Annotated in this window: 56 protein-coding genes, 1 other RNA gene and 2 pseudogenes (1 of these 59 running past the window's edge); 29 read left to right on the top strand and 30 right to left on the bottom strand. The window is 44.5% G+C overall.

Annotation, left to right across the window (positions count from 1 at the left end; all coding sequences use genetic code 11):
* Positions 1–239, bottom strand: partial view of a TetR/AcrR family transcriptional regulator gene (locus V5G28_RS17480; protein WP_332995289.1) — the 5' portion only. The gene continues 346 nt to the left of window position 1, outside the view; only the first 239 of its 585 coding nucleotides appear in the window; the start codon lies at positions 237–239; the stop codon falls past the left edge of the window.
* 230 nt (positions 240–469) lie between these two features.
* On the opposite strand from V5G28_RS17480, the gene V5G28_RS17475 reads away from it, so the two are divergent.
* Positions 470–1,012, top strand: a complete 543-nt coding sequence (locus tag V5G28_RS17475) for a hypothetical protein (RefSeq protein ID WP_332995287.1) — start codon at positions 470–472, stop codon at positions 1,010–1,012.
* Positions 1,013–1,272: 260 nt separating this feature from the next.
* Here the strand turns inward: V5G28_RS17475 and V5G28_RS17470 are convergent, their stop codons facing one another.
* The 6 genes from V5G28_RS17470 to V5G28_RS17445 all read right to left on the bottom strand — a co-directional run bounded on the left by V5G28_RS17470 (position 1,273) and on the right by V5G28_RS17445 (position 8,334).
* Positions 1,273–1,479: a phycobilisome linker polypeptide gene (locus V5G28_RS17470; protein WP_069347352.1), complete on the bottom strand. Its 207-nt coding sequence runs from the start codon at positions 1,477–1,479 to the stop codon at positions 1,273–1,275.
* Between the two features lie 229 nt (positions 1,480–1,708).
* Positions 1,709–2,197 carry an allophycocyanin subunit beta gene (gene apcB, locus V5G28_RS17465; protein WP_073631009.1) on the bottom strand — a complete coding sequence of 163 codons (489 nt, stop codon included), beginning with the start codon at positions 2,195–2,197 and terminating at the stop codon, positions 1,709–1,711.
* Between the two features lie 65 nt (positions 2,198–2,262).
* Positions 2,263–2,748: an allophycocyanin subunit alpha gene (gene apcA, locus V5G28_RS17460; RefSeq protein ID WP_073631011.1), complete on the bottom strand. Its 486-nt coding sequence runs from the start codon at positions 2,746–2,748 to the stop codon at positions 2,263–2,265.
* A gap of 380 nt (positions 2,749–3,128) precedes the next feature.
* The gene (locus tag V5G28_RS17455; RefSeq protein ID WP_332995282.1) at positions 3,129–6,524 is read right to left on the bottom strand and encodes a phycobilisome rod-core linker polypeptide; all 3,396 of its coding nucleotides are present in this window, start codon (positions 6,522–6,524) and stop codon (positions 3,129–3,131) included.
* An 866-nt stretch (positions 6,525–7,390) separates the two neighbouring features.
* A complete protein-coding gene (locus tag V5G28_RS17450; RefSeq protein ID WP_332995281.1) occupies positions 7,391–8,137 on the bottom strand; it encodes a 2-phosphosulfolactate phosphatase in 747 nt (248 codons plus the stop codon).
* A 41-nt stretch (positions 8,138–8,178) separates the two neighbouring features.
* Complete coding sequence (locus tag V5G28_RS17445) at positions 8,179–8,334, bottom strand: hypothetical protein (protein WP_332995279.1); 156 nt, start codon at positions 8,332–8,334, stop codon at positions 8,179–8,181.
* Positions 8,335–8,344: 10 nt separating this feature from the next.
* Between V5G28_RS17445 and V5G28_RS17440 the strand changes: the two are divergent.
* The 13 genes and pseudogenes from V5G28_RS17440 (at position 8,345) to V5G28_RS17380 (ending at position 18,907) form a co-directional block, all read left to right on the top strand.
* Positions 8,345–9,555, top strand: a pseudogene (locus tag V5G28_RS17440) (class I SAM-dependent methyltransferase).
* 452 nt (positions 9,556–10,007) lie between these two features.
* The gene (locus tag V5G28_RS17435) at positions 10,008–10,466 is read left to right on the top strand and encodes an ATP synthase subunit I (protein WP_332995277.1); all 459 of its coding nucleotides are present in this window, start codon (positions 10,008–10,010) and stop codon (positions 10,464–10,466) included.
* A gap of 143 nt (positions 10,467–10,609) precedes the next feature.
* A complete protein-coding gene (atpB, locus tag V5G28_RS17430) occupies positions 10,610–11,365 on the top strand; it encodes a F0F1 ATP synthase subunit A (RefSeq protein ID WP_332995275.1) in 756 nt (251 codons plus the stop codon).
* Between the two features lie 124 nt (positions 11,366–11,489).
* Positions 11,490–11,735, top strand: a complete 246-nt coding sequence (gene atpE / locus V5G28_RS17425; protein ID WP_006278178.1) for an ATP synthase F0 subunit C — start codon at positions 11,490–11,492, stop codon at positions 11,733–11,735.
* Positions 11,736–12,053: 318 nt separating this feature from the next.
* On the top strand, positions 12,054–12,542 hold the full coding sequence (locus tag V5G28_RS17420) for a F0F1 ATP synthase subunit B' (RefSeq protein ID WP_336231080.1): 489 nt from the start codon (positions 12,054–12,056) through the stop codon (positions 12,540–12,542).
* An 86-nt stretch (positions 12,543–12,628) separates the two neighbouring features.
* Positions 12,629–13,201 carry a F0F1 ATP synthase subunit B gene (locus V5G28_RS17415; RefSeq protein WP_332995265.1) on the top strand — a complete coding sequence of 191 codons (573 nt, stop codon included), beginning with the start codon at positions 12,629–12,631 and terminating at the stop codon, positions 13,199–13,201.
* On the top strand, positions 13,198–13,752 hold the full coding sequence (gene atpH / locus V5G28_RS17410; protein WP_332995264.1) for an ATP synthase F1 subunit delta: 555 nt from the start codon (positions 13,198–13,200) through the stop codon (positions 13,750–13,752). Before V5G28_RS17415 ends, atpH begins: the two co-directional genes overlap by 4 nt.
* 100 nt (positions 13,753–13,852) lie before the next feature.
* Positions 13,853–15,373 (top strand): F0F1 ATP synthase subunit alpha, encoded by a 1,521-nt coding sequence (gene atpA, locus V5G28_RS17405; RefSeq protein WP_332995263.1) that lies wholly within the window; start codon positions 13,853–13,855, stop codon positions 15,371–15,373.
* A gap of 180 nt (positions 15,374–15,553) precedes the next feature.
* Positions 15,554–16,501: a F0F1 ATP synthase subunit gamma gene (locus V5G28_RS17400; protein WP_073635618.1), complete on the top strand. Its 948-nt coding sequence runs from the start codon at positions 15,554–15,556 to the stop codon at positions 16,499–16,501.
* Between the two features lie 96 nt (positions 16,502–16,597).
* Positions 16,598–17,086 carry a class I SAM-dependent methyltransferase gene (locus tag V5G28_RS17395; protein ID WP_332995262.1) on the top strand — a complete coding sequence of 163 codons (489 nt, stop codon included), beginning with the start codon at positions 16,598–16,600 and terminating at the stop codon, positions 17,084–17,086.
* A gap of 25 nt (positions 17,087–17,111) precedes the next feature.
* Positions 17,112–17,366, top strand: a complete 255-nt coding sequence (locus V5G28_RS17390) for a hypothetical protein (protein WP_332995261.1) — start codon at positions 17,112–17,114, stop codon at positions 17,364–17,366.
* A gap of 89 nt (positions 17,367–17,455) precedes the next feature.
* Positions 17,456–17,845: a transfer-messenger RNA gene (ssrA, locus tag V5G28_RS17385) on the top strand.
* 57 nt (positions 17,846–17,902) lie between these two features.
* Positions 17,903–18,907 (top strand): hypothetical protein, encoded by a 1,005-nt coding sequence (locus V5G28_RS17380; protein ID WP_332995260.1) that lies wholly within the window; start codon positions 17,903–17,905, stop codon positions 18,905–18,907.
* Positions 18,908–18,984: 77 nt separating this feature from the next.
* Here V5G28_RS17380 and V5G28_RS17375 read toward each other — a convergent pair whose 3' ends face one another.
* The 3 genes from V5G28_RS17375 to V5G28_RS17365 all read right to left on the bottom strand — a co-directional run bounded on the left by V5G28_RS17375 (position 18,985) and on the right by V5G28_RS17365 (position 19,652).
* A complete protein-coding gene (locus tag V5G28_RS17375; protein WP_332995259.1) occupies positions 18,985–19,113 on the bottom strand; it encodes a HepT-like ribonuclease domain-containing protein in 129 nt (42 codons plus the stop codon).
* Positions 19,091–19,336 (bottom strand): HepT-like ribonuclease domain-containing protein, encoded by a 246-nt coding sequence (locus V5G28_RS17370; protein ID WP_332995258.1) that lies wholly within the window; start codon positions 19,334–19,336, stop codon positions 19,091–19,093. The genes V5G28_RS17375 and V5G28_RS17370 overlap by 23 nt, the downstream gene beginning before the upstream one ends.
* A 73-nt stretch (positions 19,337–19,409) precedes the next feature.
* Entirely contained in the window at positions 19,410–19,652 is a 243-nt protein-coding gene (locus V5G28_RS17365; protein WP_332995311.1) for a nucleotidyltransferase family protein, read from the bottom strand.
* Between the two features lie 371 nt (positions 19,653–20,023).
* On the opposite strand from V5G28_RS17365, the gene V5G28_RS17360 reads away from it, so the two are divergent.
* Complete coding sequence (locus tag V5G28_RS17360) at positions 20,024–20,230, top strand: type II toxin-antitoxin system HicB family antitoxin (RefSeq protein WP_332995257.1); 207 nt, start codon at positions 20,024–20,026, stop codon at positions 20,228–20,230.
* A gap of 44 nt (positions 20,231–20,274) precedes the next feature.
* Positions 20,275–20,442: pseudogene (locus V5G28_RS17355) on the top strand (type II toxin-antitoxin system HicA family toxin); the annotation flags it as partial.
* A 36-nt stretch (positions 20,443–20,478) separates the two neighbouring features.
* On the opposite strand, the gene V5G28_RS17350 reads toward V5G28_RS17355, so the two are convergent.
* The 5 genes from V5G28_RS17350 to V5G28_RS17330 form a co-directional block, all read right to left on the bottom strand.
* Positions 20,479–21,042 (bottom strand): Uma2 family endonuclease, encoded by a 564-nt coding sequence (locus V5G28_RS17350; RefSeq protein ID WP_332995256.1) that lies wholly within the window; start codon positions 21,040–21,042, stop codon positions 20,479–20,481.
* A gap of 315 nt (positions 21,043–21,357) precedes the next feature.
* Positions 21,358–21,687, bottom strand: a complete 330-nt coding sequence (locus tag V5G28_RS17345; protein WP_332995309.1) for a type II toxin-antitoxin system VapC family toxin — start codon at positions 21,685–21,687, stop codon at positions 21,358–21,360.
* 63 nt (positions 21,688–21,750) lie between these two features.
* On the bottom strand, positions 21,751–22,011 hold the full coding sequence (locus V5G28_RS17340) for a hypothetical protein (protein ID WP_332995255.1): 261 nt from the start codon (positions 22,009–22,011) through the stop codon (positions 21,751–21,753).
* Between the two features lie 222 nt (positions 22,012–22,233).
* The gene (locus V5G28_RS17335) at positions 22,234–24,813 is read right to left on the bottom strand and encodes an NACHT domain-containing protein (protein WP_332995254.1); all 2,580 of its coding nucleotides are present in this window, start codon (positions 24,811–24,813) and stop codon (positions 22,234–22,236) included.
* 213 nt (positions 24,814–25,026) lie between these two features.
* On the bottom strand, positions 25,027–25,470 hold the full coding sequence (locus V5G28_RS17330) for a hypothetical protein (RefSeq protein ID WP_332995252.1): 444 nt from the start codon (positions 25,468–25,470) through the stop codon (positions 25,027–25,029).
* 920 nt (positions 25,471–26,390) lie between these two features.
* Here V5G28_RS17330 and V5G28_RS17325 point away from each other — a divergent pair.
* On the top strand, positions 26,391–28,109 hold the full coding sequence (locus V5G28_RS17325; RefSeq protein WP_073635628.1) for a diflavin flavoprotein: 1,719 nt from the start codon (positions 26,391–26,393) through the stop codon (positions 28,107–28,109).
* Between the two features lie 110 nt (positions 28,110–28,219).
* A complete protein-coding gene (locus V5G28_RS17320) occupies positions 28,220–29,932 on the top strand; it encodes a diflavin flavoprotein (RefSeq protein WP_332995248.1) in 1,713 nt (570 codons plus the stop codon).
* 806 nt (positions 29,933–30,738) lie between these two features.
* Here V5G28_RS17320 and V5G28_RS17315 read toward each other — a convergent pair.
* On the bottom strand, positions 30,739–32,031 hold the full coding sequence (locus V5G28_RS17315; RefSeq protein ID WP_332995246.1) for a dicarboxylate/amino acid:cation symporter: 1,293 nt from the start codon (positions 32,029–32,031) through the stop codon (positions 30,739–30,741).
* A 139-nt stretch (positions 32,032–32,170) separates the two neighbouring features.
* Between V5G28_RS17315 and V5G28_RS17310 the strand changes: the two genes are divergently transcribed.
* Complete coding sequence (locus V5G28_RS17310) at positions 32,171–34,801, top strand: DNA polymerase III subunit alpha (RefSeq protein WP_332995243.1); 2,631 nt, start codon at positions 32,171–32,173, stop codon at positions 34,799–34,801.
* A 353-nt stretch (positions 34,802–35,154) separates the two neighbouring features.
* Here the strand turns inward: V5G28_RS17310 and V5G28_RS17305 are convergent, their stop codons facing one another.
* The 5 genes from V5G28_RS17305 to V5G28_RS17285 all read right to left on the bottom strand — a co-directional run bounded on the left by V5G28_RS17305 (position 35,155) and on the right by V5G28_RS17285 (position 38,474).
* Complete coding sequence (locus V5G28_RS17305; RefSeq protein WP_332995239.1) at positions 35,155–35,298, bottom strand: hypothetical protein; 144 nt, start codon at positions 35,296–35,298, stop codon at positions 35,155–35,157.
* Between the two features lie 28 nt (positions 35,299–35,326).
* Complete coding sequence (locus V5G28_RS17300; RefSeq protein WP_332995237.1) at positions 35,327–35,704, bottom strand: hypothetical protein; 378 nt, start codon at positions 35,702–35,704, stop codon at positions 35,327–35,329.
* A 17-nt stretch (positions 35,705–35,721) separates the two neighbouring features.
* A complete protein-coding gene (locus V5G28_RS17295; RefSeq protein ID WP_336231074.1) occupies positions 35,722–37,434 on the bottom strand; it encodes an NACHT domain-containing protein in 1,713 nt (570 codons plus the stop codon).
* A 127-nt stretch (positions 37,435–37,561) separates the two neighbouring features.
* The gene (locus V5G28_RS17290; protein ID WP_336231073.1) at positions 37,562–37,996 is read right to left on the bottom strand and encodes an FtsK/SpoIIIE domain-containing protein; all 435 of its coding nucleotides are present in this window, start codon (positions 37,994–37,996) and stop codon (positions 37,562–37,564) included.
* Positions 37,997–38,183: 187 nt separating this feature from the next.
* A complete protein-coding gene (locus V5G28_RS17285; RefSeq protein ID WP_332995233.1) occupies positions 38,184–38,474 on the bottom strand; it encodes a hypothetical protein in 291 nt (96 codons plus the stop codon).
* A gap of 461 nt (positions 38,475–38,935) precedes the next feature.
* On the opposite strand from V5G28_RS17285, the gene V5G28_RS17280 reads away from it, so the two are divergent.
* The 6 genes from V5G28_RS17280 to V5G28_RS17255 all read left to right on the top strand — a co-directional run bounded on the left by V5G28_RS17280 (position 38,936) and on the right by V5G28_RS17255 (position 44,178).
* Positions 38,936–39,784 carry a DsbA family protein gene (locus V5G28_RS17280; RefSeq protein WP_332995307.1) on the top strand — a complete coding sequence of 283 codons (849 nt, stop codon included), beginning with the start codon at positions 38,936–38,938 and terminating at the stop codon, positions 39,782–39,784.
* A 265-nt stretch (positions 39,785–40,049) separates the two neighbouring features.
* Complete coding sequence (locus V5G28_RS17275) at positions 40,050–40,796, top strand: CAP domain-containing protein (protein ID WP_332995306.1); 747 nt, start codon at positions 40,050–40,052, stop codon at positions 40,794–40,796.
* A gap of 465 nt (positions 40,797–41,261) precedes the next feature.
* Positions 41,262–41,684, top strand: a complete 423-nt coding sequence (locus V5G28_RS17270) for a hypothetical protein (protein WP_332995231.1) — start codon at positions 41,262–41,264, stop codon at positions 41,682–41,684.
* A 2-nt stretch (positions 41,685–41,686) separates the two neighbouring features.
* Positions 41,687–42,136, top strand: coding sequence for an SGNH/GDSL hydrolase family protein (locus V5G28_RS17265; protein ID WP_332995229.1), 450 nt, complete (start codon positions 41,687–41,689; stop codon positions 42,134–42,136).
* A gap of 393 nt (positions 42,137–42,529) precedes the next feature.
* On the top strand, positions 42,530–43,222 hold the full coding sequence (locus V5G28_RS17260) for a CAP domain-containing protein (protein ID WP_332995304.1): 693 nt from the start codon (positions 42,530–42,532) through the stop codon (positions 43,220–43,222).
* 104 nt (positions 43,223–43,326) lie between these two features.
* Positions 43,327–44,178 carry an alpha/beta fold hydrolase gene (locus V5G28_RS17255; protein WP_332995227.1) on the top strand — a complete coding sequence of 284 codons (852 nt, stop codon included), beginning with the start codon at positions 43,327–43,329 and terminating at the stop codon, positions 44,176–44,178.
* A 380-nt stretch (positions 44,179–44,558) separates the two neighbouring features.
* Here V5G28_RS17255 and V5G28_RS17250 read toward each other — a convergent pair whose 3' ends face one another.
* The 5 genes from V5G28_RS17250 to carA all read right to left on the bottom strand — a co-directional run bounded on the left by V5G28_RS17250 (position 44,559) and on the right by carA (position 48,712).
* Positions 44,559–44,861 carry a DUF1816 domain-containing protein gene (locus V5G28_RS17250; RefSeq protein ID WP_073636341.1) on the bottom strand — a complete coding sequence of 101 codons (303 nt, stop codon included), beginning with the start codon at positions 44,859–44,861 and terminating at the stop codon, positions 44,559–44,561.
* 85 nt (positions 44,862–44,946) lie between these two features.
* Positions 44,947–45,921 (bottom strand): 23S rRNA (guanosine(2251)-2'-O)-methyltransferase RlmB, encoded by a 975-nt coding sequence (rlmB, locus tag V5G28_RS17245; protein ID WP_332995224.1) that lies wholly within the window; start codon positions 45,919–45,921, stop codon positions 44,947–44,949.
* A 93-nt stretch (positions 45,922–46,014) separates the two neighbouring features.
* Positions 46,015–46,500, bottom strand: coding sequence for a Mini-ribonuclease 3 (locus V5G28_RS17240; protein WP_332995221.1), 486 nt, complete (start codon positions 46,498–46,500; stop codon positions 46,015–46,017).
* A gap of 477 nt (positions 46,501–46,977) precedes the next feature.
* The gene (locus V5G28_RS17235) at positions 46,978–47,346 is read right to left on the bottom strand and encodes an STAS domain-containing protein (protein WP_073636344.1); all 369 of its coding nucleotides are present in this window, start codon (positions 47,344–47,346) and stop codon (positions 46,978–46,980) included.
* A gap of 199 nt (positions 47,347–47,545) precedes the next feature.
* Positions 47,546–48,712, bottom strand: a complete 1,167-nt coding sequence (gene carA, locus V5G28_RS17230; RefSeq protein ID WP_332995219.1) for a glutamine-hydrolyzing carbamoyl-phosphate synthase small subunit — start codon at positions 48,710–48,712, stop codon at positions 47,546–47,548.
* A 358-nt stretch (positions 48,713–49,070) separates the two neighbouring features.
* On the opposite strand from carA, the gene V5G28_RS17225 reads away from it, so the two are divergent.
* Positions 49,071–50,204, top strand: a complete 1,134-nt coding sequence (locus tag V5G28_RS17225) for a retropepsin-like aspartic protease family protein (protein ID WP_332995218.1) — start codon at positions 49,071–49,073, stop codon at positions 50,202–50,204.
* Positions 50,205–50,528: 324 nt separating this feature from the next.
* Complete coding sequence (locus V5G28_RS17220; RefSeq protein WP_332995216.1) at positions 50,529–52,382, top strand: cyclase family protein; 1,854 nt, start codon at positions 50,529–50,531, stop codon at positions 52,380–52,382.
* Between the two features lie 158 nt (positions 52,383–52,540).
* Here V5G28_RS17220 and V5G28_RS17215 read toward each other — a convergent pair whose 3' ends face one another.
* Positions 52,541–52,948, bottom strand: a complete 408-nt coding sequence (locus V5G28_RS17215; protein ID WP_096563158.1) for a hypothetical protein — start codon at positions 52,946–52,948, stop codon at positions 52,541–52,543.
* 63 nt (positions 52,949–53,011) lie between these two features.
* Positions 53,012–54,097 (bottom strand): hypothetical protein, encoded by a 1,086-nt coding sequence (locus V5G28_RS17210; protein WP_332995212.1) that lies wholly within the window; start codon positions 54,095–54,097, stop codon positions 53,012–53,014.
* A 201-nt stretch (positions 54,098–54,298) separates the two neighbouring features.
* Here V5G28_RS17210 and V5G28_RS17205 point away from each other — a divergent pair, with 201 nt between their 5' ends.
* Complete coding sequence (locus V5G28_RS17205; protein WP_332995210.1) at positions 54,299–55,795, top strand: aldehyde dehydrogenase family protein; 1,497 nt, start codon at positions 54,299–54,301, stop codon at positions 55,793–55,795.
* A 10-nt stretch (positions 55,796–55,805) separates the two neighbouring features.
* Positions 55,806–56,204 (top strand): nuclear transport factor 2 family protein, encoded by a 399-nt coding sequence (locus V5G28_RS17200; RefSeq protein ID WP_096563155.1) that lies wholly within the window; start codon positions 55,806–55,808, stop codon positions 56,202–56,204.
* A 151-nt stretch (positions 56,205–56,355) separates the two neighbouring features.
* On the opposite strand, the gene V5G28_RS17195 is transcribed toward V5G28_RS17200, so the two are convergent.
* Positions 56,356–56,691 (bottom strand): hypothetical protein, encoded by a 336-nt coding sequence (locus tag V5G28_RS17195; protein WP_026082620.1) that lies wholly within the window; start codon positions 56,689–56,691, stop codon positions 56,356–56,358.
* Positions 56,692–56,998: 307 nt separating this feature from the next.
* A complete protein-coding gene (locus V5G28_RS17190) occupies positions 56,999–57,298 on the bottom strand; it encodes an RNA recognition motif domain-containing protein (RefSeq protein ID WP_017317232.1) in 300 nt (99 codons plus the stop codon).
* Between the last annotated feature and the right edge of the window lie 373 nt (positions 57,299–57,671).

The following is a 57,671-nucleotide window of genomic DNA, read 5'->3' as shown; positions in this document are numbered from 1 at the left end:
GTATCAGGAATCTCTATTTCTTCTCGAAGAGTCTCAATTGCATCTGCGACTAGTTCTTCTTTGGAACGATACCGTCGGTAGATTGTGGTTTTGCCGACACCAGCATGGGCGGCGATCGCATCAATTGTTATACGTTGATACCCTATTTTCGCCAATAAGTCAAGGGTTGCCTGAAGGATGGCTTGATGAGAAGCAGCACTGCGCGGTCTTCCAGGTTGTTTTTTAGCGGAATCATTCATGCAAATTTTTTTCTTCAATTGGTGAGGCTACGGAGTCGCCCGGGACTGGGTACTGGGGACTGGCGACTGGGCAAATGCTCCCAACTTGGGGAGGAGCTTTATTGCCCCGGACATAATTTTTCGTTTGATAACCCAATCCCTAATCCCCAATGCCCAGTCCCCTTTACCAGACTTGATACTGGCATTAAATTTACGATACGATATAGTATCGTAAGTATTTGGTGCAGATTATGATTCAACGCACTCGTCCTCAATATACCGATAAAAACAGCACTCAGACCTTACGGCAGGGGCTGGAGGAGTATTACGCCGCGAACCCGGATTTTACCCATCCAAATCAGATGCCGCCGGATTTCGCCAAAATCATGCTTGCTCATGATGCCAGCCATGTCGTATTTGGCTGCGATACCGATATGTACGATGAATTAAAACTACTGCCTCTGACTTTTCTTGTAAGTGACTACAAGTTTCGAGACTGGTTACGCGATCGCAAGAACCCGGCAGTAGACGTGATGTATGACGACTTGGTGAAGCGCCAAGGTCTACTATGGTTGTATGGTTCAATACTGGCAGTATTGCCGCGATTCTTACCAGAGTTAGTTATGATGTGGTTCAAGACTCGCGGATCACGGAAGTACTATCCGTTTTTTGACTTTGAACCGCTACTTGACCATTCTGTGTTAGACATTCGCCAAGAGTTTGGGCTTTTACCACTTCTTTCGTCAAGAAAAAACAAAGAAATCCAACTTCAGACAAATTTATACCAAGCGTGAAAAAACAATGCAACACATGGATAAGACCCCTCTCCAACCCTCCCCTTAGTAAGGGGAGGGTTGGAGAGGGCGGGTGGGGTTATCTGCCACAAACATTTAGAAGCCCAGTAGTCTTTCATCATGTCGATTCGTCAACAACAAGATTCCCGACTTCGCCGAAGTTGTCGGGAATCTGAGCAAATCAATTAATACAAGCAACAAAAAAGAGGTCAAATCGACCTCTTCACAACTCCCTACAATTCGTATTCCGTTTAAACGAATTACAGCAACCCAGTATTGGCTCCTTGCTTGCCAGTAGCCAATTCTACCTTAACGATTGTGCCGCCCGCTTTTTGAATGCGTTGCTGTTCGCGGAACCAGTTTTCGTAGGGAACGAGTTTGGTGAAGTAAGTATTTTGTAGTTCGCGTTGGGTACGAATGCGGGTTTGGCTAGGAACACAAGCAGTAATTTTAAAATACCGTGCCATGTGGTTGTTAATCTCCTATAAGTGAGCGTGGAAACTTTTTTATTTCAAAATTGTGAGTGCATATTTTTATCTAATCACTCAAAGGCTGGAAATCAGGCGTCAATACCAGACAGCTAACACTCATCACACATCATGTTGAGCAAGATAAGCGATTAAACGTCCTAGCACTCACGATTGATTTCCAGACCTTAAGAAAGCCGCACTTAAATTATTAAGCGCAACCTAGCTCTTAGCTTAAGCCAGAGGAAATATAGTCTAAGTAAACACCCATTTCCTTACCAGCATCAGGACCTACCAAGCTAGCAGTCACTTCTTTAATAGCTTGGATAGCTTGTACAGTAGCACCAATGGGTACACCCAAGGAGTTGTAGGTTTCTTTCAAACCATTCAACACGCGCTCATCCAAAATGGATGGATCGCCAGCCAACATAGCGTAGGTGGAATAGCGGAGGTAGTAATCCAAGTCGCGGATGCAAGCAGCATAGCGACGGGTGGTGTACATGTTACCGCCGGGACGGGTAATGTCAGAGTACAGAAGGGACTTAGCTACAGCTTCTTTGATAATTGCAGATGCGTTAGCTGCGATGGTTGTAGCAGCACGTACGCGCAGTTCGCCAGTTGAGAAGTAGCTCTTTAGCTTCTCTAGAGCACCAGTATCCAGGTACTTACCTTGAACGTCTGCAGAGTTAATGACAGAGGTGATTGCGTCTTGAGCCATGTTGTTAATTCCTTATTTCCAACCTTATTGCATTACTTCAGTTTCAGCAGGGAAATAACTTCACCTTACTGCATAGCACCGACTAGGTAGTCGAAGTAAGAGCCAGCTTCACTAGCGTCTTCGCCAGACAACAGGGAAGCAGCAACATTCTTTAGACCACGAACACCTTCAGCAACACCCTCGATAGGAGTGCCTAGGGACTTGTACATTTCACGAACACCCACAATACCAATTTCTTCGATGGGGGTGACATCACCAGCAACGATACCGTAGGTAACGAGGCGGAGGTAATAATCTAGGTCGCGTAGACAAGTAGCGGTCAGTTCTGTACCGTAAGCGTTGCCACCAGGAGAGACAACATCAGGACGCTTTTGGAACAGTTGGTCGCCGGCTTGCTTAACAATCCGCTCCCGGTTTTCTGTCAAAACTTGAGCGATGCGGAGGCGGCGCTCACCTGTGGTAACGAAGCTCTTAATCCGATCCAGTTCGCCAGGGCTAAGATAGCGTGCTTCTGCATCAGCATTCACGATGGCTTTCGTGACGATACTCATTAATGCATTCCTCCAGTACTAATGAAACCAGGATTTAGTTAAAGTGGTGCGACTTTATAGGTTCACTGAGCTTGTTTTCTCGTTTTTTTAGACACAACAGCCAAATAACTGCTGCGACTAGTACATTCCGAGTCCGCTTGGGTAATGGCTAGTACACAAGCTTCAAAACTCAACTACCTTCCGGAATTATTTTCGGGCATTATGTTGAGGAAATATGACTGCTCTTAACACTTTGTAATATTCCTTTTCATGTTTACTGTCGTGCCCGAAATCTGAAAGCAATGTTAAGAAAGGTTGCAAAGGCACACGAAAAGCTAGAGGAGATGAGGAAGTAACGCCCTCCTCATCCTCCTCATCTTGCTTATTCCCGTCTCTTGACTTTATCGCAGGCTAGACCGTCCGGTAATCACAGACGGAGATAGGCTAGACCAAGACTGCTTGACCAAGTCAGCAGCCGCCTGCACGCTACCGAGGTAGTTACCAGCAGGTAGGGATGGGAAGCGACCATAAGGCACTACGTCTTCACCAAAGTAGCGGGCGTACTCTAGGCTGTTGACGATCGCCTCTACAGCCGCTTTTAAACCGCTATCTGCCAGCAGTTTGTTGTACTGGCGAATCTCGGCTTGAGTGGCGGGTGCGCGTCCCAACAGGTGACGGAACAAGAATTCAATCACCTTGGTGTTGGGATAGGGGGTGTAGAAACGCTTACGATAGATATCCGAGCTAGCAAGCTCACGGACAAACTCGCGTACAGAAATTTCCCCATTGCGCAGTCTGCTTTCTAAATCCGTACGGCGGAAGTAGTCAGGAACTTGACCGCTAAACACATCCAGTACCTGAGTGTAAATAGCGTTGATTGCCTGCTGCGTTTCACCTTGGTTTGCACCTGTCGTGACGCGGTAAATGCGTGCAGGTTTGCGCCGGCTTGTTCCCACACCCACTTCAACTGACTGTCCGCGACCATCGTTGAACGAACGACCGAGTTCAATAAACAGCGGCTTGGTCTTGTCGATTTCTCGTGCTTTCGCTGCCAAATCTGCGATCGCCTTCGCCAAAATCGGTGTGTTCGCGCTATTCATGCGGGGTTTGACTGGCTCAAAGCTGGGAACCACCAAATCATTATTCTGCTTGGTGAGCTGGTTGTACAGCTTCTGAGTATTCGGGAAGTTTGCCGCTGGTAAGGTCGGGAAGCGGTTGTAAGGAACCGTATCTTCACCAAACGCTTGCCCATACTCCTGACTATTTACCAACGCCCCAATAAATGCGCGAAGCCCTTGGGTTGCGAGTATCTGGTTATACTTGCGGATTTCCGCTTGGTCAACTGGCGCACGTCCTAAGAAGTGCTTGGTTCCCAGCTCGATCACCTTAGTGTTCGGGTATGGCGTGTAGAACTCTTTCAGGTAAAGGTTAGAATTACCCAAACCTTCAATAAATTCCTTAACAGTGATTTCACCATTCCCCAGTCTGCTTTCTAGCGAGGTGAATTCGTTTTGGGCGATGTAGGGTTCAATATTGCGCTCGAAAATCTGGCGATAAGCAGCACCGATGACAGTTTCTACAGAGACTTTATCATTAGTTGCTGCAACCAACTTAAAGATTTTCGTTTGTTCGCGCTTCTTGGTGACACCTTGGTTGATACGGAACTGAATATCGGGTTCGGTCCGTACTTCTTTAACGGTGCCTAATTCCACAAAGCGTGGAGTTTCTTCCTTCTCAACTTTCCCGCCGACATCCTCACGGATACTACCAACACGCAGTTGTCGCAAAGCAACACCACCAGGAGTCAGATACCGTTCGTATGGAACTGTATCTTCACCAAAAGCCTCACTGTACTCTGGAGTATCAATGATGGCGTCAACGACTGCGTAGAAGCCCTTTTTGGAGGCGAGGTCAAAGTACTTGTTATTTTCTTGACGACCGTAGGTAGGACGACCTAACAAGCGGCGGTGGATGTACTCGATCGCCTTACACACATAAAGCGGAGTCCAGTACAGCTTGCGGAATAAATCCGATTTCGCCAAAGCCCTGATAAACTCGCGTACAGAGATTTCGCCGTTTTCCAGCTTAATTTCTGCAACTTTCAAGCGCTGACCTTCGTAAACATCGCGACCGAATACTTGTAAGTAAGCTGCGCGAATCAACGCTTGTGTGGAGCTTTCAGAGAATTTAACACTGACTCCAGTGGGTGATTTTCTACCTCTTGTCCCAGGCAGCTGATCCAACCGGAACACCTTGGGACCCAGACTACCAGGAAACTCACCTCGCGCCCTAGGATTGCTGTTTTGGTTATTGATACCAGGTCCTTGGTGAACTAGGATACGCTTGGTATCCTTACCAAAAGGAGCTGGACGGGTGCTGGGGTTACGAGTTTCTTTCGGGAAAATTGCCCCAAACTGAATTTCCAACGGGTCATTTCCAGAACCATAGGGATGCTGGTCGGGCAATGGCTGCTCGTAATCAGCAAACAGTGTGATAAACTGAGGTACTTTGCGGAAGGGCGCACTGTAGTTCAACAGGTCTTGCTGTGGTCCCCAGTTGCGGCATTCTTGTGCTTCTTGACCCAGACCCCGGATGTAGGGTACTGTTTCTTCGCCAAAGTAGTCAGAATATTCCTGAGAATCTACCAAAGCATCGATTAAAGCTGGCAAACCGCCTCTGGAAACAATATCAAAGTATTTTTGTACTTCTTCCCGGCTACTTGGTCCCCGTCCTAAGAAGTGACGGAAAGCAAGTTCTAGGGCGCGGCTGTTGATAAATGGATCGTAAAATTGTTTCCGATATAAGGGAGATTTGCCAAGGCGGCGAACAAACTCTTTTACAGAGATGTCGCCATTTTTCACCTTCGATTCCAGGTCAGATATCGACTGGCTATAAGCACGGGTGATATCGCGTTCAAAGATTTGCCGATATGCCGCTTTGACTACCTCATTTTTTTCGGATGCTGACAACCCAGGCTTCATCGCATACTTGGGACGCCGTTCTGCCGCATTAAAGTAAATCTGGGGCAGTTGCAAACCTTGTTGGTCGCCAGAGGGACGTTGGCGCAGTTTACCCGAAGGGGTGGGTGCTTTGAATTCTGTAATCAAAACATCCATGTACTGAGACACAATTTCTGTTGCCTCAGCATCTCTACGGAAATAAGAAATTGCCGCTGCTTTCATTTCCTGCAAAGCGACAATTGTGGCTTCACCGGAACAGGCGTTCTCAATAATTTCTCGCAGACCGCGCGTGTTGACAGCGATGATGTTGGGGTCACCAGCCACAATCGCATACGTAGCGTAGCGCAAAAACCACGACAAGTCCCGCAGGCTCTTCGCCATATTTGCCGGACCATAACGCGCAATGTTAATTGGTCGGAAACCCGGAGGAGTCGGACCACTGGGCGAAGTGTTAAAGATAGAACGCAAATTTTCTAAGAAACCACCACGAGTTTCTACGTAGGTGACGGTTCCTAGTTTCATCCCCTCTCTAACTTCCGATCCTGCAGCAACCGGCACCAATTCTGGTTCCCTGGGCTTTTCCAAAAAAGCCATTGGCGAACCACCCACAAAAATCCTGTTGGCAGCACGGGAGACAATAATCTCAGAATTTTCCGTGAGCGTCTGGGCGATTTCAAGACGCTTAACACCAGATGCAAAATACCTTGCCAGTTCATTGAGTTCCCCGGAACCCAGAAAGCGGTCTTGCTGTTCTGCTTGGGAAATTGTTGATACAGCTAGGGTTTGATATAGTTGCGGGCGTGCAACTGAGCTTCCACCACTTGCCTTAACACTCATCGGATTTGTAAAACTCCCATCATATTTTTTTTGTGTTAAGTCTGGGTTGATTTTAGGCTTGACACATCGGTGCCGTTATGCTTTCCGACTGCCACCTCAAGACTGCCAAAAAAAATTAACCCAGTCAGCTTTTAGATTAGAACGTTTTGCGATTTCTCTGTGGCTTTATTAAGAACTGTGTCGAAACTATAGTATAAATGTATCAAATTTTAAAGCAGATGCTGCCGCTTATCTGAGAGAAAATTTAAGATTTGTATCATTTTTTAACAAAAGTACATCCTCTAGAAAACAGACTACAGGAAGGAGATATGGGATAGGGTACAACATTAAAAAAAGTACACACAGAGCTTTCAGATGAGGCGTTAACTCATTACGCAAGTGGTCACGAGCAAGAGCATTTATCAAGAGGTACAGGTTTACTGGAACTCGTGCGAACTCAAGAACTTCTTAGCCGCTACCTACCTTTAAAAATATTAAGTGCATCTTCATAGCGAATTGGTATTAGAGCAGAAGTTGAAGAAGCGGGTTTTTATTATCAAACAACATTAGCGATCGAAGGACCAGGTTGGTTACTACAAAACTTTTCCCAACATTGGAATGAGTCAAGTCGGCGTGAACGCCTTCTAGAAGCCATCCGTTGGATAGAAACTGAACCTTCTATGTTAGGAATGAGTGCTCACATTATGGTAGTTGCTCGCAAAGATGCGGTCTAATGACCGAAGAAAGGCAGAGGGCAGGAGGCAGCTATGCTGAAGGAAGAAACTATATTTTGCCATCTGCCAAGCGGGTTTCAAGCCCCTAAATTTATTTATGGGGATTCCTTCTGCCCTCTGCCTTCGTACTTCTGCCTTCTTAACTCAATTCCTCTAAAAAACTTGTTTAACGTAAGCATTTTCTACAAGCAAAGGCACGCAGTTACTCACATTAAAAGCCCCTGATAGTTCAACATCTGGCTCAAATCCTTTTGCAATCAACTCTTTACCAGAACTACATTTTTTCAAGTACCCAAGCAAATCATTCTTAAAAGCCTCAAATGCCGTCACAGCGATTTGGGCTTCTGGTGATAAACTTCCATGTAAGTAACTCAGAATTGCTCCTGCACCAATCAAATCTTCAAACGCAGGTCGCAGGCTACCATCTTCTTTCCACCTCTCACCAGCAGGAATCACTGCAATTTTGTTACCATAGCTTTGAGCAAACTGCGCCACAGCTTCACAATTTCGCAAGCAGCTAGCCAAGGTTGGTGTCGTTCCAGTATTTAAGCTAAGAAAAGAACCATTAGGTGAGGGCAAAACCAGTCGAGTTCCAGCGGGAATGTCAGCTACTGATACTGGAGACAGAGAATATCCAGTTGTAGTCCAACGTTGTCTATGACTTGCCAACTCTGCCTGCACTGACTTGGCATAATCTATGACTGATTCATCTCGCATCGCATATGGAAAAATGATCGCGCCATTGTTAGTGGCAATTTCTACACAAGTGGAAAAAGAAAGAACATCAACGATTACAACCACATCACTGATAGAAGCGAGTTGAGCAACTCCTTGCGCGCCCCACTCACAGCGCAAATCAAACTCTGATTGGTCGTAAATCATTTGCTTTGCTTGTGACATTTGTTAGCTGTAGCATAAGCAGTACCTGGTGTTTTGTAAAGCTATGCTTGTTGTGGGGTGGACATCTTGTCCGCCCAAAAATACAGACGTCCGCCCAAAAATACAGACGGGCGACACGCCCATCCCACAAGAACCAAAAGAAATTTTTTAAGATACCGTAAGTACCCAGCATTCGCTAAACTCAGAAATGCTGCCATTATCCTTACTATGTCCGATTCTCAAACCGTTAGCGCTGCTGTTGCCAAACTCTACAACACCTACCCCTTTCCCCGGAACCTCTACTGGATGAACCACCTCCAGGCTATAACTGGCGCTGGAATTGGTTGGCTGCTTATAATTTCTGTACAGGTCAAAAACCCCAAAAACAAGATATCCGCATTTTAGACGCAGGCTGCGGTACGGGTGTGGGAACGGAATACCTTGTCCACCTTAATCCTGCGGCTTCTGTTGTCGGAATTGACCTTAGTACCAAGGCTTTGGAAGTTGCTAAAGAACGCTGTCAACGTTCCGGTGCCAACCGCGTTGAGTTTCATCACCTCAGTTTGTACGATGTGGAACAGTTACCGGGTGAGTTTGATTTTATCAACTGCGTCGGTGTGTTGCATCACTTGAGCGACCCAATTCGGGGTATTCAAGCCTTGGCGAAGAAGTTAGCCCCAGGCGGGTTGATGCACATCTTTGTCTACGGTGAGTTGGGGCGCTGGGAAATTCAACTCATGCAAAAGGCGATCGCCCTCCTCCAAGGTGACAAGCGCGGCGATTATCGTGATGGTGTTCAAGTCGGTCGGCAAATCTTCGCTTCTTTACCAGAAAACAACAGAATTGTCAAACGGGAGAGAGAACGTTGGTCTTTGGAAAATCAACGGGATGAAAACTTTGCGGATATGTACGTGCATCCCCAGGAAATAGATTACAACATTGAGACGTTGTTTGAACTGATTGATGCTTCGGGATTGGATTTTGTGGGGTTCTCAAATCCTGGTTTTTGGCAATTAGACAGACTTTTGGGCAAAGCGCCAGAGTTGATGGAAAGGGCACAAGAGTTAGGCGATTGCCCAAGGGGCAGTGGCAAAGCCAATCGCGCTTTGTACCGCCTGATAGAATTATTAGACCCAGAAGTCACTCACTACGAGTTTTTCCTGAGTCGTCCGCCTCTACCCAAAGCTGACTGGTCAGCCGATGATGCCATACTAGCAGCCATTCCCGAGCGAAATCCTTGTATAGATGGTTTTCCGAGTCAGTGTGTCTTTAACTACGATTACCAGATTGTGAATTTATCGCCACTGGAGTTGGAGTTTTTACAAAAGTGCGATGGTCAATCAACAGTAGGAGGGATTTTGGCAGGCTTGCAACTGGGTTTGGATGCGGTGAGAGTGCTCCTCAAGCAACAGCTGCTGATTTTGTTGACACCAAGTTGAGAAACAAACTCCCAAAACACCAACGGCGCACACCAGAAGGTAATGGGTAGAATAGAAATTAAGAGATAATTGGCTTTTCTCTTACTGCGACTCCTCATCTCCCCATAACTGATACCATTTCTCTAGGAAGTTGAGCTTAATTCCACCCCCCTGTAGTCCCCCCGATGCCTTGGGGGGACGCCAAAGGCGGGGGGTAATTATTAAGCGCATTGTTACAGAGAATTGGTATGACAACACGGAATTTCAGGAATTAGAGATAGGGTATAGATTTATTCTCTTTATCCTTATATTCCGTGTTATAAATCGTTTTTGTACTTGGTGTATCTGTCCCTATCCTTTTTTGGTGAGAATAAGTTAATTGTTTTTTTCTAAAGTAATGTTACCTGTTCGTGATATGATTCAGCTGGCTGAAAATGCAGTCAACATAATTAGCTGTACTGGTTTCGAGTCCCGTGAGCTTGTCAGACGAATCAACTGATCCCACACCGACAATACGACAAGATGCTCAACCTGGTTTTGAGGACACAGAACCAGAAAGCTCTATGCAAGAGTTCTATAAACTCTACCAAGAGTTGTTGCTCATCACTCTTGTCTTGACAGGGGTTGTATTTATCTCTGTTTGGATTTTCTATTCCCTAAACATTGCCCTAAATTATTTGCTTGGGGCGTGTACAGGTGTGGTTTACTTGAGGATGTTGGCAAAAGATGTTGAGCGTTTGGGTAGAGAAAAAAATCAGTTGAGTAAAACTCGGTTAGCGCTACTAGTAGCGATCATTCTACTAGCATCGCGGTGGAATCAACTGCAAATATTGCCCATATTTTTGGGATTCCTTACCTACAAAGCAACGCTGATCATCTACGTAGTTAGGTTGGCATTTGTCTCTGACTCGCCAAAGCTCCGGCAACCATAAAAGGCTCACGCGAGCGCGAGCTTTCTTAACCGAAGTTTTCCGAAAGGAAAATCCACCTCGGAAAGTCCCTTTGGAATATCCACGCCGCAAACTCGCTCCACTTCTCCAGGTAAGATTGGAGAAATGATAGGTAGGTCAAGAAAATGCTGAATTTTCTGAACATCTTCAATTCTGTTCCCCTTGCAGAATTGGAAGTGGGAAAACAACTCTACTGGCAAATTGGCAATTTAAAACTGCATGGGCAGGTGTTTCTCACCTCCTGGTTAGTTATTGGCTTGCTGGTGTTAGTTTCCATCGCTGCAAGCAGTAACATCAAGCGAATTCCGAGTGGGATACAGAACTTCATGGAGTATGCCCTAGAGTTTATTCGGGATTTGGCAAAAAACCAGATTGGCGAGAAAGAATACCGCCCTTGGGTGCCATTTGTTGGCACTTTGTTTTTGTTCATTTTTGTGTCAAATTGGGCAGGAGCACTTGTTCCTTTGAAGCTGATTCACCTACCAGAAGGTGAACTAGCAGCACCCACCAGTGACATCAACACAACTGTTGCCTTGGCATTGTTGACATCATTAGCGTATTTTTACGCTGGATTCAGCAAAAAGGGTTTAGGGTACTTTGGCAACTATGTCCAACCAGTGGTTTTTATGTTGCCTTTCAAAATTATTGAAGACTTCACAAAGCCCCTTTCCCTAAGTTTCCGTTTATTCGGTAACATCTTGGCAGACGAACTGGTTGTTGGAGTGCTGGTACTACTGGTACCTTTATTCGTTCCTCTGCCAGTGATGGCTTTGGGATTATTTACCAGCGCCATCCAAGCACTGATTTTTGCCACCTTGGCTGCTGCTTACATCGGTGAAGCGATAGAAGACCATCATGGTGGCGAAGAGCATGGTCATTAGTCATGAATCATGAGTCATGAGTCATTAATTGAAAACCAATGACGAAGGACAAATGACAAAGGGCTCTCTGACAAAATAAAACGTTCAAAACCCTTATCCATTCAGTAAACAAGGAAAGAATAACATGGATCCATTGATTTCTGCTGCTTCCGTTTTAGCTGCTGCTCTTGCTGTAGGTTTGGCTGCTATTGGTCCTGGAATTGGTCAAGGTAATGCAGCAGGTCAAGCTGTAGAAGGTATTGCTCGTCAGCCAGAAGCAGAAGGTAAAATTCGCGGTACTTTGCTGTTAAGCTTGGCGTTCATGGAAGCGCTAACCATCTACGGTCTAGTGGTTGCTCTAGTCCTACTGTTTGCTAACCCCTTCGCATAATAGGTAATCAGTACTGAGTACTGAGTGCCTCATAAGTGCTGAGTGCTGAGTGCTGAGGAGCTAGTGTGTGAAGAATCTACCCCTAAGGATTTCCCAAGGCAATGCGTCCTTGGGGAGCCAGGGCGCTGTAGAGGTTCCCGACCTTGTAGCATAGGAGCGTGGTTCCCCCACCATTAAGACGGCAACTGCCGTTGCAAGTCACGCAAGTGGCATTGCTGAGGAGCGTATTCTTCCTGCCCTACAACTCAGGACTCATTGCTCAGAACTCTTGAGCACTTCATTACTCAGGGCGAAACTCATACAGAGGAACAAGCAACCATGATACACTGGACAACCTTATTTGCAGTAGAAAAGGTTGCCAAAGAAGGAGGGCTGTTTGACTTAGATGCTACCCTGCCTTTGATGGCGATCCAATTTCTACTTTTAGCCATAATTTTGAACGCGATTTTCTACAAACCTCTAGGCAAAGCCATTGATGAGCGGAATGAATATGTCCGCAACAATCAACTAGAGGCGCAAGAACGCTTGTCAAAAGCCGAGAAATTGGCACAGCAATACGAGCAAGAATTAGCAGGAGCAAGACGCCAAGCACAAACAGTGATTGCTGATGCTCAAGCTCAAGCTCAGAAAATTGCAGCCGAAAAGACAGCCGATGCACAAAGAGAAGCTCAAGCACAAAGAGAACAAGCAGCTAGTGAAATCGAGCAGCAAAAACAGCAGGCTCTTGCTTCACTAGAGCAAGAGGTAGACGGACTCAGTCGCCAAATACTAGAAAAGCTTCTAGGAGCGGATCTAGTCACCCGCTAAATTGAAATGTCATAACTCAGATAGTCTGAATGACTAATGACTAATGACTAATGACTCATTAAACAGCTTTGGCAGCGCAGTAGTGGATGGAAGAAGATGGGACTTTTTTACTGTTGATGGCAGAAGCAACCGCCGTCGGAGGTGAATTGACAGAGGCAGCAGGTGAAGGAGGTTTTGGTCTAAATACTAATATTTTAGAAACAAACCTAATTAACCTTGCCATTATTATTAGTGTGCTGTTTATCTTTGGGCGGAGAGTTTTAGGCAATACGCTCCAAGAACGCCGCGAACGGATTGCAACTGCGATTAAAACCGCAGAGCAACGCGCTAAAGATGCAGCAGCAGCCCTTGCAGAGCAGCAACAAAAACTGGCGCAAGCTCAAGCAGAGGCAGAAAAAATCAAAAAAGCAGCCCAAGAAAACGCCCAGAAAGCAAGAGAAGCCGTACTGGCTCAAGCCGCTGTTGATATTGAACGTCTGCGGGAAACAGCAGCATCTGACTTGAACACAGAACGGGAAAAAGCTGTAGCGCAACTGCGGCAAAGAGTCGTTGGTTTGGCATTGCAGAAAGTCGAGTCAGAACTACGGACTGGAATTGCCGACGATGCTCAACATACATTAATTGACCGCAGCATAGCGCTACTGGGAGGCAACGGATGACAAGTAATATAGCAACAGCCGAAGTAGCGGTGCCTTATGCAGAGGCTTTGATGTCAGTCGCACAGTCCAAAAATCTGACAGACCAGTTCGGCGAAGATGTGCGTTCCTTACTGAGCTTGCTTTCAGAAAGCGAGCAGTTGCGAAACTTTATTGCTAACCCGTTTGTTTCGTCAGAAGACAAAAAGGCAGTCCTTAATAGCGTTCTCGGTGACGGCGCTAACCCATACTTGCGCAATTTTTTGCTGCTGCTGGTAGATAGAAAGCGCATTTTATTGGTGGAACCGATTTTTCAGCAATATTTGGTGCTGTTGCGGCAACTTAAACAAATTGCTCTGGCAGAAGTCATTTCTGCTGTTCCCCTCACAGAAGCCCAGCAACAAGCTGTAAAAGATCGGGTGATTGCACTGACGAATGCTCGCGAGGTGGAATTAGATACCAAAATTGATCGCGAGTTAATTGGTGGTGTCATCATTAGAGTAGGCTCTCAAGTTATTGACGCCAGTTTACGGGGTCAACTGCGCCGCATCTCTTTGCGTTTAAGTGGCGCTTAGAAAAATTATCAATTGTTTATGATGAATGATGGATGCTCGCTGGCATTCATCATTCATAATTCCATCCTCGTTCCGTCTCGCAATAAAAGAAGATAGACAAATGGCAATTAGCATTAGACCCGACGAAATCAGCAACATTATTCAGCAACAGATAGAACAATACGACCAACAAGTCAAAGTGGCTAACGTTGGTACCGTTCTGCAAGTAGGTGACGGTATTGCTCGTATCTATGGTCTAGACAAGGCTATGGCTGGTGAGCTATTAGAATTTGAAGACGGCACAATTGGCATCGCCCAGAACTTGGAAGAAGACAACGTGGGTGCGGTGCTGATGGGCGAAGGTCGTGATATTCAAGAAGGTAGCTCCGTAACCGCCACCGGCAGAATTGCTGAAGTACCCGTCGGAGAAGCCCTGATTGGACGAGTTGTCGATGGTTTGGGTCGTCCAATTGATGGCAAGGGAGACATTAAGACCACAGAAACTCGTTTGATTGAATCTCCAGCACCTGGTATTGTAGCTCGTCGCTCTGTACACGAACCACTGCAAACTGGTATCACAGCTATCGACGCGATGATTCCCGTCGGTCGCGGACAACGGGAATTGATTATCGGTGACCGTCAAACCGGAAAAACGGCGATCGCCATTGACACAATCATCAATCAAAAATCTGAAGACGTGATCTGTGTCTACGTTGCGATCGGTCAAAAAGCTTCGACTGTGGCTAACGTTGCGCAGACATTACAAGAAAAAGGTGCGCTAGACTACACAGTGATCGTCGCCGCCAACGCCAGTGACCCAGCCACCCTGCAATTCTTGGCTCCTTATACAGGTGCTTCGATTGCTGAGTACTTCATGTACAAGGGTAAGGCGACCCTGGTGATCTACGATGACCTTTCCAAGCAAGCTCAAGCTTATCGTCAAATGTCCTTGCTCCTGCGTCGTCCGCCCGGACGGGAAGCTTATCCTGGAGATGTGTTCTACATCCACTCCCGCTTGTTGGAACGTGCCGCTAAGCTGAGTGACGAATTGGGTGGAGGTAGCATGACTGCCCTGCCAATCATCGAAACTCAAGCAGGTGACGTGTCTGCTTACATCCCCACAAACGTGATTTCGATTACTGACGGTCAGATCTTCCTGTCTTCTGACTTGTTCAACTCTGGTGTCCGTCCCGCAATCAACCCCGGTATTTCCGTGTCGCGGGTAGGTTCTGCGGCTCAAACCAAAGCAATGAAGAAAGTTGCTGGTAAGTTGAAGCTAGAATTGGCGCAGTTTGACGAATTACAAGCATTTTCGCAATTTGCTTCTGACCTAGATAAAGCAACTCAAGACCAGTTGGCACGAGGTCAGCGCTTGCGGGAACTCTTGAAACAGCCACAAAACGCGCCGCTATCCGTATATGAGCAAGTGGCTCTTCTGTACGCTGGTATCAACGGGTATTTGGATGACGTCCCAGTAGATAAAGTCACTACTTTTACCCAAGGGCTGCGCGAGTACTTAAAAACCAGCAAACCTCAGTACACTGAATCAGTACAAACCAAGAAAGTACTGGGCGATCAAGAAGAATCAGCTTTGAAGGAAGCAATCAACGAATACAAAAAGACCTTCTTAGCAACAGTGTAAATCAGAACTCAGGAGTCAGGAGTCAGGAGTCAGCAAAAAAATGTTATTTCTCTCTTGACTTGCAAATTCTGAATACAAAACCTTCTTGGCAACAGATAAAACAGGAGTTAGGAGTTAGAAGTCAGAAAATAGCTTCCTCCTGACTCCTGAATTGTGAATTGTGAATTCTTGTAAAAGATTATGGCTAACTTAAAAGCAATACGCGATCGCATTCAATCAGTAAAAAATACCCAAAAAATTACAGAAGCCATGCGGCTGGTAGCTGCAGCACGGGTACGTCGTGCCCAAGAACAGGTGATTGCTACCCGTCCTTTTGCTGACCGCTTGGCTTCAGTGCTGTATGGTTTGCAAACCCGTCTGCGGTTTGAAGATGTAGACCTGCCTTTGTTGAAAAAGCGCGAAGTCAGGACAGTTGGGCTGTTGGTGATTTCAGGCGATCGCGGTCTATGCGGTGGCTACAACAACAACATTATCAAGCGTGCCGAAAATCGCACCAAAGAACTCAAAGCAGAAGGTTTTGACTACAAATTTGTCATCGTAGGACGCAAAGCCGGTCAGTACTTCCAACGTCGCGAACAGCCAATAGACGCCACCTTCACTGGCTTAGAGCAAATTCCCACCGCTGCTGAAGCCAGCAACATTGCAGACCAACTGCTTTCTTTATTCTTGTCAGAAAGCGTAGACCGCATTGAGCTTGTCTACACCAAGTTCGTCTCCTTAGTAAGTTCTCGTCCCGTGGTGCAAACCCTGCTTCCCCTTGACCGCCAAGGTCTAGAAGCACAGGATGACGAAGTCTTCCGCTTAACAACTCGCGGCGGTCAATTTGAAGTGACACGGGAGAAAGTGGCTACCCAAGTCCGTGCTTTGCCCCGCGACATGATTTTTGAGCAAGACCCAGTACAGATTCTTGATTCATTATTACCTCTGTATCTGAGTAACCAGCTGTTGCGGGCGCTACAAGAATCAGCCGCAAGCGAACTCGCAGCGCGGATGACAGCAATGAGCAATGCCAGCGACAACGCCAAAGATCTGATTGGTTCCCTAACGCTGTCTTACAACAAAGCGCGCCAAGCCGCAATTACCCAGCAAATCCTAGAAGTTGTCGGCGGTGCCGAAGCACAACGTTAGGAAATTGCTCATAGCAAATAAAATAGCTAATTGCTAGTTGTTTTGATAGCAATTAGCTATTTTTAGTTTTTGGGGCTTTTTCACCAACGGAGGCAGATGATGGCACTGACAGCATATGGACCGCTGTGTACCGAGGTTTATGATATTACAAAGCCTATCGGTGGAGAGTATCCTGACGTTCCATACTACATCAAACATCTTTCCAAAATTGGTGGCAGAATTCTTGAGGCGATGGTTGGCACAGGACGACTACTCATCCCCCTGCTAGAAGCTGATTTGAACGTTGAGGGCATCGATTCCTCAGAAGATATGCTTGCTTGTTGCCGTCAGCACTGTGCGCAAAGGGGGTTGAAATCAGTTCTCCATCATGGTTTTGTAGAAAATCTTGAGCTAAGCGGCAAATTCAAGGCGATCGTCGTGTCCTTCGGTTCGTTTATGTTGCTAGAGAAGCGAAATGCTGCTGTCGCCGCCTTGCAAGCTTTTGCAAAACACCTTGAACCGCAGGGTCGAATCTTCATTGATTTGGAATTGCCCATCGAAGACTTTAAGACTGAGAACATTGTCAAGCTAGCGATCGCCCATTGAGTGTCCTGATGGTTCAATAATCTTGATGCAAATCACTTCTCGCATCGACTGGCTCAATCAACTCAACATGAGCGTGATTCGCTACGAGAAGTGGAAAAACGGAGAACTCATTGCCACAGAGTTACAACGGTTTCCTCTGCACTGGTTTGGGCGAGATGAATTTATCATGTGTTTGCAGGAAAACGGTTACAAAGACATCAGCCTATGCGCCAACTACATTGATGGTCAACAACCAAGTTCCCACAAAGACACCTTGTGTTTCTCCGCAGTACTGGCATGAACCAGAAAACCCTATTCAAAATCTAAAATCTAAAATCCTGAGTGGCACATTTCAAAATTGCACATTATAATGATATATATAAACCACACGGGGCTTTAACGGTTTCGACGTGGTGGCGAAAGCTACTCTATGATTCAGGTCGAGAGTGAGTCGTCTCTCGGAAATCAAAGACTCAAAAAAAAAGTAAATGCGAACAACATTGTACCTTTTGCTCGTAAGCAAGCTCTAGCAGCTGCCTAACAATCTCTAACAGATTCGAGCGTCTCTAGTTTGACTCCGTTAAGGGCTAGAGACCAACCCCCAACGGATGCTCTAGCAAGTATCTCTGGTTTGCTTGCTAGCTAAGACTTAACCAGAGCATCCTACCGTTCGGGATAATGAACGTTCCCCGCCTTGAGGGTAAGAAAGGCTAAACCTGTGAATGAGTGGGGGGTCAATACCCATTGCGGACATGGGTTCAATTCCCATAAGCTCCACTTATATTTTAAATATGAAATCCACCTGGTAAACTTATAGCTAGGTGGATTTTGTTTTTTATGGCTGAATCAAAAGTAGTTGTGACTTGCCAAAACCCAGCTTGTAGCAAGGAATTTACCAAGCGACTAGCTGAATTTAATAGGAGCGAAAGGTTAGGAAGACAGCATTTTTGTTCTAAAATATGTTATGGAAAGTTTAAAGGTTTAATTAATTTTGGAAACAAGATTAATAAAGATACATCTTATTTAAGAAACATAATTAGAAGAGATGATTTTTCTCCTTTCCGCTATCACTTGAAAGTGATGAGAAAGTCTGCAAAACACACAAAGCAAGAATGCAGTGTAACCTTAGCAGACTTGAAGCGATTGTGGGAAAAACAAAAAGGTATTTGCCCTTACACAGGTTGGAATTTAGTTCTTTTGCCTTGCACGACCGATTATGAGAGTACAGCTTTAACCACTAACAGAGCAAGTGTAGATCGCATAGACTCAACTAAAGGTTATATCCTGGATAACATCCAATTCGTTGCTGTCATCCCTAATCTTGCAAAAAATACTTTTACTGAAGAAGATTTAATAAACTTCTGTTTTGAAGTTTATAAATATAGAAGCCTGAGTACAGACAATTTTACTAATAGAGATTTAACATCCTTGTGCATCTCCACAGCTTTATTTTTAGGAACTCGTCGAGATGAATATTCGCCGTTTCGCCAACATTTTAAATTAGCACGAAGACGAGTAAAAACTCATGGACGGGAATGCACTATCACACTGAAATATTTAAAAGAACTTTGGGAAAAGCAGGATGGAAAATGCCCTTATACTGGATGGAAGTTAGATAATCCTGAGACAACGGCTCATTGGGACAATCATCAGCTAGATCCAAGAACGGCTAGTTTAGACAGAATAGACTCTTCAGTTGGCTATATCTTAGGAAATGTTCAGTTTGTCAGTGTCATGGCTAACTTCGCCAAGAGAGATTTTCAAGAAGAACAACTTTTAGAATTTTGCCAAGCAGTTGCTGAGTACCAACTGACAATAGCAGGTAATATTCAAGGATTCTAGCAAGGCGATGCTTCAAAGGAACTGCCATCAGCGATCGCCTCTGACTCTCCTTTGCCAAGACGGAAAGCCTCAGCATCCTAAGTATTCTGCAAGTTTCTCGTGATTTCAACAATCACTGCTTTTAAAGGTGGCAATCCTTCATGAACTGTTGCCCAGAGAACATTTACATCAATTCCCCAATATTCATGCACTAAAACATCTCGCATACCAGCCACCGCTTTCGGTAGGAATTTGAGGGTGCTGGCTGCGGATGTCGTCGGGAATTCGCTTGACTGCCTCTCCTAAAATCTCGAGTGACTTCACAACAGCTAAAACTTTCTCGCGGTTGACTCGAAATGTCTCAAAATCAATCCCGTCTGTAAACGCTTCAATGTCCGCAATGGCATCCAATATATCTTGGAGAAATTCTGAAAGTTGTCGTTTAGTCATACATAAACGACTTCCGATAACACTCGCTCTCGGATTCTTGGCTTTAAACCGTTTTGCGTCACTATATCAACCTTCATACCGTTCGCCTTTGGCGGGCACTCCGTGCCATCGCACTACTGAGATAGTCGCGTAGCTCTACCAGCTTAAATAAGGTAGGCGCTCGATCATAGTCAATGAGTACATCAACATCACTCTCCTGTGTCTGTTCACCACGAGCGTAAGAACCAAAGATGCCTAGCTGCGTGACTCGATAGTGCTCCTGCAACAGCGGTTTATTCTGTCTCAGAATTTGCTTCATTTCCTCCAACGTTTTCATCTTCAAAAGTTTTACTCCAAACTTATCAAAAGTTGTGTTCAGACGAATTTTGCTAACGAGGATTAAATAAGGAGGCTTCTTGCTGAGTTTTGCGGATCTATTCCAACTATGAAATTATAGTGCCGTTCATTTGCTCCATCATAGAATATGTGGAATTAGATTATGTGGCGATTAACTATTGAATGAGGACGAGAAGTCACGCCGAAGGATTCCAGATTGGCGCACTCGCCCTTTTGACAGTCTTCCTTACCCCATCGCTTTTGACTCTCCTTTGCCGATACGTTCATTTCAGCGCGATTGGCGAGACTAGGAAGATTATTCTTAGGCTGTGAGACAATAAATATCACAGAAGATAATGACAGAAAAAAGTTATGAAACGAACTTTTACTGCAAGTGTATGGCAGGAGGGTAATTGGTTTGTAGCACAATGCCTAGAAGTTGATGTTGCAAGTCAGGGGGAGACTGAAGGCGAGGCATTGAATAATCTAGCTGAAGCCTTGTCACTACATTTTGAGCCACCAGTAGCTACGATAACTCCCCAAATTAAGACACTTGAGGTAGAAGTTGGTGCCGCTTAAACCACTAGCTTATTGTGAGGTGAAACGTAAATTTACAGGCGGCTGGCTTTGAGGAAGTTAGCCAAAAAGGTAGTCACGTAAAGTTTGCCAAATCTACGGATGAAGGAACCCGTACAGCGATCCTACCTCATCATGGGGAAATTACTGTTGGCACGCTTAGCAGTATTTTACGGCAAGCTGGGATAAGTGTTGAAGAGTTTGACGCTTTATAATTACGTGTCGCTTTCAACTGATACTAAAAGATGGCGCTAGCCACCCATCTTCAGCCATCCAAAAACTTGATTGACGGTTAATGTCAGTTCAATTTCTGGTAACACAGGCAATAAATCGTCTCCCATAAGTAGTAAAGGCTGTTGTTCACGGAGAAATACTAAGATACTGAAGTCATCAGGATCAATAAACCATCCGAGGCGACTACCATGTTTTAAGCAATAAAGAATGTTACCAATCACTTTGTTGGGTTTTTGTTCTGGCGAGAGAATCTCAATCGTCCAATCTGGCGGTAGTTCAAAGTTATTAGGGACTTGATCATCGATCAGAAATGGTATGCGCCTCCACAGAAATATAGCCACATCAGGTACAATTGAGCGTTCCCCGAAACTACACCGTAATTCGGGGAAAGCATAGGCAATCCTCTTGTCCTCTGCAACTTGATTGACTGCTGCACAGAGTTTACCTTGCAAGCGGCTGTGTCTCCCCTTCGGCATTGGCTTTTGAATAATCTCACCGTTAATATATTCGCTGGCTGGCTTGGTTTCTGGGAGCTTCAGGAACTCCTCTAGGGTAAGGGAGTGGAGAGTTGTAGCGCTCATGGCTCCTGAATCAGTACGAAGATGTGTTCTCAGTTTAGCAAAACGCAGTTGGCTAGCTCATTTGACAGGATCGTCCTTGGCGGGCACTCCGTGCGATCGCTTCGCTGCTGCGCGGAGCGCAGATAGCACTCAATGATATCGAGCTTGAAGAAAATTTTAGATTGGGAAAGTTAGGGATAGCGGTGGTCATGATACCACTTATGAAGCTTTATGAATCTATCATGAACTACCCTGTAAGAATGCGTGGCTCAATTGACTTATAACCAAGATTCCACCAGAAAAGGTTGTGCTTGCCGAATGCGGACAAAATCGCTGTCAGCAGAAACAAGGATGAGATTGTGCTGAATTGCTGTTGCTGCAATTTGCGCGATCATGATCATCAAATCCCAAATCTCCAATACTTGTACTCCGACGTTTATTTTTATCTTTAGGGGCAAACTGATTAAAAACTGCTGCTTTGAGTCTACTGTAAAAAATAGCGGTTTCTTCGTCAATGAAATACAAGTCAACACTCATCAAAAATGCTTGAACAGCAGCAAGGTTTTGGGCTTGTCGTTCTGATTTTTCGGTCATGTAGAGCAGTTCACCGTAAGTGATGATACTGATAGCGATGTTACTGTCAGAACGAGATTGCAGAGCGGCAATGACATTAGGGGTGTTATTAATGATGTAACTACAATGGTTGGTATCTAATAGATACGACAGAAATCAAAACTGGGCTTTAGAACGGGTTTCTTTTACCAAGCGAAGACAGTCTTCCAAATCATTGCCTTGCCAGGTTCCAGCAAATTTCAGCAATTCACCCGCCTTAGTTCCTCGTTTAATTGGAGCCAGCCGACGAAGTGGGCGTTGACTCATGGTACTTTTGCTTTGGAGGGAATCCAGGAAGTCGCTGACTAAAGAAAGTTGTTCGGGTGGCAATTGGGCTAGTTGTTGTTCGATTTTTTGACGCAGTTCCGGATAAGTCATTAGCAACTCGCTATTTCGATTACCTATCTTTTTTCGACTTCTTAATTTTAGCCCCAGACTTCCAGTCTCAGGGATGAGGAAAATTTACTTACTGCTGTCGCTGGATATGAGCAGGATTATTCACGCTAGGTGAAACTGTGAAGCGAACTAAAGCAAAGATGGATAGCCCCAAGAACAAGCACAAAGCAATTTGCCACCAACGATATCGAACAAATCGAATTGCTAGCGACGATACCAAGCTTGATAAAAAGCTGGGTAGGACATATTTTGGGCGCAATGCCAGAGGACTTCTTCATACACATCAATATGATATACTTCAGAATTACTTAAATAGTCCTTTAATTTTGTAACAACAGTTTTCATCTGATTTGGTTGTAAAATTTGTTTCAAGATATCTGGCACTAATAAATAAAGAGTATCATTTATGTCTGTTGAGTAAAGTAATTTTACTAGAGTATTTATTGCTTTTTCATTGCCTGGGTCAATTTTTCCTAAGCTTTCTGCCACTATCCTAAGCGTATTGTCATCTACATCTTTTAACACCAGCAAATTTGCTAATGCATTAATTGCTTTTTCATTGCCTGGGTCAATTTTTCCTAAGCTTTCTGCTACTATTCTAAGCATATAATCATCATCCAAACTTATTGAGTCTAAGAGTTTCACTAGGTCATCAATCGCTTTTTGATTGCCTTTGCCTATGTAACTTAAGCTTTTCACCACTTCGTAAAGCGTATCTTCACCTACACCAGTTAACTCTAGCCGTCTCACTAAAGCATTAATAGCTTTTTGGTTGCCTATCTCAACTTGCCCTAAGCTATGTGCTGCCCCCTGACGGGTTTCATCATCCACTTCAGTTAGTTCTAGTAGTTCTACTAAGACATCAATTGCTATCTGATTGTCTGGCTCTATTTTCACTAACTTAGATGCTTCTTGACAAATGGTGTCATAAGACACATTTTTCAATTTCAACAGTTTCGCGAAGGCATTAATCACTGGATTATCTGAGCTTTGCTCTACACTTTTTCTTATTTGCCAAAAATCATCGTCATCAAAATTTTGTGGTGCAAGCATATTCACTAATATAGCAATCAGGTTTTTATTTCCTGTACCAGCTTGCCTTAACCTTTCTATTCGAAGAGTAAGACGAGATTTGTCCATACCTTTTAACTCCAGCAAATTCACTAAAGCATTAATCTCTTTTTCTTTGCCTGTAAAAATTTGCTTTAATACGCTAGCAGCGTGATTGATAATGTCTCCAGGAAACAGCCCTGAATTAACCAGTTTCGCTAAGGCATAAATCGCCTTTTCATTACCTATACCAATTTGCCCTAGCATTGATATTGGATTAAAGAGACGGTAGTTTGAGTAAGAAAAACGTAGTGAGTCTGGCTTATTTGCTAAATTTTCTACAGACCTGAGCAAATCCTTAACTAGGGTGTCAATAGCTTTTGTACGCTGTGTCTCTTTCAGTACTGCCCAGGCTTCGTTTCCAACTAAGTGAAAACCCAAGCCCCATTTAAGTATTTGCCCTACGATTTCATCAGCTTTACAACAATCTCCAAACTCAGCAATTCCCATTGCAGCTAGAATATAGGCTCGATACTTATAAAAGTTATTGCAATTATCCTCAAACTCTACCAATGCTTTTATAAACTGCTCTTTCTGCTCTGGTTCTACTTCCTCGCAACCCAGCCACAGCAAAATCACCTGCTTCCATTGGGGTTCAAATATGCGATAAGTTCCTTGGGATGGGTTGTTGGGGACGTGGTTCAGGAAAAAGTGCCAATCATCAATCGCTAATGCCGCAAAATATTCCTGAAACGTGGCATGGTAGAAAGCATAGAAGGGTTCATCTGTTTGTTTATCTCGATCTACCTGGTTCAGCCACCCTAAACGACAAGCGCGATCAAATAGAGTCTCCCCCATCACCCGGTAAGCAAAGTTTTGTCCAATGCGAAATCGGGTTTTTCCAGAAGCAATAGCCTCCCGTGCCAACTTTCCTAAAGCTGCATTCAACTCATTCTGTTCCGCGAGCGTTGTTGAAAATTCAGCTTGTTTCCATTCATAGTGGTATAGTGTAAATCGCTTGTAAAGTGCAGCTTGAGTTTCTGGTAAATCCTTAGTCGTGTCCCAGACTTGACACATCAAAGCTAATCTCAGGGGGTTTTTTACCAAGTCAAGCAAGCGTTCCCTTCCAGATTCATTCAGCTTTTGCCATAGCTGTTCCCCTTGTTCCTCTGTTCCCTTGTCCTCTTCCTCAGCCCGTTGGAACCAAGCCAGAATAAAATCCCGTACTTGCTCGCTGCTAAACACGTCAGTTTTGAAATTCTGAAAGTCAAGCAGATTTTTAGTGCTAGCATCCCAGACATTCAGCCGACAAGTTAACACAACTCGCGCCGCAGCAAGTTTGCTAATATCTTGGCTAATCTTATTTAAAGCGTCAACAGAGGATGCAGCTTGCATCTCATCCAAACCATCCAGCAGAAACCACACCCGCTGTTGCTGCAACAATTCTTGCAGTTGGTTTAGTGTTATTGGATTTTCTAGCCAACGTTTCAGCAGGTATTCTTTCAGCGTGTCTCCAGACAAATTGCTCAAAGGAATATAGATCGGCAAGGCGTTATGCTCAATTAAGTACTTGCCAATCTTTTCGAGCAAGGTAGACTTTCCCGCTCCTGGTTCTCCGATAATGGCTATATTCTTGCTTTTGGTGTTAGAACCATTTCCAATCACCTCTGTGAGAAATTTTTCATGCTCATAAGTCGTCTTGATAACCTCCTCAGGAAGTTGATACGCAACCATTCCCTTTTCAGGTGAGATATCCTCACTGCGGCGAGGCTGTTGTTTGCGCTCAACCAGTCCTAAAGGTACATAAATATCGAGTTCAAATCCCCTTCCTGTTGCTAGCCGTCGTTGACGATTAACATCAAGTTGCTGTTGGAATTTGTTTTGGCAGACTTCGCGCCAGTTGATGGGAGTTGACTTTACCCGATTCTCCCAGTCGGGCGACTGTAGTCAAGAAGGGGGAGTATTGTAGTTGTTAAAGGTAATGTTGTGACCACTGCCGCCTTGAAAGGTGGGAGCATTAGCATCATTAGATTGAAAAGCTTCACCACCGTAAACATTTTGGACATTGCGTCCTTCAATTTTATCTATATTAATTTCTTGGTTAATTTCTTGGGCAAGCTGTTGAATGTCTTGGGCAAATTTTGCATCTGTGTCCATTGCGACTTGTAAGTAAGCAGTGATTAAATCAACATCTGCTTTTGCACCTTCTTTCTGTGCTTTCGCCAGCGTCTGTTCTAATTTCTGATTACCTTTGAACCTCTGCCAAATTTTTTCGCGGAGATTGTTTAACTTGTTTAATACGCTTGCTGTCAGGGTTTCTGCGGTTTTTTCTATGGCTTTACTAAATGCTAAAGTGGCGATCGCAGCTGCTGTCAGTGTTGCTGGTTCCATAAATTATCTAATTGTAGATATTTCTATATTACTTATACCGTAGCATCTACCAGTTTTACGGAAAAAACCTAGTAAGCAATTCACGCATTCATAAGGTACGGTATTAAGAAAACCAATACTGCCAACACGCCTAACTGCTAACAGTATGCATTCTTAGGGACTTCCAATTAAAAAAATCTCCAATTTGTAGTGATCCAAGAAACAATGGTACGTTACGGCGCATTTTAGTCCTGTATGTAAAACCTCAACTGTCGTGTGCCGGAAGCCCCCCTACATAATGGATAATTTATTTTTTGGTACTTCCTTATAGGCGTGATGACAGTTTAAGAGCGAAATAGCTGCACTCTAGCTTAGAGGATGTTTGGAAAGTTGCTAATAACACCAAAATTTGAAGCAGTTCCCCCAACCCCCGATAAGTTGGGGGGCAAAAAGCCTTTCAAAGTCCCCCGTGATATCCAAAGCGCAGCATCTTCTGGCTTCCCCCTTTTTAAGGGGGACGGGAGGGGGATCTCCAAGGGGGATTTAGGGGGATCTAAAATACTTCACGTGACGATATTTTCACTCCACTTTAGTGGACTTCAACTATTAGCCTACGGTTTTAACCGCACGCGTCTGGCTCATTAAACACAACGGTTACAAAATTTATGTCTTTTGCTACAAATTAGTTGACATAAATATCATTTCGCCAACAATTCTTAAGTAAAATATTTCAGGAAATTAATGAAAAAAATGATATAATTACGTCTCGATTTCAAGACTAACAATAACAATTTTTAAGTAAAAAAATAAGCCAATAAATAGTAATTATAACTACATCTTGAATTTTATAAAAAATAAAATTTGTGACAACTTTACAAAACTAATTATGAGCAAAATAGAGGCAGAAAAGAAGACTGATAATTTGTGCTTGGAGACGACGAATGGTAGCGCTTGCAGAGAACGTCCAAAAACGGCTCACAATACAAACGGTCGAAATAGCTCCTAACACAACAGCAATTCGCTGTCTAGATTGGGACCGCGATCGCTTTGATATAGAATTCGGATTACAAAACGGTACAACATACAACTCATATCTCATCCGGGGTGACAGGACAGTTCTTGTTGACACCTCTCACACCAAGTTTCGGGACCAATATTTAGAAACGCTCAAAAGCCTGATCAACCCGAAGGCGATTGATTACATTATTGTTAGCCACACAGAGCCAGATCACAGCGGCTTAGTTGAAGACGTTCTCCAGTTAGCTCCCAGAGCTACCGTCTTAGCGTCAAAAGTCGCACTCCAGTTTCTGGAAAACTTAGTACATGATCCATTTTCCAAGCGAATTGTCAAAAGTGGCGATCGCATAGATTTAGGTCAAGGACACGAAATAGAATTCGTGAGTGCGCCTAACCTGCACTGGCCCGATACAATATTCAGCTACGACCACAAAACCCAAACTCTCTTCACTTGTGACGCCTTTGGGATGCACTATTGCAGTGATGATACCTTTGACGTCAACCTAGAAGCGATTGAACCAGATTTTCGATTCTACTACGATTGCTTGATGGGTCCCAATTCCCGTTCCTTGCTCAATGCGATGAAGAAAATGGGCGACCTTGGCAAAATTAGAATCATCGCCAACGGACACGGACCCTTATTATATCACCATCTTGATGTCCTTAGGGAGTGCTATCAAGGTTGGAGCCAAAAACAAGCCAAGGCAGAAACAATCGTTGCGTTGTTCTATGTCTCCGGCTATGGACACAGTGAACGCCTTGCCCAAGCAATTGCTCATGGAGTCCAGAAAACTGAGGTTGGCGTCGAAATGATCGATCTCACCTCCGCTGAGATCCAAGAAATCCAAGAACTCGCAGGCAGGGCAGCTGGCATCATTATTGGTATGCCCCCAAGCGCTAACGCCGCAGCTCATGCTGGCATCAGTTCACTACTCGCTGTTGCTAAGAGCAAGCAAGTTATCGGACTGTTTGAATGCTACGGTGGGGATGATGAACCGATTGATCCACTGCGGAGAAAATTTCTCGAACTTGGCATCAAAGAAGCCTTCCCAGCCATCCGGATTAAAGAAACTCCTACCAAAGCCACACACCAATTGTGTGAAGAAGCAGGTACGGACTTAGGACAATTGCTCGTCCGCGAACGCAACATCAAGCAAATCAAGTCCATCGATGCAAACTTAGAAAAAGCATTGGGTCGGATTAGCAACGGATTGTACATTATCACCAGCAAAAAGGCTGATGCCCAAGGTGCAATGCTCGCTTCCTGGGTTGCTCAAGCCAGCATACAACCTTTAGGATTTACAGTTGCTGTTGCCAAAGACCGTGCGATTGATTCCTCGATGCAACTGGGTGATAAGTTCGTCCTTAACGTTTTGGAAGAAGGAAATTATCAAGAATTAAAGAAACAGTTCCTCAAGCGTTTGCAACCCGGTGCTGATAGATTCGCCGGAGTGAAAACCCAAACAGCGAAAAACGGTTGCCCCATTCTCACAGATGCTCTCGCCTACATGGAATGTGAAGTTGTGAGCAGCATCGAATGCAGCGACCACTGGCTCGTATACTGCACAGTTCAAGACGGTCGAGTCTCCAAACCCGATGGAATCACAGCTGTTCGCCATCGCAAAGTCGGCAACTACTACTAATTCGTAATTTTTAATTCGTAATTCGTAATTGAATGAGTAATTACGAATTACGAATTACGAATTACTAATTATTCATCCCTCTATCTCAGAACCTCCCTCACTCAATAACCATGAACAATCCCAATCCGCGCGATGTACAAGTTCTAGCGATCGCTACAAACACCACAGTACTCAGGGCACGCAGTTGGACGCGTTTACGGTTTGAAATTGAATACGCGCTGGCAAAGGGTACCACCTCGAATTGCTATTTCATCGAAGGTGATAAAACTGCAATTATTGATCCACCCCCAGAAACTTTCACGCAAATTTTTATAGAGGCACTCCAGCAGTCTCTAGACTTGAAAAAGTTGGATTATGTGATCTTAGGTCACTTTAACCCCAACCGAGTGGCAACCCTCAAAGCTTTGTTAGAACTTGCCCCACAGCTGACCTTTGTCTGTTCGCTTCCTGGTGCTGCCAATTTGCGTGCGACTTTCCCCAACCACAAATTGAACATCATGGTGATGCGGGGGAAAGAAACTCTGGATTTAGGTAAGGGTCATGTGTTGCGATGCATCCCCATCCCCAGTCCTCGTTGGCCCGCAGGTCTTTGTACCTACGACCAGCAAACCCAGATATTGTACAGCAATAAGCTATTCGGTGCCCATCTCTGTGGTGAAGAAGTCTTTGATGAAGACTGGGGCGTTCTCAAGGAAGACCAGCGCTACTACTTCGATTGCTTGATGGCTCCTCATGCAACTCACGTACAAGCAGCTCTCGAGAAAATATCAGAACTGCAAGTGAGAATGTATGGTAACCTTCACGGTCCAGTAGTACGATACGGCTTGGTGGAACTTACGCAAGCTTATCAGCAATGGAGCCGTTCTCAAACCGAGCGCGAGATTACCGTTGCCCTACTTTACGCTTCAGCTTATGGAAATACAGCAACTCTGGCGCAGGCGATCGCCCTTGGTTTAACCAAAGGAGGAGTGGCTGTAGAATCTATCAACTGCGAATTTGCTCAACCTGAAGAAATCAAGGCAGCCGTAGAAAAAGCTGATGGTTTTATCATCGGTTCTCCCACCATTGGTGGTAATGCGCCGACTCCGATTCACACTGCTTTGGGTATTGTATTATCGATTAGTGACAACAGCAAACTCGCTGGAGTGTTTGGTTCCTACGGATGGAGTGGCGAAGCTTTTGACTTAATCGAAGGCAAACTCCGGGATGCGGGATATCGGTTTGGGTTTGACAGTATGAAAGTGAAGTTTAAACCCTCAGATGTCCTTCTCAAGCAGTGTGAAGAAACAGGTACAGACTTTGCTCAAACCCTAAGAAAAGCTAAAAAACTACGTTTGGCTCAACCAGCAGCTACTCCTGTTGAACAAGCTGTCGGTCGGATTGTCGGATCAGTTTGCGTCGTGACGGCAAAGCTTGGAGAAGTCTCTACTGGAATGATGGGGTCTTGGATTTCTCAAGCCACGTTTAACCCACCCGGTCTTACCGTTGCTATTGCCAAAGACCGGGCAATTGATACCCTAATGTATCCAGGCGGTAAGTTTGTTTTAAATATTCTGCCTGAAGGCAATCAACAGGAATACATGAAACACTTCCGCAAATCTTTTGCCCCAGGAGAAGAGAGATTTGCAGGTTTTCCTACAGATGTTGCGGATAACGGCTGCATCGTCCTCACTGACGCTTCAGCATATCTTGAGTGTTCTGTCAACAAACGCATGGAATGTGGCGACCATTGGGTAGTGTATGCAACTGTTGACAACGGTAAATTACTTAAACCCGATGCCGTAACAGCCATTCACCATCGCAAAACGGGCAATCATTATTAAGTAACGCTTGGTAAATTGCATACTTTATTATAAGGATTGCCAAGAGTCAAGAGTCAAAAGTTACTCTTGGCTCTTCTGGCTGTTCTCAGTTGCCATGCGTGTCAACAATCACGTTTAAACCTTTATTCCACATTGGCTTTACCCCACCCCTTACCCCTCCCCTTACCAAGGGGAGGGGAGGTTTTGGCGCAAGACAAAACCGGGGTGGGGTGAAGCGAAAATTGTGGGCAAGCACAAAGCTACGATGTCACGTAATTACAAAGCTTTCAGCTTAAATTGACACCAATGGCTTCTAGCGCGCCCAAATCTCAGACGGGCGAGACGCCCATCCCACAAAAAATCAGCAACAGCTTAATTTAGCAGATTTTATATATCTGGTCAGAAGTATAAGTAAAAAGCTGCTGTTGACATCATCCAAAAGTTGGAAAATCTTCCGTGTTTGCCACAACGACAGTCGAATAAGTATTATGTAACCTTTAACTCAGGAATCAGTAGCTGTTGTATTTTATACATATTTGCACTGAATTAACCGTTCTATCGTATTGTCCTCTTTGTATGACTCACGAAAACAGCAAAATTAAATTTCCTTTTTGGCAGTATCTCAATCAGCCCGTCTTCAGTGACAAAACAAAGCTGGTTTTAAGCCCGCGTCGCTTCGCGCATCTACATAGAATGGAACTTTTAGAACGGTGCTGGGCTAAGGTGTGTGACGCAAAAGGACCACAACAGAATTAGATAGCAGTGAATAGAAAAAGTCAAAAGTCAAAAGTAAAAATTTTTGACTTTTTATTTTTGACTTATTTTGACTAAGCCTCGTCAAGGGAACGGGGCTTTTTGCCATCGAGTAACGCACTGACAGTCATATCCCCCATAACATTGATCACAGTGCGGCAGCGATCCAAAAACCAATCCACTGTAAGCAACAAAGCAATATACTGTGTGGGCAAGCCAACGGAACTGAACACCAGTGTCATCGTCACCAACCCAGCTTCTGGGATACCTGCTGCACCCACCGATGCAAAAATCGACGTGAGGATGACAACGAACTGCTGCGGGATACTCAGATTTTGTCCAATCACCTGGGAGATAAACAGCGCAGACATCGCTTCATAAAGCGCAGTCCCATCATTGTTGAAATTTGAGCCAACTAACGCCCCCAAAGAAGCAGAAGATTCCCGTAAACCAATTTTTGTCTGCAAAACCTCAAAGGTGATGGGCATCGTCGCTACTGAGGAATCAGTTGAGAACGCTGTTAAAAAGGCATCAGTACCGCCACGCAGAAAGTTTACTGGGTTAACCCAAGAACCAAATTTCACCCTAGTCAGGTAGTAGCAAGCTTGCAACGCCAACCCCACCACAACCGCCACGACAAACGCGCCTAGAGATTTAAACGGCTCAAAGCCTTTTTCAGCAACAGTTTTACCAACTATTCCAAAAACTGCTAATGGCACCAGGGCAATAACCCAATGCAGGATGCGGATGATAGCTTCAAACAAAATGCCGATGACATCCTCTATCGCCTGGTATCCTCTCTTGCGTTGGGCAACTTGCTCTGATTTTATTGCCCGCAGGACGATCGCGAAGGAAAGAGCAATAACGATCAGCTGGATGACATTGTTATCAACCAAAGGCTGAAGGATAGCTTGTGGTACAGCGTCTCTCAACAGTCCCCACGGATCGAAACTTTTCGGAGCTGTTTGTCCACCGCTTGGTGCAGCCAAATTTCCCCAAGTCCCAGGGCGCAGGACGTTTGCCACGAAAAGCCCAATCACAATCGCGACTGTCGTGTTAGTAAACAGCAGCACCGCTAAACGCCGTCCTGCTGTACCAGGGATGCTGGTTGTCATGAAGGTATGCAATACTGCCATCAATATCAGCGGCGTCGCCAGGGCGCGGAGAGCTTTTAGCACCAATTCAGCCGGAATTGCTAAAGTCTCTATGAAGCTTTTATTTGCTGGGCTAGGGTTTCCTGCACCCAATGCAACACCCAATGCGATCGCCAGAATGAGCGCGATGACAATTTGTAAAGTCAGCGGAATTCTTTGCCACCAAGGGCGAGGTTTAGTATTAGGCTTGTCGATGCTGTCTGTTTCGTTCATGCAAGACGCTCAGTTCGCAATGCGATTATTAAAGCATCACTTTGGAGATCAAAGATTCCGGATAAGATAATCGCACGCGGCGACAAACTGCGTTACCCTGGTAAACGCTTCTACTTTTGGCTGCTAGTTGGAAACGCATATGTCCTTCGTCCCTTTACATATTCACAGTGACTACAGTCTGCTTGATGGAGCAAGTCAACTGCCAGATTTAGTCGATTGCGCCATCGAACTGGGAATCAAAGCAATAGCCCTGACAGATCATGGTGTCATGTATGGTGCGATCGAACTGATTAAAATCTGTCGCAGTAAAAATATCAAGCCAATTATTGGCAACGAGATGTATATCATCAACGGCGATATCACAAAACAAGAACGCCGTCCCCGCTATCATCAAGTTGTTTTAGCTAAAAATACAAAAGGATACAAAAATTTAGTTAAACTAACAACACTTTCCAACCTTCAAGGTGTGCAGGGTAAAGGAATTTTTTCCCGTCCTTGCATCAACAAAGACTTATTAAAAGAATACCATGAAGGCTTAATTGTAACGAGTGCTTGTTTAGGTGGGGAAATTCCCCAAGCAATTCTCAGCGGCAAACTAGAGGCTGCACGTAAAGTTGCCCGGTGGTATAAAGAAACCTTTGGTGAAGATTATTATTTAGAAATTCAAGACCACGGCTCCCAAGAAGACCGCATTGTCAATGTAGAAATTGTTAAAATTGCGCGGGAGCTAGATATTAAAATTGTCGCCACGAACGACTCCCATTTTATTTCTTGTTACGACGTTGAAGCACACGATGCTTTGCTGTGCATTCAAACTGGCAAATTGATTTCTGAAGATAAGCGAATGCGTTACAGCGGTACAGAATATCTCAAATCCGCTGAAGAAATGAAGCTGCTATTTCGTGACCATTTGCCGGATGATGTCATTGAGGAAGCAGTGACAACCACAGTCGAAGTTGCAGAGAAAGTTGAGCCTTACCAAATTCTGGATACGCCTCGCCTTCCCAATTATCCCATTCCATCTGGTCACACTGCCGACACTTATGTCGAAGAAGTTGCTTGGCAAGGACTCTTACAAAAATTAAATCGCAAATCGAGAAATGAAGTTGACACAGTCTATAAAGAAAGACTGGAATATGAACTCACAATGATTCAGAAGATGGGTTTTTCCACATACTTTTTAGTCGTGTGGGACTACATCAAATTTGCGAGAGATAATAATATTCCGGTTGGACCAGGTCGCGGTTCGGCTGCGGGGTCATTAGTTGCTTATACCATGGGAATTACTAACATTGACCCCGTGCATCATGGACTGCTGTTTGAAAGATTTCTCAACCCAGACCGGAAATCCATGCCTGATATTGATACGGATTTCTGTATCGAACAACGAGATAAAGTCATTGATTATGTGACAGAAAAATATGGTAAAGAAAGAGTTGCTCAAATCATTACCTTTAACCGCCTAACTTCCAAAGCTGTATTAAAAGATGTTGCCAGAGTGTTAAATATTCCCTATGGGGACTCAGACAAAATGGCAAAGCTTATTCCTGTTTCCCGAGGAAAACCCACCAAACTCAAGGTGATGATTTCCGACGCAACACCAGCACCAGAATTTAAAGAAAAATATGACAATGATCCAATGGTACGCCATTGGGTTGACATGGCAATTCGTATTGAGGGAACGAACAAAACCTTTGGTGTGCATGCAGCGGGTGTGGTGATTTCTGCTGATCCATTAGATGAAATTGTACCGTTGCAAAAAAATAACGACGGTTCTGTGATTACCCAGTATTTCATGGAAGACTTAGAATTACTGGGTTTGCTGAAAATGGATTTTCTGGGTTTGAAAAATCTCACGATGATTCAGAGAACCATTGATTTGATTGAAGAGAAACACGGATTTAAAATTGACCCTTATGAAATAACCAGTCAAGAAAGAAAAGCTCAAAGGATATTAGCGAAAGGCGAATTTAACACCTTACCAAAAGACGTTAAAAAGACTTACGAACTTTTAGAAGCAGGTGAATTAGAAGGCATATTTCAATTAGAATCTTCCGGAATGCGGCAAATAGTCCGCGATTTGAAGCCTTCCAACATAGAAGATATTTCCTCTATTTTGGCACTGTATCGACCAGGACCACTAGATGCGGGATTGATTCCCAAATTTATTAACCGTAAGCACGGGCGAGAGAATATTGACTATGAAACACAAATTCTAGAACCTATCTTGAATGAAACCTACGGAATCATGGTTTACCAAGAACAAATCATGAAAATTGCTCAAGATATGGCTGGATATTCTCTAGGACAAGCAGATTTGCTGCGCCGTGCAATGGGGAAAAAGAAAGTTGACGAGATGATGAAGCAGCGAGAAAAGTTTGTAGATGGCGCTGCAAAAAATGGAGTGAAAAAACAAATTGCTGAAGAATTATTTGAGCAAATGGTGAAGTTTGCCGAATATTGCTTAAGCTATGACACGGAAGTGTTGACGGTGGAATATGGATTTTTGCCGATTGGGGAAATTGTGGAAAAGAGTATTGAATGCTCTGTGTATACAGTTGATAGTAACGGGAATGTTTACACACAACCTGTTGTCCAGTGGCATAATCGCGGACAGCAAGAGGTGTTTGAGTATTGTTTAGAAGATGGTTCGACTATTCGGGCAACGAAAGACCATAAGTTTATGACGACTGATGGGCAAATGTTGCCGATTGATGAGATATTTGAGCGGGGTTTGGATTTGATGCAAGTTAAGGGATTGCCGGAATAGGTCTTTGTTCGTAGTGAGCGCTTTAGCGCTTAGAGTAAGAATAAGGGCTAAAGCCCTTACTACAAATTTACGCCTACCTACTTACTCGTAAATCTCGTTTCCAGGTTCTACCTGGAAATGCGGTTGGGGCGGCTCTGCCGCAAGTAAGGCAGGCAGAGCCTGCCAATGGTGTTCCCAGTCAGAGGCTGGGAACAAGGCAAGGGCTAAAGCCCTTACTACAAAATTACGCCTACCTACTTACTCGTTCGCGAGTCTTTAACACTCATCGCCGAGGTTCTAACACTCGTTGGCGAGTCTTTTATACTCGTTGCTGAGTCTTCACCACTTGTGAACGAGTATTTAACACTCGTCGCTCAGTCTTCACTACTCATCGTCGAGTCTTTTATACTCGTCGCCGAGTGTTTTATACTCATCGCCGAGTCTTTACCACTCATCCACAAGTCTTCACCACTCATCGCCGAGTCTTCACCACTCGTGAACGAGATTCTGAGACTCACCAACACATCTCAAAGACTAAATAAACTCTTACTCAGCGTGCCTATAACCTTCAACAGCTGCAACCGTGATATTCACGAACGGGTTATCAAGCACTTCCTTGAATGCTTCAATTAATGCTGCCTCGGTAGCACTGCGTAACCTCTGCCAGGTGGTTGGGTTGTCGCGCTTAATACGAGCTATTGCTTGATTGACAACGGCTTGCTTTTGAGATTCAGTGGTAGTTGGGTAAGTCTGAGACAGTTGATCTAGTAATTGCTGAATTTCTTTGGCTGCTTCAATAAGATTTTGTTTCTGTTCGGGCGCGTAGTTGTGTTGAATAGCTTGCTGGCGACCACCTGATTGTACAGTATCTGCAAAGTTGCCGATGTTTGACCCACGGAAATCATATTTAGGAGTTTCTGACATAGTTCGATTGAGTTTGTTTAGAGTATCGAGCAATTGATTCCCAATTGATTGGTGATGATTCCTAATACAGATGCAGCATTAAAACGAACAAATAAATCTTCGTGTTGTAAAGCAGTTATCAAGGCAGCAACTGCCGATTCATTACCAATTTTTCCTAACGCAAATCCAGCATTCGAACGAACCAAGAAATCCTCATGTTGTAAAAAAGCAGTTATCAAGGCAGCAACTGCCGATTCATTACCAATTTTTTCTAATGCAAATATGGCACTCCAACGAACAGATGAATCTTCATGTTGTAAAGCACTAACGAGGGCATTGACTGCCGATTTATTACCGATACTTCCTAACGTAGATACGGCACTCTCACAAACAAATGAATCTTCATGTTGTAAATCAATCATCAGAGCATTGACTGCCGATTCATTGCCGATTCTTCCTAACGTAGATGCAGCAATCCTACGAATTTCTGAATTTTGAGCTTGTAAAGCACTAAGCAGAGCATTGACTGCCGATTCACTACCAATTTTTCCTAACGCAGATGCGGCACTCTCATAAACAGATAAATATTTATCTTGTAAAGCACTAAGCAGAGCATTGACTGCCGATTCACTACCAATTTTTCCTAACGCAGATGCGGCACTCTCACGAACAGATGAATCTTCATCTTGTAATGAGTTAATTAAAAAAGCAACCCCATACTTAGAGCGTGTAATACCCAAAAACTCTATCTTGACTAATTTATGAATGTGTAAGCCTAAAATTAAATCAACTGTTTTTTCCTGAAACTCTCGCTTCACCTCCCCCGCCAACCTTGCCCCTAACTGCAAATCCACATCTAAGGCTAACTTCACTACCCGCAACGCCTGCGCCTCTTTCTCCACCAACGCCAACATTAGCGCTAAAGGTTCTGTCCACTTCAAATAATTGAGATAATCCCGTTTCAACTTCTCATCACTAATATTAGTAAAGCGCTGGAGTAAACATTCTGCGGCGTAGTATTCCTGAAGCAGCTGGTGGCGAAACTCTATTTTTTCATTGCTGGCAACTTGGATTAAATGATGCTTGAGCAAATCCTCTAACCATTCTTTCGCCCGACTCGCAGGATAATCAACTTTGCCCTGAAGAAACTTCTCAAAAATTGCTTCCGCTTCTCGCTTGTCAATCGTGACTCGCAACTCTGTAGGCGTTTTTCCCTGCATCATGGCAAACGCCAAATGCTGCAATAACTCCTGCCACCAGCGGCGCGACTCACCAGAAACCGGGACATCATCTTTAATTTTGCCGTCATAACTCTGGGCAAAGCAGCGAAACACTAAACCCAAATTCGGCGGGACATTGCCCGTTTGTTGAAATAAGCTACACAGCATCCACAGCAGCAGCGGCGTTTGTCCAAACTCCCGCAACCTTCCACCCAACCGCCGCAGCATTTCCTCAACTTGTTCTGGCAAATACGCGCGGACAAACTGCTGCATCTGTTCTTCTGTCAACGGCTGCATTTCCAGCTTTTTCTCAATGCCCAAATCGCCACCTACGCCCAAATCTCGCGTGGTGAAAATCATCGGCGTGTTCAGGTAATTCTGCCGAAAGTTTTTTAAGTCTCGCCGTGCTTCTTCATTGGGCAACTCGTTCACCCCATCCACCAGCAGCAAAAATTGCCCGTCATCCAGCAGCGTTTCAATGTCCGCACTCTCTAGGCGTAACTTATGCCGCCTCAAGAATTGTCGAATCAAATCCAGCACCGAAGTTTTGTATTGCCGCAACTCTACCAGTACGGGGATTTGACCTAACCTCCCAAAATGAGATCCCCCGCACTCCTTGAAAAGGGGGGTTTTGACTGTAACTCTTCTTCCCTGCGTTCTAAGGGGGGTTTTGACTCAATTCCTCTTCCCCCCTTTTCGTAAGGGATTGAGGGGGGATCTTTTCCTGCGCTTCTTCCAGCAACAGCCGCGCTAAAGCCGTGGATTTCCCCGAACCTGGTCTTCCTACCAGTAGCACATGATTGTCAGCATATTTACGTATTCCTTCCTGCACTGGCAAGCGTTCTGTTTTCTGTTCTGTTTTCTCTGGCGTCTCGCCTCTCTCCTGCTGCTTCGCCTCCACCGTTTGCACCATCAAGCCAAAATCAAACGGCAACGGCTTTTCTTGCCGCTGTGCTGTTTTACTCCCTTCCACATCTGTGATCGTGTACAGTCTCCACCAATGCTGGTAGGTATCACACACAGATTGCAGGTAATTTGGAAAATCTGCGCTCATGCAGGAAGTTGACCGATTAACGGCTGATGGAGTTGCCAATGCCACTCACTCATTAATATAACTCCGTAATACTAACGAACGACGACGCGATCGCCGCTTGAGGCATTTGGGAGCTTGTTACATATTTAAACAACTTCTGCTCTGATTTTTCCGGAGTAGATAGCAGCTAGAGCAATCCTATTTGATTTGTGAAAATCAAAAGGCTTAGGGAGTAGCAAAAAATAAATTATCCCTTCTGTAGGGTGTGTTGTCGCGTAGCACAACGCACCATCCCAGGTTTTCGGTGCGTTAGGACGTTCCGTCCATAACGCACCCTACTAAGGCTTACTTCTATTGCGCTTGTCACTTCGTTGTCATACAGGCGAAACCCCACCCCGGCTTTGGCTAACGCCAAAACCTCCCCTCCCCGCAAGCGGAGAGCAGCGCCGTGCGGGGGTTCCCCCCGTTGAGGCGACTGCGGAGGAGGGGTAAGGGGTGGGGTGAAAGTTGCCTGTGCCAAAGATACAAAATCCAGCACCTGATTAGATATGCTTATGACAAAAATTGCAACTTCTCTATGATCTTGTCTTGAATCGATTGCACGATTGTTTCCCCCTAAGGCAAGATGGCATTATTTCTAGCTTATCGCTGAGCCACGCCTGCATTTGATGTATGCCACCTGAGAACGATTAGGTAAAAATGCTCTTGCCTCTTAGATATTGTCGTAGCGCAAAACGCTGCACCCTTTACGCTACAGGACTTTCGCCAGGTTTCCACAGTCAATCGATCAACCTCTGTAAAGCGCTGATTTCGTGAGATCAGAATTTAGAGAACCTATATATATATCACTTTTCCCTGACACACTGAAGTATTTTTTACAACAGTATTACTAGAGTTTATACAAAACCTCTAAGTGATGCGTAATTTTGACTAATCAATACTACCCAACTCAGGGAATACTAAGAGATGGTAGAAATTGTCTACACCATCCGTTTCTGTATGCGTGCATTTTCCTACTGGCTAAGTAAAAATATTGAGTGGCTACGTAGTGTACCAGCACTATGCATATTGTGTTTAGTGCTGGTTTGCGCACCTCCCGCAGATGCAGCGAATCGCATCAGTTCACAATTAGAACAGCAAATCTTACAGGTTATCCGGGAACACCCGGAAGCCCTCATAGAATCAGTACAAGCGTACCAACAAAAACAACAAGCACAAATACAGCAAGCACAGCAAGCATTTGTGCGTCAAATGAAAACCAATCCCGAAGAAGTGATTGGTGAGTCTCCCACGACTGGCTCACCGCAGTCCAAGATTTTGTTGGTAGAATTCTCAGATTTTGAATGTCCCTATTGTGCCCAGGCGCATAAAACCCTAAAACAGTTTATGGCAAAGCATAAGGATGAGGTCACTTTGGTTTACAAACATTTCCCTCTCACATCTATTCATCCTCAAGCGATGCCAGCCGCTACAGCTGCTTGGGCAGCACAGCAACAAGGTAAATTTTGGGAATACCAAGACGCACTCTTTACCCATCAAAAAGAACTGGGTGAGCCATTGTATTTAGATATCGCCGAAAATCTAAATTTGGATCTCGAAAAATTTAAACGCGATCGCCAAAGCATCACCGATAAGGGCGATCGCCAAAGCAGCACCGATAAGGGCGAACGGCAAAGCCGCGCCGATAAGGGCGATCGCTCTTACGCCGACACTGCAATTGAGAAAGATATACAGCTTGCCGAGAGATTGGGACTTTCTGGGACTCCCTTTTTTGTGATGAATGGTCAAACTCTATCCGGTGCATTGCAGCTATCGGATATGGAGAACGTATTGACTCGTATTAGATAAATTTCCACTAGTTAATAAGTGCTATTTTGAACATAAAAAAACATACGTACGGAATGCCTGTATGGCAAGTCATCCCTCCTAAGGTCTATTTCGCTAGGCTGGGTGTTTCCTGTATGTTGTTCAAAAGGTTACAAAGAATACAAATTTGCAAATTCTATTTAAGTTCTCTATTAAACCGAGAACTACTGATTATTAACATCAGTAAAACGCTGTGCATCCAAGGCAACTCCATTAACTCAATAGAACAGAAATCGTGAGGTTATTAATGCGTCGCAATGGATTTTGTGTGTTGTTCCCTATCGCTATGATCGCAACTTGCAGTTCTCAGCTATTTCTATCTAGCCGATCTGTGGCAAACAATACGTTGGAACGCCCCCCTAGTGAAGCTCAAAAAGCGAATCCTACTACCACAGCCGCAGCGTCAACTTACCTGTCTTCATTGGAACAACAGGTAATTATGGAAATGAATAAGGTTCGGACAAATCCCAAGGGATACATCCCTGTCTTGGAAAACTATAAACAGCGCTTTCAAGGTAAGCGAGTCAAAATCTCGGATAAATTCTTCATGCAAACATTTGAAGGTGTGAAAGCTGTTGATGAGGCGATCGCATTTCTTCAGTCAGCTCGTCCTCTTAGTCCTTTAACTCCATCTGTGGGAATGTCTCTAGGTGCTAGAGATCATGTCAAAGATAATGGCTCAAGAGGTTCAACAGGTCACCAAGGCAGCGATGGCAGCAACCCATCTACTCGTATCGACCGCTATGGAAGTTGGCAATCTACTGCTGGGGAAAATATCAGCTATGGTCCTAGTACGGCACAGGAAATCGTCATGCAATTACTTGTTGATGATGGAGTGCCGAATCGCGGGCATAGAAAAAACATCTTTAACCCCAATTTTAAAGTGGCTGGGGTTGCTTATGGAAGTCACGCTAAATACAAAACCATGTGCGTGATTAATTACGCAGCAGGGTATGAAGAAAAATCAATTGCAGCAGTTAGTAGGCGTAATTAAACATCACTCTTTGGGGTCGGGAATAGAGAATGCGAAATGTTTCTTTCCTATTCTCTCTTCCCAGCCCGAACGAGTTACCTTGAGGTGCATCGCGGTAAAAAATTGAAATTTGTTGGCAATCTCCCGTTAAATGCTTATGCATGATAACGGGAGTTTTCTATTAAGAATGAGTCAGAAAAAGACTTTTGCAAGAAGTATGAATCACAACTCTAGCTATGATGACGTATTGGTTGCTTAATTAGTTCCACATACTTCACAACTAAGTGCAAGGAGTTGCGTTCAAAGATATCATATCAAGTCCGCTCAATATCAATGATAAATACTATATAAATCATAAAAACTATATAAATAGTTTTCACTCTTTTTTTGATGACGCTTAATGAAGTTAGAGTAAGCATTGGAACAGAAAACGACACGCGATCTTAGCAGTACAAGAGTACGCTGATAAATCAAATGGGGAACATAATGGCTATCCAAAATCAAATCCGCCGTTTGTTAAGCATAGAGAAGAGTATTGAGTGCTTTTGCGAAAAAACAGCCCATGCTCGGTGGAGTAATGTTAGTCTAGCTGCCATACTACTGTGTTTTCTCCCGGTTGGAACTGCCACCGCAGCTACCAAAGTCATGTCCTTAGGAGACTCTCTATGTGCAAATAATATTGCCGTTCTGCGTAGTGCGGTGGCACAGACCAAACTTGGATCTACCATAGACTGGGTGGGAACTAAAAAAGATGGCGCATATACTGACCCCGATAATGAGTGTCATGGTGGTTGGTCGGCGGCGCAGGTGTTGCAACAGCCGAAATCAAATGTTCGTCTCCCTTCCTGGGAGGGAAAGCCAGGGAGCATTCGGACTGGGTTCAAGCGACCAAGCCTGATGTGGTGCTGATAATGCTTGGCACCAATGATTTTTTTGCTAGTGATGTACGAGGCGATAACACCTCAGAGTTTCTCACAAAATCCCTTCAAGGAATTATCGATGATATCTTGTTATTACGTCCCAACGCCAGAGTTGTGGTCGCTTCAATTCCCCCGTTTAAATGGGAGATTCAGAAGGGTGTTGATACTAGTCAAACGAAAACGAAAGCCAACGCATTTCTTAAGCAGCGTGTACTGCAGCTCTCTGCACGGGGTAAGCGAATCTTCTTCCTTGATATGCACGCCGCAGTACTTGCTCGATTGAAACAGGGCGATATTTTTAGTGACGACGGTCTCCACTTTAACGATGAAGGCAATAAGTTTATAGCACAGCAGTGGATACGTGCTCTTTTTGCGGTACTTCAAGGTAGACCAAAAGGTAGACCAACGCCCATTGTTCCGACAACTTCTAAAAACTATTAACATCAACAAGCAATACGGTTCAGTTAGTGGTGTTTAGTTTTGTTAAGATCCCCCAACCCCCTTAAAAAAGGGGGCTTAGTTCCCTCCTTTTTAAGGAGGGCTAGGGAGGATCAATCGTTAACTGAACTGTATTGCATCAACAAGCGCGTTATTTTTTGTTGCAATGCTTAGGAAAACGCCTTAATGCTCAGTATCTCTAGCAAAAAATTATTAATTGTTGAATAAACAAGGCTTAGATTCCCGACTTCTTGAAGAAGTCGGGAATCTATTGTTCACGTAGCGGCAGATCGTAGGGCTTATGATTTAGGATTGCTATAGCCATCTGGAAACCAGTTGTAAAATCATGAATCTAAATACATATTGACTGGTTGGTCTAAAGCTATGAGGTCGTTGATGCGTCGGATGGTATTTTGGATGTTTACGCCCATCGCTCTATTAACCACATCGTGTGATAAATTGTTTGAATTTGATTTCTCTGTACCTAATATTCCTGAAGAAAATCCTGATGTGTTACCACGCGGGAAGACTCTTTCGCGCCTTGAACAACAAGTGATTGTGGAAATGAATAAGGCGAGAACAAATCCCAGTGCTTATGCTGCTGTTTTGGAAAAGTATAAACAAGGCTTTGAAGGCAAGCGAGTTAGAATCTCGAGTCATACTTATTTGCAAACACAGGAAGGAGTCAAAGCGGTTGATGAGGCGATCGCCTTTCTTAAATCAGTCCGTCCGGTGGGACGTTTAACGGCATCCAAAGGAATGTCTTTGGCGGCTAAGGATCATGTCAAAGACCAAGGTTCAAAAGGTATTCTTGGTCACAAAGGCAGCGATAAGAGTGATCCCTTTACTCGCCTCAAGCGCTACGGAACTTGGAAACTCACCGCTGGGGAAAATATTAGCTATGGTTCCCACACAGCACAGAATATTGTTATGCAATTAATTATTGATGATGGGGTACCGGATCGCGGTCATAGAACAAATATGTTTAACCCTGCTTTTAAGGTGACGGGAGTTGCTTTTGGAATTCACAACACATACAGGCAGATGTGCGTGATTAACTACGCGGGAGGATATAGAGAAAAATCCTAATTCATTATATCTCCTGTACAAACGCTACGCGCCGAGAGCGCCTGCCCGTAGAGCTTACGTACTTCCTAAGTAGTAACTCAAAACGAACTATAAATTACTCATAAATGATCAATCGCCATAAGAATACAGCTTCATCTGCTGCTAACCTTAACGTCCACGTTCAAGGTCAAGGCTTCCCGATTCTCTGCTTGCACGGTCATCCTGGTTCCGGTTCTAGTCTTTCTGTCTTTACCAATCACTTATCAAAACGCTTTCAAACTATTGCCCCAGATTTGCGCGGATACGGCAAAAGTCGGTTTAATGGCAATTTTAATATGAACGACCATTTGACCGACTTGGAAGCGCTTCTAGACCGTTATCAAATCAAAAAATGTCTGATATTGGGGTGGTCGCTTGGTGGCATTCTAGCAATGGAATTGGCACTACGGTTACCTGAACGAGTCACTGGGCTAATTTTGGTGGCGACTGCTGCCCGACCCAGAGGCAATCATCCGCCTGTGAGTTGGCAAGATAATCTTTATACTGGTGTTGCCGCGCTCTTAAGCTGCATAAAACCAGATTGGCGGTGGAATATTGAAACTTTCGGCAAGCGATCGCTCTTCCGCTACCTGATCCAACAACACACTCCTACCGCGTACAAATACATAGCAAAAGAAGCTGTACCAGCGTATCTCCAAACTTCTGCTTTTGCGACTCGCGCTCTTTATACCGCGATTGGGGCTGGGTATAATCGACTTGTAGACCTAGAAGAAATTCAATGTCCTGCTCTTGTACTTGCTGGGGAAGGCGATCGCCACATCACAGTTGACGCTAGCTTAGAGACATCTCGGTACCTCAAAGATTGCCAATCGCACTGCTATCCTAATACCGCCCATCTTTTCCCGTGGGAGATCCCCAACCAAGTCTTGAGGGACATTGACCGTTGGCTTGAGAAAAATCGACACATTCTGGGTTAGTAGTTGCGCTTGCTCGCAACTACTAACTAGTGGTTTATCGCATTAATTATGATGGTTGTATAAGTTCGTAGTAAGGAATGCGCGTCCTAAACTCTTTGAGTGTTTACGCTGACTACAAAGCCTTCAAAACTAATGCGATAGACCACTTGCCTTCTGACTAGAAAAGAACTCACAACTCAAGCATGCAGCCCAGTGGGAGACTCCAAAACTCCGACCATAACCCAAAAGGCTTGTTTTGCGGGTGGATTTCAACTCAAGCAAAAATCTCCAATATTTATTTATGGAGATGAATAATTCTTTGCTTGTAGAATCCTTTGCTGCAATTGGTAGAAATATTCACCAATTGGTAAATTCTGCGTTCTGAGTTCTTGTCAGTTTGATTACATTTGACCGCTAAAGACAGGCTTTACTTTGCGGTCAATCCTTTCCCCCAAGTCATCAGCGATCGTCAAAGCATTTGGCTTGCAGCGCTTGACATTAATAATAATTCCTTGCGCTCCTTCTTGTTCCAAATCTTCTACGTAGCCTTTTATCGCCGCTTTTGCATCAACAGAACTGAGAAACGGTCCAAAGTAGTAGGTGCAACGAGGATTTTGTGTCACAACTTCTACCCACCAAGCGAAGCCAAAGTTGTGGAATATGTTAATTAAGAATTCCTTGAGGTTATTCCAAGTGGTTTTCATGGTTCTCGCCGATTTCTAAATATGGTACTGGGTTCTAGATGATATGCTGCTAATTTTCTCTGTTTTACATTTCTTTATACTCTGTTTACTGTTCTTTTTTCAAAGAAATTTTTTGTAATTTATCGAGATGTAGCATATTTACCCAGCGTTGTCGGTAAACTTCATAAAGCGCCATTCCTGCTGCTACTGAGGCATTCAGGCTAGGAGTCTTACCTTGTAGGGGGATCGACACCAAAAAATCGCAATGGCGTTGTGTCAAAATACTCAGACCTTCGCCTTCAGAACCAACTACCAAAACAATAGGACCTTTGAAATCCACCATATGCACAGGTTCGCTTGCGTCCGTTGCAGTACCGTAAATCCAAAAGCCAGCGGCTTTGAGTTCTTCCAAAGCGCGTTGCAAGTTGACCACTCTGGCGACTGGAAAGTTTTCTAAAGCACCAACAGCGACTTTCATCACTGTAGAGGTGATACCAGATGCTCTACGTTGTGGGATCACCATTCCTTGAGCACCCAAAGCCTCTGCACTGCGAATAATTGCGCCCAAATTGTGGGGGTCAGTGATTCCTTCAGCAACAACAATCACTGGATCCGTTACAGATTTTGCCTGTGTGATCAACTCATCCAAATCAATGTAATCGTAGGGAGCAACTTGCGCCGCTATACCTTGGTGGTTAGCTTGGTCTGTGATTTGGTCTAAACGCTTGGGTTCAACTTCGTCGATAATTGTGCCATTTTCCTTCGCTCGTAAAACCAGCGAGTGAAAGCGGGGATCATATCGCAGGCGCGAAGTAATCCAGAGACGGTGAAGATGGCGCTCATTTTCCAAAGCACTTAACACTGGATGACGACCGTAGATCAAATCCGTATCTTGTGATTCTTGAGTGGATGAATCGGAGAAGTTACGATGTGGGCGTGAGCCTTCTGTTAGGACTTTAGCACCTTTATCTCTGGGAGGGCGACTTGGAAGAGAAATGACACGCTTTGCTTTCATTCTCAAGGGTTGTCGCCCACTATTAGGTTCGGCAGAAGTCTTGATTTTTCTTGGTTTATTCATCATATGAGTTGTTGGTAGAGCTTATAGGTGGGCATCCTTGTTATCTCAATTTACCGAACCTACTCTACAAGTTTTGCCACTGTGAGGCAGGATTTCTCACGGCTTTTCTAGGTGAAGTTTTTGCAACAGTTCGGTTAAGCGACGGAAATTGGTGAGATACAGGTAGCCAATTAAAGTTTCTAAACTAGTTGCGTGTTGATAGGTTCCGGGATCAACCCGCTTAGGGCGTCCTGTGGCGGCGTTGCGACCCCGTCGGACAATTTCTAACTCGTCGTCCTGCAGATGAGGATACAGTTTTTGCAACATTTTAGCCTGCGTCTCTGCTCTCACTTGTGCCACAACTAGATGATGGTATGTTTCTGGTCGCCTAGGTGGTAGTAGATAAAACATTCTGACGTACAGTTCATAAACTGCGTCTCCCAAATATGCTAAAGCAGTAGGAGAAATTTGTTGCAGTTGTGCCTGTGAAATCTGTTGGAATAATTGCTCTCTGCTTGCCGTTAGTAGTTGACACCAAACTGAATCCTGACTGAGAGCTTCATTATTTGATCCATCTAGTGGGTCTTCCTCCTTTGATGTCACAAGTTCTTCTTTCCTCGCAGGCTACATGAGAAAGGCTTTCTTCGGGAAAACTTAACTTTTCTACCCGCAGACTGCCATGCAGGTTTACCTAAGCATAATCAAAGCAAAAAAATTTACTGTGCAATTTTTATCTTTTTTTCAATTTCTAGTTGCCATTTCGTATACTGAAGGCTCTTAACCTGAAGTGTGAAATCCAGAAGTATCTAAGATGCTTTTTCCGCAATCTAAAAATAAAGATGCTTCTAAAGCCTAAAGTATAAGGTATAAATAATCAAATTGATAGTATATTGATATTATACTGTTTTATTGTAGCATACAGCTACCGATTCTTCAGGCTTATACGGTATATATTATATCGTTGTTATCCTTCATATTTCTACTCGGCTTTCCTCCTTATACAAGAATTATGATTCTGTAAAAATTTAGCTATCCAGATTTGATGATCGGATAGCTATATTAACCTCTTAGATCAAGCAATCAAGACGACTTGACGTTTTCTAGAGCCGCTTCAACTGATGTTTGTAGGGCGAGAAACTTCTCCAAGCGAACAAGCTTGACCGTTTGAGTGACACGGGCATTAGTGACAATTTGCAAAGTGCCTTCGGAGTTAGCCTGTTTGGCTAGCTGCACCAAAGCACCCAAGCCGGAGCTATCAACAAAATCGATTTGTGAGAGATCCAGAATAATGTGCTTTGGTCCCTCTTCAATCTTGCTCCCAAGTACCTTGCGAAATGTCGGTTCGGAAAAGGCGTCTAACAAACCTGTGAGGCGGAATAGCTGACAGTTATCCCGGACTTCTCGAGTGCCTCTTAGGCTTACAGTTAGATTAAGTGGCTCAGCAATAATTCCCTCCTCATAGTTATGGCGAAATAGTTATGGCGAACGCTCAAGTATAGATGGTTTTATTGTATGTTGTCTACAACCTGCTGGCAGGAGAAATGAGGGAGATGTAAAAATTCTCCCTTGTCCTGCTTATCCGACAGCATCCGACAGCATACCCCTCATCTTTTTTGTCTCCTTGTCCTGTTTTGTGCTTTCTCCATTTTTACCCTACTCTGGCGACTCCGGCTCGACGAGCTGCTCGCATTGCTTGGACAAACTGCTCAAACAGATAATCAGCATCGTGAGGACCAGGGCTTGCCTCTGGGTGATATTGTACAGAAAACACGGGCAGGGATTTGTGACGTAACCCAGCAATGGTGGAGTCGTTTAAATTAAGATGGCTAATTTCTACAACACCATTAGGTAAAGTCTCTGGGTCAATGGCAAAGCTATGGTTTTGGCTGGTAATTTCTACTCGTTGTTGCAAACCAGCTGGCTGATTTAAACCACGATGACCAAATTTGAGTTTGAAAGTTTCAGCACCAAGCGCATGACCCAAAATTTGGTGTCCCATACAAATGCCAAACATGGGTTTGTGAGTTTCCAGTAGCGCTTTGGTCGTTTCAATACCTTCGCTGACAGATGCTGGATCCCCAGGACCATTAGAAAGAAAGATTCCATCTGGATTGTATTTGAGAATTTCTTCTGGTGGGGTATTAGCGGGAACAACAATGACGCGGCAACCGTAACTCGCTAAACGACGCATTATATTGCGTTTCACGCCAAAGTCAATGGCGACGACAGTGAAAGATTCCCCAGAATTTTCTTGGCAAGCAGGATTAAATTCCCATACCGGGTTGGTGGGATCAGACCATTCATATATATTTGGGGTGGTGACCTCGCGGACGAGATTCAATCCTTTCATGCTAGGAGCTGCCTGCACTTGCTCTAGCAACTCAGCCTCATCTAAAATTTCTGTGGAAATGCCACCGTTCATCGCTCCGAAAATCCGAATTTTGCGGGTAAGGGCGCGGGTATCAATGCCGTATATACCTGGGATATCGTATTGTTCAAGGTAGTCGGATAATGACTGTGTGGAGCGCCAGTTACTTGGTCGAGTACAAATATTCCGAGCAACAGCACCTTGCACCTGCGGTCTACTTGATTCCTCGTCCTCTGGATTAACGCCAGTATTTCCCAATTCAGGATAAGTAAAAACGACGATCTGACCGCAGTAACTAGGGTCGGTCAGCACTTCTTGATATCCGGTCATGCCAGTGTTAAAAACCACTTCCCCAATCTTGGTTCCAGTGGCACCAAAAGACCAACCACGATATGTGGTTCCATCTGCCAAAACAAAAATAGCAGGTATTGCGTCAGATAGAGGCATAAGCTATGAAATTGAAGGATTAAGGATTTGGGATTGTTAGGGGATCGGGGAGTAGTAAGTGGTGAAGATGAGGAGGATGAGAATGAGGAGAATGAGGAAGTGAATGAATAATAACTACTCTTGCTTATCTCCCTTATCTCTCTTATCTCCCCCATCTCGCTCATCTGCTTTATCCTTACTCCCCCATTTCTCGATTAACTCGATACTGCGAACGAATATTATGCCATGACTCAAGGATTTCGGAACTTATAACTCAATTAACCAAAGCTTAAGACTCGAAGACACAAAATTTTTAAACAGTAATGGGCAGTGGCAGTAGATTTCAAAACCTTAGAACAGATAAAATTTAAAATTAATTATGGTTCAATTTATTTTATCCCGAGCAGGGCTGATTCTTCTGTCAACCACACTAGCGGTTTTGGCTGTTGGCTGTAATAGAGAGCAACAGGTTGCCGTGACAAGTGGCGATGAGCAGCCTGTTGTCCCTAAAGATCAGAGTGTTGCCCCGCCTACTGCCACAACGACACCTCTAAGCGCTAGCCCACAACTAGAGCCAGCAAGGCAGCACTTGTCTGAGATTGAAGTCGGTTATTTTGAACAGGGACTAGATAAAGCTGTTAGCGCTCTTAGCATCAGCCAATCTGCTCAATCCACAGATGATTGGAATTTGGTGGCAATTGAGCTGCAAGAAGCGATCGCCCTGATGCAGAAAGTTCCAGTTGATAGTCCTTATTTCACAAGCGCTCAAGCAAAAATCATAGATTACAAGCGCCATGTCAAATATGCAACAAAAAAAGCTACTCGTCCAGTAAATCCACCAGCACAAGCACAACCGGAGAGGGTAGCAGTTGGCATCCCCGAACCTTCTGTGACACCAAGTATCACCCAACCAATTGTCACCCAGCCGATTGTCACGCAACCACCCTTAGCACCTCGGGCAAAACCGTTACCACCGTTGCCAAAGCCGACGACCGTAGCGCCACTGAAACAACAAGAGGTGTTGGTCGTGCCAACGAAACGGCAAAACGAACAACCGGTGTATACAGCCCCAATCAAACGGCGAATTGGTGGCACACCAATTATCGAAGTCACCTTCAATGGCGATCAGCTCTTTGAGATGATTGTGGATACGGGAGCTAGTGGCACAGTGATTACCCAGAAGATGGCAAATGCTTTGGCAGTGGTGCAAGTTGGAAGAGCCAAGGCAAATACGGCAAGTTCCAAAGCAGTAGAATTTCCCATCGGCTATGTAGATTCGATGGAAGTTGGTGGGGTTAAGGTGAATCGCGTAGCAGTGGCGATCGCTGGCACAGAGCTAGAAACTGGGCTTCTCGGACATGACTTTTTTGGTGACTATGATATCACCATCAAACGCGATGTCGTAGAATTTCGCCCGCAATCACACTCGCAAATCAATTCTACGCAAGAAGCTGAATTTGTTGCTCCAACTTTGCCCAAGGAGCGCCAACCTGTAGTCGATCCTTTGCGTTGACAAAATGTTCCGGTAAAATCACTAATATGGTACAGTAATCATTAAATACCGTGGGGCACGCGGAAATTAACGCTTGCGGAGGCATCTGTAATGGTGCGATATGAGAATGTAAGACGTGAGTGGGGAAAACTTGCTCATCGCAGTCTCAGCCCAAGAATCCTATCCCCTTTTAGGCGTGGGAATGTCAATTATAACTAATTCACTTTTTGCTGCAACATTTGAACCCTCCAAAGCCTAATATTTATAGGGGTTGGAGGGGTTATTTATAATTATTTATAATAAAGAATAATAAAGGTAGTTAACAAACCTTTGCAACCCTGACGCGTGAAGGATCATCACTCTCTCCTAGATACAGCCAAGTCCTACTTGCTTAAAGAAGTTGTACCATTAGCTAACGAGATAGATTGCAACCCAACTGCTTTATTTCAAGCACTTCGAGGTTTTGGGGAATTGGGTATGCTAGCGCTCTTGGTTCCACGCCAATGGGGTGGACAAGAAGTCAGCGAACAGACATATGGCAGCTTTCAAGAACTGGTAGCACGGTATTCTGGTGCTTTAGCGTTTCTGCAAACTCAACACCAAAGCGCTGCTGGTATGCTCGTTGCTAGTAGCAACTCCTCGCTACAGGAAAAATACCTCCCCCGTATGAGCAACGGTGAAGTTTTACTGGGTGTTGGCTTTTCCCAGCTTCGGCGCGAAGGAGATCCGCTGACTGTAGCTATACCAATACCTGGAGGATATCAACTCAATGGGGTTGTTCCTTGGGTGACAGGACAGGGCTTTTTCAGCGAGTTTATTGTCGCCGCCACATTACCAGATGGTGGTGCTGTTTTCGGTGTTGTGCCTTTGCGAGAAACACGTCAAGAGTCAGGAGGTGCTATGACACTTTCAAGTGCTGCACAACTGGCGGCTATGACATCAACCAACACCGTAACCGCCAGCTTGAAAAATTGGTTTTTACCCACAGAAAGTGTCGTTTTTATGAAACCTGCTGGCTGGATTCACGAAAACGATAAAAAGAATGTTCTTCGCGCCACTTTTCTGGCTACAGGATGCGCTTTTGCTGGTTTAGATATTTTGGAGTCTGTCGCACGCACAAAATCGCTGTCTTTCATCACCAATGCTTTTGATTCTCTTCAACAGGAACTCAGGAACTGTCGCACCGCCGTTGAGGAAGCGCAAAATAATTCAGGTTTGGAATTGTCTGAACGCCTGGAATTACGGGCTTGGGCGATTGATTTAGCAGGGCGAATAGCTCATGCAGCGGTGACTGTTTCCAGTGGTGCTGCTCTACATAGTTCTCACGATGCACAGCGAGTCTACCGCGAGGCGCTGGTATTTACTGTAACCGGTCAAACTCGTGCTGTTATGGAAGCAACGCTCTTGAGGTTAATCTCTCGGAACCTCACCCCCAACCCCTCTCCGCTGGCGGAGAGGGGAGTTAATCTTCCTCCTGCAAGTAGCGGAAATAAGGGGGGTTCTATTACTTACTCGCGGGTGATACACCTGAGTCATGTCATTAACCCGGATATTCCTCAATGGCAAGGTGATCCGCCAGTAGAATTTGAGACTGTGGCGGAACTGCATAAGGATGGTTATTATCTGCGGCGTTTTTCTATGGGGGAACACAGTGCGACTCATATCAATGCTCCCAACAGCTTTCACCTTGATGGTGTGGGAATTGACGAATATCCTGCCCAGTCCTTGGTTGTCCCTGCGGTAGTTATTGATATTCGGGAACAGGCGCTGGGGAATTCGGATTACGCCCTTACGGTTGCTGATATTCTCGCTTGGGAGGAACAATATGGTGAGATTCCGCCTGGTTGCGTGGTGTTACTGTATACAGGCTGGCAAGAGAAATGGTTGGATAAAAATGCCTTTTTTAACCAGGATGCTCAAGGGAGTATGTATTTCCCTGGGTTTGGTAACGATGCAACACGGTTTTTAGTTGAGGAACGTCAAATTGCTGGGGTAGGAATTGATACTCATGGGGTAGATTCAGGGCAAGATACCACTTTTGCGACTAATCGCTTGGTATTGCAGAAACCGCGCATTGTCTTGGAAAATTTGACGAATTTGGATCAGTTACCACCAACAGGAGCTACTTTGGTGATTGGAGTGCTACGGTTGCAGGGCGGTTCGGGTTCTCCAGTTGGAGTGTTGGCGTTTTTGCCATAAATTTATAGGGGTTGCATATTGGTGTCATGATTTTTTATGCCAAAGCGAAAAAGGCGGGACAAAGGGAGTATCTCCTCTTTGTCTCACCCTCCATCGCTTTTTAACCTCACTCAACTGTGCGAAGAAAAATTATTTTATGAATTAGTTTAAAATTTATCCTATGTAAGGTTATCAAGCTGATTTACTACCGCAGCAATTTTTACCAGTCCTCCTGAAGCTGGGCTTAAAATTGCACCAACAAGGTTCACAAAACCAGTTAAAATTGTTAGGAATTTATTAAAATTATCCAGTTTATTGATGGCAGCATCCAACTTGCCCGTGACTTTTTTTATTCTTTCTGCCGGTTCCCGCAAATCAGTTCGTATTTCGTCAATTTGTCCAATAGCTATCTTATTTAGACTACTATTAAGAGTCGTTACCCATTTTGATATCTCTAAGGAATCTGCCTGAGTTATCTTAGATTTCGTAACTAACTCTAGTCTTTGAACGTTGATTGACTTAACAACTTGGCTTATCCGATCATGGCACTCTTTCAATTCACTTGACTTAAGACTACTTACTACCATTTTAGATCTCCTTTTATGTCAAAATATGAGGAATCATGAAAATTTTAACTAGGCAAATTTTAATTAGAAACCTTTATTCATTTTTTCAATTAAAGGTTCTAAGCTTTTTTCGTACTCAGATACTATTTTTCCAACATTTTTGATTTCCTCCTGCTCGTATGTGATTGCTTTTTCTTTAGTCGCTGCTTTATCTGCTTTGGCTGTGTCAAGCCTTTGACAATAGTCTTGCAACTGCGCGTCACTAAGCTGCTTTTCACCTTTACCTTGAAACTCTGTTTTGACGTTGCTATGCATTGCGGCTATTTGCTGAAGTATTGCTACATAGTTTCCGGCTACATCTTTTCTAGTTCTGATAGAATCCATAGCCTTGTTATAGTCTTCTTCTAGCTTGATGAAATCTAGAGGATGGTCTTGTGAAACTGGTGTAAGTCCACCGATGTAATTAGTAAAGTAATTTCGAACTTCTTGCTCTTCCGCTATCAAAATTCCATTAACATAAGCCTGTTCTGTCAGTGCTCTTAAGCCTCCTGTTGTAGGTTGGTTAGAGGCTAAATCTTTTACGCTAGATGTTGCAGATCCAATATAAGTTTGTATATCCTTGTCTGTACACAAAATTGCTTGTTTTAACTTTTCTTGGCGAAATTTCATTGTCAATGCATTGGTAATAAATTTGGTAATACTTATGCCTGCATTAACATCAGAAGTATCAAAACTAAAGGGCTTTCCATTGGCTTGAGGAACTTGTAATTTCTTGAGTGATTCACCAAGGTCATTAAAGTTTTTGTCGAATGAGACAGTATCATCACTAGCCATCTTGCCCAAAGTTTTTAAATATTTTACCAAGACAGAATTTGCATCCTTAACATTTTTGACAGCTGGTCTGTTGAAATCATCACATTTTTTTTCTTCCTGTTCTCTGAGTGGGAATGACCCTGAAGAACCTGGGGCTGTCAAAAAAGATATGTATTTAGTTCTTGTTATACAAGAGTTGTAAATATCATCAGCTAGCTTGGATGATGATTCTTCAAGCGCATCTGCCATTTTTCCTATTTTTTGGACTGAAGGAAAATCACGACCACAACTGTTAAGTAAAAGGGCAAATGGAACAAGAGCAACAATTGCTCGTATTGGTTTAAAATTTATTTTCATTGGATGTACTCTTTTATTAATCAACCAACCAGAAGGTCGTTGCTTGTTTGCTAACCTTGTTGCTTATTAATAGTTTGAGTTGAAATAAACATATGCACTTTGTGCTGCTCCTCCTGAAAACATGACTTGCTCACTTGACTACAATCGATAAAGCAAGCGAAACTAGTGCTTTCAGTAGATCACGAGCTGGAGGTCTTGGTTATGACCACTCCCCTGACTTGCCGCAATTACATCGACGGTAAATGGTTGAGCGCCTCCGGGGGAGCCACCCTAGAAAGTCGCAACCCTGCTGTTTCGAGCGAACTTGTTGCCACTTTCCCGCGTTCCGTAGCAGTTGATGTTGATACAGCAGTAGCAGCCGCCCGCAAGGCGTATCGTACCTGGCGACTCGTCCCCGCCCCAGCCAGAGCAGAATATGTTCACAAAGTGGGAGAACTTTTACTCAAGCACAAAGAAGAACTTGCCCAACTCATGAGTCGGGAAATGGGTAAACCCCTGACAGAAGCACGGGGAGATGTTCAAGAAGGTATTGACTGCGCCTATTACAGTGCTGGTGAAGGGCGACGGCTATTCGGGCAAACTATTCCCTCGGAAATGCCCAACAAATTTGCGATGACGGTAAGGATGCCCATTGGAGTCTGCGCCCTCATCACTCCGTGGAATTTCCCAGTCGCCATTCCTTGTTGGAAAGCTATGCCAGCTTTGGTGTGCGGTAATACTGTCATCCTTAAACCTGCCGAAGATACCCCCGCTTGTGCAACAAAACTTATTGAGATTTTTGCCGAAGCAGGTTTGCCACCCGGAGTTATCAACTTGGTGCATGGAGTGGGAGAAGAAGCAGGGAAAGCTTTAGTTGAGCATCCTGACATTGACTTAGTATCTTTTACCGGTTCTTCGCAAACGGGTGCTTTTGTTGGCGCAACTTGCGGACGCACTCACAAGCGCGTCTGTTTGGAGATGGGCGGCAAAAATGCCCAAATTGTTATGGAAGATGCTGACTTAGAACTTGCTCTCGATGGTGCGGTTTGGGGTGCATTTGGAACTGCCGGTCAAAGATGTACTGCAACCAGTCGCTTGCTTTTGCATCGCGATATCAAAGAGAAATTTACCACCATGCTCAAAGAGCGTACCAGTCAGTTACGCTTAGGTGCAGGAACTGATCCCAATATTGATGTGGGACCTTTGGTAAATGCATCTCAACTCAAACGGGTGAGCAAGTATCTGGATATTGCCCGTGAAGAAGGCGCAAAGGTGTTGATGGGTGGAGAAATAGTCACCGAGGGAGAACTAAAACACGGTTACTTCTTTCAACCCACGATTCTTGATGAAGTCACGCCGGAAATGCGAGTCGCCCGTGAAGAGATATTTGGTCCTGTGGTGGCGCTTATCGAGGTGAACTCTTTTGAAGAGGCGATCGCCATCCTCAACGATACTCCCTACGGTCTTTCTTCTTCAATCTACACGCGCGATATCAACCGCGCTTTCGCCGCCATGCGCGATATCGAAGCAGGGATCACTTACATCAATGGTCCTACCATTGGCGCAGAGGTGCATTTACCTTTTGGCGGTGTTAAGCAAACTGGAAACGGACACCGGGAAGCTGGTTCTGCTGTCTTGGATGTGTTTACAGAATGGAAGACAGTGTACGTAGACTTCTCTGGAAGCTTGCAACGTGCTCAAATAGATAACCGTAGTTAGGGGAATTTTTATGACTACGGGACAAGCGGCTTTAGAAGTCGTTCAAGCGTATTATGATGCACTACAACGAGGTGACCTTGAGGGGCTGCTTGCAGTTGCTGCTGACGATATCGTGCTAGAGGAAGCATCCTCCCTGCCATATGCTGGTGTTTACCGAGGACATACAGGGTGGCAAGACTTTGGTGCAGCTTTCACCGCCGTATGGCAAGATCCAGTGATTACAGTTGACAGTATCGCTGATGCTGGTGATTATGTAGTCGGTTTGGCTCGTTTAAGTGCAAAGTCCAGACGTACGGGGAAGAGTATTGAAATGCCTTTGGCAGAATTCTTCTGGGTTGCAGACGGCAAGATAAAACGGCTTCTCCCTTTCTACTGGGATACGGCTGGTGTATTGAAGACTATTTCGTAATAAGCATCCTCTAGCATTTGAGTTTATGGTGGGCAATCCCCACCCTACAAAAAAGCCCTTCCAGGATAACCCGGAAAGGCTTTTGGTGTATTCTGCGCCGGAGTGATGATGTTTTCCAGGCGCTACAGTTAAATGGAAGTCTGCTGTAGACTTAGCGGACTGCCTCCAGACAGCGGTAGTCGCGCATCCAGTCTTCCCCGTCCTGATCGCTTAGCACAGCGAGCCGCCCAGTAGTCAAAAACGCTAGCTTAAAAATTTCCCACTGCTCGTCGGTGATGTCACCTTGCTGTGAACTGACGCCTCCCTCCTCCCAGATAATCGTCACTTCTCTGCCCCCGGCAATCTCGAAGTTCCCCAAACGAGTAACTCGACCGAGATGCCACTTGAACTCGGCTCCGGCTTGCTTAGCCTGAGCCGTCTCGAGCGCCTCTGTGCCGGACTGGTGAATATACTGCCCTTCATTTGCCGATGATTCCTGCTTTGTCATAAGTTGCCCTACTCCTTTTATATGGTTTGCTCTGGTTGATTCTGCCTTCGGGCGTATCGGCGGTTCGTTTCACAAAAAACCACTGATACCGCCTTCTAGGCACCGGTACATTTATCAAACTGATCAAAAGATTTTTCATCGACCTATACGACCAAAACATTCCACCTATTCCTTGAGGAGATGTTTTGGAAAAGGACGATTCATACTCAAAGAAAGCCCTCGACTTTGCTATGAGGGGCTAGCAACAAAAAGCAACAGAATGCTCCGACTACTTTTTGCCTCTTTGATGCAGCTAAATCTACTACGGTTAGTAGCGGTTACGGAAGCTGTTGTTGCTTTGGTTACCACCAAACGAACTTCTGTTTTCCTTGGGCTTAGCCTTATTGACTTTGAGGTCACGACCCATCCATTCAGCACCATCAAGACCTTCAATGGCTGCTGATTCTTCAGCTTCTGTACCCATTTCCACAAAAGCAAAACCGCGCGGTTTACCTGTTTCACGGTCAGTTGGAACCTGAACCTGCTTGACAGAACCATATTCTGCAAACACAGAATTCAGATCTTCTTTTGTAACTTCATAAGAGAGGTTACCTACATAAAGTGACATAAATTGTCTCCAAAATCATAAGTGTGGAGAGATTTAGATTTCGGAGAGAAGTCTTTCAATACCAAAAGGAAAAAGCCGATCAATAAAAAAAACAAACACAGTTACCGAATAAATTCTCATATTACTAGGATGACATATCAGCTAACTATCAGGGGGAAAGTTGGTCAAATTGTTACATAAAGTCATCCGAGCAATTGAAAGGTAAGTGTTTTTTAGGGAGGATGCAGTGAAGTGTTTCTTCCGTGATGCCGTTTTGATGAAAATCTAACATCGGCTTTATGGCATACCATTAAGCAAATCAGCTTCCATCTTGCCATACTGTATTTTATAAAGAGTGAGAACGGCTATAGAATCAACCAAAATAGAATCAATT

Origin of the sequence: Scytonema sp. PRP1, assembly GCF_036697665.2 — a bacterium.
Taxonomy (GTDB): Bacteria; Cyanobacteriota; Cyanobacteriia; order Cyanobacteriales; family Nostocaceae; genus Kalymmatonema; species Kalymmatonema gypsitolerans.
Note: the sequence above shows the minus strand (reverse complement) of the source record. Positions and strands in the feature narration are given on the sequence as shown.

Bases quoted from the DNA above. Each gene is read 5' to 3' on its own strand.
- V5G28_RS17475 (WP_332995287.1), top strand. From the start codon at position 470: ATGATTCAACGCACTCGTCCTCAATATACCGATAAAAACAGCACTCAG.
- V5G28_RS17470 (WP_069347352.1), bottom strand. From the start codon at position 1,479: ATGGCACGGTATTTTAAAATTACTGCTTGTGTTCCTAGCCAAACCCGC.
- apcB (WP_073631009.1), bottom strand. From the start codon at position 2,197: ATGGCTCAAGACGCAATCACCTCTGTCATTAACTCTGCAGACGTTCAA.
- apcA (WP_073631011.1), bottom strand. From the start codon at position 2,748: ATGAGTATCGTCACGAAAGCCATCGTGAATGCTGATGCAGAAGCACGC.
- V5G28_RS17455 (WP_332995282.1), bottom strand. From the start codon at position 6,524: ATGAGTGTTAAGGCAAGTGGTGGAAGCTCAGTTGCACGCCCGCAACTA.
- V5G28_RS17450 (WP_332995281.1), bottom strand. From the start codon at position 8,137: ATGTCACAAGCAAAGCAAATGATTTACGACCAATCAGAGTTTGATTTG.
- V5G28_RS17445 (WP_332995279.1), bottom strand. From the start codon at position 8,334: ATGGCAGCATTTCTGAGTTTAGCGAATGCTGGGTACTTACGGTATCTT.
- atpB (WP_332995275.1), top strand. From the start codon at position 10,610: ATGCTGAATTTTCTGAACATCTTCAATTCTGTTCCCCTTGCAGAATTG.
- atpE (WP_006278178.1), top strand. From the start codon at position 11,490: ATGGATCCATTGATTTCTGCTGCTTCCGTTTTAGCTGCTGCTCTTGCT.
- V5G28_RS17420 (WP_336231080.1), top strand. From the start codon at position 12,054: ATGATACACTGGACAACCTTATTTGCAGTAGAAAAGGTTGCCAAAGAA.
- V5G28_RS17415 (WP_332995265.1), top strand. From the start codon at position 12,629: ATGGAAGAAGATGGGACTTTTTTACTGTTGATGGCAGAAGCAACCGCC.
- atpH (WP_332995264.1), top strand. From the start codon at position 13,198: ATGACAAGTAATATAGCAACAGCCGAAGTAGCGGTGCCTTATGCAGAG.
- atpA (WP_332995263.1), top strand. From the start codon at position 13,853: ATGGCAATTAGCATTAGACCCGACGAAATCAGCAACATTATTCAGCAA.
- V5G28_RS17400 (WP_073635618.1), top strand. From the start codon at position 15,554: ATGGCTAACTTAAAAGCAATACGCGATCGCATTCAATCAGTAAAAAAT.
- V5G28_RS17395 (WP_332995262.1), top strand. From the start codon at position 16,598: ATGATGGCACTGACAGCATATGGACCGCTGTGTACCGAGGTTTATGAT.
- V5G28_RS17390 (WP_332995261.1), top strand. From the start codon at position 17,112: ATGCAAATCACTTCTCGCATCGACTGGCTCAATCAACTCAACATGAGC.
- V5G28_RS17380 (WP_332995260.1), top strand. From the start codon at position 17,903: ATGGCTGAATCAAAAGTAGTTGTGACTTGCCAAAACCCAGCTTGTAGC.
- V5G28_RS17375 (WP_332995259.1), bottom strand. From the start codon at position 19,113: ATGCGAGATGTTTTAGTGCATGAATATTGGGGAATTGATGTAAATGTT.
- V5G28_RS17370 (WP_332995258.1), bottom strand. From the start codon at position 19,336: ATGACTAAACGACAACTTTCAGAATTTCTCCAAGATATATTGGATGCC.
- V5G28_RS17365 (WP_332995311.1), bottom strand. From the start codon at position 19,652: ATGAAAACGTTGGAGGAAATGAAGCAAATTCTGAGACAGAATAAACCG.
- V5G28_RS17360 (WP_332995257.1), top strand. From the start codon at position 20,024: ATGAAACGAACTTTTACTGCAAGTGTATGGCAGGAGGGTAATTGGTTT.
- V5G28_RS17350 (WP_332995256.1), bottom strand. From the start codon at position 21,042: ATGAGCGCTACAACTCTCCACTCCCTTACCCTAGAGGAGTTCCTGAAG.
- V5G28_RS17340 (WP_332995255.1), bottom strand. From the start codon at position 22,011: ATGACTTATCCGGAACTGCGTCAAAAAATCGAACAACAACTAGCCCAA.
- V5G28_RS17335 (WP_332995254.1), bottom strand. From the start codon at position 24,813: ATGGTTGCGTATCAACTTCCTGAGGAGGTTATCAAGACGACTTATGAG.
- V5G28_RS17330 (WP_332995252.1), bottom strand. From the start codon at position 25,470: ATGGAACCAGCAACACTGACAGCAGCTGCGATCGCCACTTTAGCATTT.
- V5G28_RS17325 (WP_073635628.1), top strand. From the start codon at position 26,391: ATGGTAGCGCTTGCAGAGAACGTCCAAAAACGGCTCACAATACAAACG.
- V5G28_RS17320 (WP_332995248.1), top strand. From the start codon at position 28,220: ATGAACAATCCCAATCCGCGCGATGTACAAGTTCTAGCGATCGCTACA.
- V5G28_RS17315 (WP_332995246.1), bottom strand. From the start codon at position 32,031: ATGAACGAAACAGACAGCATCGACAAGCCTAATACTAAACCTCGCCCT.
- V5G28_RS17310 (WP_332995243.1), top strand. From the start codon at position 32,171: ATGTCCTTCGTCCCTTTACATATTCACAGTGACTACAGTCTGCTTGAT.
- V5G28_RS17300 (WP_332995237.1), bottom strand. From the start codon at position 35,704: ATGTCAGAAACTCCTAAATATGATTTCCGTGGGTCAAACATCGGCAAC.
- V5G28_RS17280 (WP_332995307.1), top strand. From the start codon at position 38,936: ATGCGTGCATTTTCCTACTGGCTAAGTAAAAATATTGAGTGGCTACGT.
- V5G28_RS17275 (WP_332995306.1), top strand. From the start codon at position 40,050: ATGCGTCGCAATGGATTTTGTGTGTTGTTCCCTATCGCTATGATCGCA.
- V5G28_RS17270 (WP_332995231.1), top strand. From the start codon at position 41,262: ATGGCTATCCAAAATCAAATCCGCCGTTTGTTAAGCATAGAGAAGAGT.
- V5G28_RS17265 (WP_332995229.1), top strand. From the start codon at position 41,687: ATGCTTGGCACCAATGATTTTTTTGCTAGTGATGTACGAGGCGATAAC.
- V5G28_RS17260 (WP_332995304.1), top strand. From the start codon at position 42,530: ATGCGTCGGATGGTATTTTGGATGTTTACGCCCATCGCTCTATTAACC.
- V5G28_RS17255 (WP_332995227.1), top strand. From the start codon at position 43,327: ATGATCAATCGCCATAAGAATACAGCTTCATCTGCTGCTAACCTTAAC.
- V5G28_RS17250 (WP_073636341.1), bottom strand. From the start codon at position 44,861: ATGAAAACCACTTGGAATAACCTCAAGGAATTCTTAATTAACATATTC.
- rlmB (WP_332995224.1), bottom strand. From the start codon at position 45,921: ATGATGAATAAACCAAGAAAAATCAAGACTTCTGCCGAACCTAATAGT.
- carA (WP_332995219.1), bottom strand. From the start codon at position 48,712: ATGCCTCTATCTGACGCAATACCTGCTATTTTTGTTTTGGCAGATGGA.
- V5G28_RS17225 (WP_332995218.1), top strand. From the start codon at position 49,071: ATGGTTCAATTTATTTTATCCCGAGCAGGGCTGATTCTTCTGTCAACC.
- V5G28_RS17215 (WP_096563158.1), bottom strand. From the start codon at position 52,948: ATGGTAGTAAGTAGTCTTAAGTCAAGTGAATTGAAAGAGTGCCATGAT.
- V5G28_RS17210 (WP_332995212.1), bottom strand. From the start codon at position 54,097: ATGAAAATAAATTTTAAACCAATACGAGCAATTGTTGCTCTTGTTCCA.
- V5G28_RS17205 (WP_332995210.1), top strand. From the start codon at position 54,299: ATGACCACTCCCCTGACTTGCCGCAATTACATCGACGGTAAATGGTTG.
- V5G28_RS17200 (WP_096563155.1), top strand. From the start codon at position 55,806: ATGACTACGGGACAAGCGGCTTTAGAAGTCGTTCAAGCGTATTATGAT.
- V5G28_RS17195 (WP_026082620.1), bottom strand. From the start codon at position 56,691: ATGACAAAGCAGGAATCATCGGCAAATGAAGGGCAGTATATTCACCAG.
- V5G28_RS17190 (WP_017317232.1), bottom strand. From the start codon at position 57,298: ATGTCACTTTATGTAGGTAACCTCTCTTATGAAGTTACAAAAGAAGAT.